This is a genomic window from Rhodococcus triatomae (genome assembly GCF_014217785.1).
GTDB classification, from domain to species: domain Bacteria; phylum Actinomycetota; class Actinomycetes; order Mycobacteriales; family Mycobacteriaceae; genus Rhodococcus_F; species Rhodococcus_F triatomae.
This window is the reverse complement of sequence record NZ_CP048814.1, coordinates 4229104-4286774: the sequence shown is the minus strand read 5'-3', so window position 1 is coordinate 4286774 and position 57671 is coordinate 4229104. Positions and strand designations below refer to the sequence as shown.

At 68.1% G+C, this 57671-nt stretch carries 50 protein-coding genes and 4 pseudogenes (1 of these 54 running past the window's edge); 28 read left to right on the top strand and 26 right to left on the bottom strand.

Annotated elements, in window-relative coordinates:
- Both G4H71_RS20370 and G4H71_RS20365 read right to left on the bottom strand, forming a co-directional pair.
- Positions 1–229: the 5' portion of an SIR2 family NAD-dependent protein deacylase gene (locus G4H71_RS20370; protein ID WP_072740115.1), read on the bottom strand. Its footprint begins 548 nt before the window's first position; 229 of the gene's 777 nt are visible here — the first part of the coding sequence; its start codon is at positions 227–229; its stop codon lies off the left edge, out of view.
- 43 nt (positions 230–272) lie between these two features.
- Positions 273–1607, bottom strand: coding sequence for an NtaA/DmoA family FMN-dependent monooxygenase (locus tag G4H71_RS20365; RefSeq protein ID WP_072740116.1), 1335 nt, complete (start codon positions 1605–1607; stop codon positions 273–275).
- 115 nt (positions 1608–1722) lie between these two features.
- On the opposite strand from G4H71_RS20365, the pseudogene G4H71_RS20360 reads away from it, so the two are divergent.
- A pseudogene (locus G4H71_RS20360) lies at positions 1723–2516 on the top strand (crotonase/enoyl-CoA hydratase family protein).
- Positions 2517–2610: 94 nt separating this feature from the next.
- On the opposite strand, the gene G4H71_RS20355 reads toward G4H71_RS20360, so the two are convergent.
- The 6 genes from G4H71_RS20355 to G4H71_RS20330 form a co-directional block, all read right to left on the bottom strand.
- A complete protein-coding gene (locus tag G4H71_RS20355) occupies positions 2611–5289 on the bottom strand; it encodes a fumarate reductase/succinate dehydrogenase flavoprotein subunit (protein ID WP_072740127.1) in 2679 nt (892 codons plus the stop codon).
- Positions 5290–5327: 38 nt separating this feature from the next.
- Positions 5328–6101, bottom strand: coding sequence for an ABC transporter ATP-binding protein (locus tag G4H71_RS20350; RefSeq protein ID WP_072740128.1), 774 nt, complete (start codon positions 6099–6101; stop codon positions 5328–5330).
- 11 nt (positions 6102–6112) lie between these two features.
- Positions 6113–6958, bottom strand: coding sequence for an ABC transporter permease (locus G4H71_RS20345; protein ID WP_072740129.1), 846 nt, complete (start codon positions 6956–6958; stop codon positions 6113–6115).
- 14 nt (positions 6959–6972) lie between these two features.
- Positions 6973–8397: an ABC transporter substrate-binding protein gene (locus G4H71_RS20340; RefSeq protein WP_072740117.1), complete on the bottom strand. Its 1425-nt coding sequence runs from the start codon at positions 8395–8397 to the stop codon at positions 6973–6975.
- Between the two features lie 73 nt (positions 8398–8470).
- Positions 8471–8698 (bottom strand): 4Fe-4S dicluster domain-containing protein, encoded by a 228-nt coding sequence (locus tag G4H71_RS20335; RefSeq protein WP_072740118.1) that lies wholly within the window; start codon positions 8696–8698, stop codon positions 8471–8473.
- Positions 8698–9486, bottom strand: coding sequence for a GntR family transcriptional regulator (locus G4H71_RS20330; RefSeq protein ID WP_072740119.1), 789 nt, complete (start codon positions 9484–9486; stop codon positions 8698–8700). The genes G4H71_RS20335 and G4H71_RS20330 overlap by 1 nt, the downstream gene beginning before the upstream one ends.
- A 364-nt stretch (positions 9487–9850) precedes the next feature.
- On the opposite strand from G4H71_RS20330, the gene G4H71_RS20325 reads away from it, so the two are divergent.
- The gene (locus G4H71_RS20325; protein WP_072740120.1) at positions 9851–10771 is read left to right on the top strand and encodes a tyrosine-type recombinase/integrase; all 921 of its coding nucleotides are present in this window, start codon (positions 9851–9853) and stop codon (positions 10769–10771) included.
- A 160-nt stretch (positions 10772–10931) separates the two neighbouring features.
- Positions 10932–11243 carry a PepSY domain-containing protein gene (locus G4H71_RS20320; RefSeq protein WP_029930724.1) on the top strand — a complete coding sequence of 104 codons (312 nt, stop codon included), beginning with the start codon at positions 10932–10934 and terminating at the stop codon, positions 11241–11243.
- 93 nt (positions 11244–11336) lie between these two features.
- On the opposite strand, the gene chrA is transcribed toward G4H71_RS20320, so the two are convergent.
- Entirely contained in the window at positions 11337–12755 is a 1419-nt protein-coding gene (gene chrA / locus G4H71_RS20315; protein WP_307718306.1) for a chromate efflux transporter, read from the bottom strand.
- A 123-nt stretch (positions 12756–12878) separates the two neighbouring features.
- Between chrA and G4H71_RS20310 the strand changes: the two genes are divergently transcribed.
- The 7 genes from G4H71_RS20310 (at position 12879) to G4H71_RS20285 (ending at position 18624) form a co-directional block, all read left to right on the top strand.
- A complete protein-coding gene (locus G4H71_RS20310; RefSeq protein ID WP_235204492.1) occupies positions 12879–13373 on the top strand; it encodes a Chromate resistance protein ChrB in 495 nt (164 codons plus the stop codon).
- A complete protein-coding gene (locus tag G4H71_RS20305) occupies positions 13370–13804 on the top strand; it encodes a chromate resistance protein ChrB domain-containing protein (RefSeq protein WP_029930721.1) in 435 nt (144 codons plus the stop codon). Before G4H71_RS20310 ends, G4H71_RS20305 begins: the two co-directional genes overlap by 4 nt.
- A 17-nt stretch (positions 13805–13821) precedes the next feature.
- A complete protein-coding gene (locus tag G4H71_RS20300; RefSeq protein ID WP_052373435.1) occupies positions 13822–14454 on the top strand; it encodes an ATP-binding cassette domain-containing protein in 633 nt (210 codons plus the stop codon).
- A 166-nt stretch (positions 14455–14620) separates the two neighbouring features.
- The gene (locus tag G4H71_RS22430; protein WP_218017189.1) at positions 14621–16117 is read left to right on the top strand and encodes a hypothetical protein; all 1497 of its coding nucleotides are present in this window, start codon (positions 14621–14623) and stop codon (positions 16115–16117) included.
- A complete protein-coding gene (locus tag G4H71_RS22425; protein ID WP_200881394.1) occupies positions 16018–16770 on the top strand; it encodes a hypothetical protein in 753 nt (250 codons plus the stop codon). The genes G4H71_RS22430 and G4H71_RS22425 overlap by 100 nt, the downstream gene beginning before the upstream one ends.
- Entirely contained in the window at positions 16763–17245 is a 483-nt protein-coding gene (locus G4H71_RS20290) for a hypothetical protein (RefSeq protein WP_139183358.1), read from the top strand. Before G4H71_RS22425 ends, G4H71_RS20290 begins: the two co-directional genes overlap by 8 nt.
- A complete protein-coding gene (locus G4H71_RS20285) occupies positions 17242–18624 on the top strand; it encodes an IS1380 family transposase (protein WP_072740121.1) in 1383 nt (460 codons plus the stop codon). Before G4H71_RS20290 ends, G4H71_RS20285 begins: the two co-directional genes overlap by 4 nt.
- A 277-nt stretch (positions 18625–18901) precedes the next feature.
- Here the strand turns inward: G4H71_RS20285 and G4H71_RS20280 are convergent, their stop codons facing one another.
- The 6 genes from G4H71_RS20280 to G4H71_RS20255 all read right to left on the bottom strand — a co-directional run bounded on the left by G4H71_RS20280 (position 18902) and on the right by G4H71_RS20255 (position 26985).
- Complete coding sequence (locus G4H71_RS20280) at positions 18902–20131, bottom strand: IS256 family transposase (protein WP_228801771.1); 1230 nt, start codon at positions 20129–20131, stop codon at positions 18902–18904.
- 1079 nt (positions 20132–21210) lie between these two features.
- Entirely contained in the window at positions 21211–21705 is a 495-nt protein-coding gene (locus tag G4H71_RS20275) for a hypothetical protein (protein WP_104360076.1), read from the bottom strand.
- A 251-nt stretch (positions 21706–21956) separates the two neighbouring features.
- Positions 21957–22325, bottom strand: coding sequence for an ANTAR domain-containing protein (locus tag G4H71_RS20270; RefSeq protein WP_052373434.1), 369 nt, complete (start codon positions 22323–22325; stop codon positions 21957–21959).
- Between the two features lie 183 nt (positions 22326–22508).
- The gene (locus G4H71_RS20265) at positions 22509–22808 is read right to left on the bottom strand and encodes a P-II family nitrogen regulator (RefSeq protein WP_228807839.1); all 300 of its coding nucleotides are present in this window, start codon (positions 22806–22808) and stop codon (positions 22509–22511) included.
- Between the two features lie 20 nt (positions 22809–22828).
- Positions 22829–25396: a DUF2309 domain-containing protein gene (locus tag G4H71_RS20260; protein WP_072740122.1), complete on the bottom strand. Its 2568-nt coding sequence runs from the start codon at positions 25394–25396 to the stop codon at positions 22829–22831.
- Positions 25393–26985, bottom strand: coding sequence for a proton-conducting transporter transmembrane domain-containing protein (locus G4H71_RS20255; RefSeq protein ID WP_104897572.1), 1593 nt, complete (start codon positions 26983–26985; stop codon positions 25393–25395). Before G4H71_RS20255 ends, G4H71_RS20260 begins: the two co-directional genes overlap by 4 nt.
- A 228-nt stretch (positions 26986–27213) precedes the next feature.
- Here G4H71_RS20255 and G4H71_RS20250 point away from each other — a divergent pair, with 228 nt between their 5' ends.
- The 6 genes from G4H71_RS20250 (at position 27214) to G4H71_RS20225 (ending at position 32229) form a co-directional block, all read left to right on the top strand.
- Entirely contained in the window at positions 27214–28119 is a 906-nt protein-coding gene (locus G4H71_RS20250) for a helix-turn-helix domain-containing protein (RefSeq protein ID WP_063832113.1), read from the top strand.
- On the top strand, positions 28116–29294 hold the full coding sequence (locus tag G4H71_RS20245) for an L-threonylcarbamoyladenylate synthase (protein WP_063832112.1): 1179 nt from the start codon (positions 28116–28118) through the stop codon (positions 29292–29294). The genes G4H71_RS20250 and G4H71_RS20245 overlap by 4 nt, the downstream gene beginning before the upstream one ends.
- Before the next feature lie 8 nt (positions 29295–29302).
- Positions 29303–29614: a helix-turn-helix transcriptional regulator gene (locus tag G4H71_RS20240; protein ID WP_081872663.1), complete on the top strand. Its 312-nt coding sequence runs from the start codon at positions 29303–29305 to the stop codon at positions 29612–29614.
- Complete coding sequence (locus G4H71_RS20235) at positions 29611–30468, top strand: DUF6671 family protein (RefSeq protein WP_029930710.1); 858 nt, start codon at positions 29611–29613, stop codon at positions 30466–30468. Before G4H71_RS20240 ends, G4H71_RS20235 begins: the two co-directional genes overlap by 4 nt.
- 37 nt (positions 30469–30505) lie before the next feature.
- The gene (locus G4H71_RS20230; protein ID WP_246442730.1) at positions 30506–31528 is read left to right on the top strand and encodes a TerC family protein; all 1023 of its coding nucleotides are present in this window, start codon (positions 30506–30508) and stop codon (positions 31526–31528) included.
- 128 nt (positions 31529–31656) lie between these two features.
- On the top strand, positions 31657–32229 hold the full coding sequence (locus G4H71_RS20225) for an Rv1733c family protein (protein WP_425295071.1): 573 nt from the start codon (positions 31657–31659) through the stop codon (positions 32227–32229).
- Positions 32230–32524: 295 nt separating this feature from the next.
- Here the strand turns inward: G4H71_RS20225 and G4H71_RS20220 are convergent.
- Positions 32525–32812, bottom strand: a pseudogene (locus G4H71_RS20220) (transposase); the annotation flags it as partial.
- A 94-nt stretch (positions 32813–32906) separates the two neighbouring features.
- Between G4H71_RS20220 and G4H71_RS20215 the strand changes: the two are divergent.
- Positions 32907–34254, top strand: a pseudogene (locus G4H71_RS20215) (IS30 family transposase).
- 99 nt (positions 34255–34353) lie between these two features.
- A protein-coding gene (locus tag G4H71_RS20210) for an IS3 family transposase (protein WP_185280442.1) occupies positions 34354–35528 on the top strand; the annotation gives its coding sequence in 2 pieces (ribosomal slippage) (positions 34354–34609 and positions 34609–35528; 1176 coding nt in all).
- A 57-nt stretch (positions 35529–35585) separates the two neighbouring features.
- On the opposite strand, the pseudogene G4H71_RS22940 reads toward G4H71_RS20210, so the two are convergent.
- The 3 genes and pseudogenes from G4H71_RS22940 to G4H71_RS22420 form a co-directional block, all read right to left on the bottom strand.
- Positions 35586–36089, bottom strand: a pseudogene (locus G4H71_RS22940) (IS3 family transposase); the annotation flags it as partial.
- Positions 36090–36115: 26 nt separating this feature from the next.
- Positions 36116–36415 carry a transposase gene (locus tag G4H71_RS20200; RefSeq protein WP_029930832.1) on the bottom strand — a complete coding sequence of 100 codons (300 nt, stop codon included), beginning with the start codon at positions 36413–36415 and terminating at the stop codon, positions 36116–36118.
- 35 nt (positions 36416–36450) lie between these two features.
- A complete protein-coding gene (locus G4H71_RS22420) occupies positions 36451–36786 on the bottom strand; it encodes a Na+/H+ antiporter NhaA (protein WP_029930831.1) in 336 nt (111 codons plus the stop codon).
- A gap of 12 nt (positions 36787–36798) precedes the next feature.
- Here G4H71_RS22420 and G4H71_RS22415 point away from each other — a divergent pair, with 12 nt between their 5' ends.
- Both G4H71_RS22415 and G4H71_RS20190 read left to right on the top strand, forming a co-directional pair.
- Positions 36799–37035: an ATP-binding cassette domain-containing protein gene (locus tag G4H71_RS22415; RefSeq protein ID WP_029930830.1), complete on the top strand. Its 237-nt coding sequence runs from the start codon at positions 36799–36801 to the stop codon at positions 37033–37035.
- Positions 37032–37805 carry an ABC transporter permease gene (locus G4H71_RS20190; protein ID WP_029930829.1) on the top strand — a complete coding sequence of 258 codons (774 nt, stop codon included), beginning with the start codon at positions 37032–37034 and terminating at the stop codon, positions 37803–37805. The genes G4H71_RS22415 and G4H71_RS20190 overlap by 4 nt, the downstream gene beginning before the upstream one ends.
- Here G4H71_RS20190 and G4H71_RS20185 read toward each other — a convergent pair.
- Both G4H71_RS20185 and G4H71_RS20180 read right to left on the bottom strand, forming a co-directional pair.
- The gene (locus G4H71_RS20185) at positions 37802–38890 is read right to left on the bottom strand and encodes a sensor histidine kinase (RefSeq protein ID WP_052373458.1); all 1089 of its coding nucleotides are present in this window, start codon (positions 38888–38890) and stop codon (positions 37802–37804) included. The two genes, G4H71_RS20190 and G4H71_RS20185, sit on opposite strands and share 4 nt — an antisense overlap.
- Entirely contained in the window at positions 38887–39585 is a 699-nt protein-coding gene (locus tag G4H71_RS20180) for a response regulator transcription factor (protein ID WP_029930827.1), read from the bottom strand. Before G4H71_RS20180 ends, G4H71_RS20185 begins: the two co-directional genes overlap by 4 nt.
- A gap of 219 nt (positions 39586–39804) precedes the next feature.
- On the opposite strand from G4H71_RS20180, the gene G4H71_RS20175 reads away from it, so the two are divergent.
- The 3 genes from G4H71_RS20175 to G4H71_RS20165 all read left to right on the top strand — a co-directional run bounded on the left by G4H71_RS20175 (position 39805) and on the right by G4H71_RS20165 (position 41799).
- A complete protein-coding gene (locus G4H71_RS20175; RefSeq protein WP_081872688.1) occupies positions 39805–40764 on the top strand; it encodes a DUF1259 domain-containing protein in 960 nt (319 codons plus the stop codon).
- 22 nt (positions 40765–40786) lie between these two features.
- Positions 40787–41461, top strand: a complete 675-nt coding sequence (locus G4H71_RS20170; protein ID WP_052373457.1) for a 3-keto-alpha-glucoside-1,2-lyase-like domain-containing protein — start codon at positions 40787–40789, stop codon at positions 41459–41461.
- A 122-nt stretch (positions 41462–41583) separates the two neighbouring features.
- Positions 41584–41799, top strand: coding sequence for a DUF378 domain-containing protein (locus G4H71_RS20165; protein WP_029930824.1), 216 nt, complete (start codon positions 41584–41586; stop codon positions 41797–41799).
- Positions 41800–41899: 100 nt separating this feature from the next.
- On the opposite strand, the gene G4H71_RS20160 is transcribed toward G4H71_RS20165, so the two are convergent.
- Positions 41900–44932 (bottom strand): Tn3 family transposase, encoded by a 3033-nt coding sequence (locus tag G4H71_RS20160; RefSeq protein WP_246442733.1) that lies wholly within the window; start codon positions 44930–44932, stop codon positions 41900–41902.
- 79 nt (positions 44933–45011) lie between these two features.
- On the bottom strand, positions 45012–45374 hold the full coding sequence (locus G4H71_RS20155) for a hypothetical protein (protein ID WP_029930822.1): 363 nt from the start codon (positions 45372–45374) through the stop codon (positions 45012–45014).
- Positions 45375–45692: 318 nt separating this feature from the next.
- Between G4H71_RS20155 and G4H71_RS20150 the strand changes: the two genes are divergently transcribed.
- Both G4H71_RS20150 and G4H71_RS20145 read left to right on the top strand, forming a co-directional pair.
- Positions 45693–46709, top strand: a complete 1017-nt coding sequence (locus G4H71_RS20150) for an iron-siderophore ABC transporter substrate-binding protein (RefSeq protein WP_083343188.1) — start codon at positions 45693–45695, stop codon at positions 46707–46709.
- Between the two features lie 107 nt (positions 46710–46816).
- Positions 46817–48253, top strand: a complete 1437-nt coding sequence (locus G4H71_RS20145; protein WP_072738635.1) for a sugar porter family MFS transporter — start codon at positions 46817–46819, stop codon at positions 48251–48253.
- 8 nt (positions 48254–48261) lie between these two features.
- Here G4H71_RS20145 and dxs read toward each other — a convergent pair whose 3' ends face one another.
- Positions 48262–50154 carry a 1-deoxy-D-xylulose-5-phosphate synthase gene (dxs, locus tag G4H71_RS20140; protein ID WP_072738734.1) on the bottom strand — a complete coding sequence of 631 codons (1893 nt, stop codon included), beginning with the start codon at positions 50152–50154 and terminating at the stop codon, positions 48262–48264.
- 148 nt (positions 50155–50302) lie between these two features.
- Here dxs and glsA point away from each other — a divergent pair, with 148 nt between their 5' ends.
- The 3 genes from glsA (at position 50303) to G4H71_RS20125 (ending at position 54230) form a co-directional block, all read left to right on the top strand.
- Complete coding sequence (glsA, locus tag G4H71_RS20135) at positions 50303–52129, top strand: glutaminase A (protein WP_072738636.1); 1827 nt, start codon at positions 50303–50305, stop codon at positions 52127–52129.
- Positions 52130–52434: 305 nt separating this feature from the next.
- A complete protein-coding gene (locus tag G4H71_RS20130; protein WP_072738637.1) occupies positions 52435–53397 on the top strand; it encodes an efflux ABC transporter ATPase subunit, DrrA-related in 963 nt (320 codons plus the stop codon).
- Complete coding sequence (locus G4H71_RS20125) at positions 53394–54230, top strand: ABC transporter permease (protein WP_072738638.1); 837 nt, start codon at positions 53394–53396, stop codon at positions 54228–54230. Before G4H71_RS20130 ends, G4H71_RS20125 begins: the two co-directional genes overlap by 4 nt.
- A gap of 43 nt (positions 54231–54273) precedes the next feature.
- Here G4H71_RS20125 and G4H71_RS20120 read toward each other — a convergent pair whose 3' ends face one another.
- Positions 54274–55560: a class I SAM-dependent RNA methyltransferase gene (locus tag G4H71_RS20120; RefSeq protein ID WP_072738639.1), complete on the bottom strand. Its 1287-nt coding sequence runs from the start codon at positions 55558–55560 to the stop codon at positions 54274–54276.
- A gap of 10 nt (positions 55561–55570) precedes the next feature.
- Positions 55571–57565 carry an APC family permease gene (locus G4H71_RS20115; RefSeq protein ID WP_072738640.1) on the bottom strand — a complete coding sequence of 665 codons (1995 nt, stop codon included), beginning with the start codon at positions 57563–57565 and terminating at the stop codon, positions 55571–55573.
- Positions 57566–57671 lie beyond the last annotated feature (106 nt).

Sequence of the window (57671 nt, the reverse complement as noted above, 5' to 3'; positions counted from 1 at the left end):
GCACCAGTGCGGCCCGCCACTGGTACCACGCCCACACCAACGACGGGTCACGGAGCCACGCGTCCGGAGTGGCGAGTTGGGTGGGATCGAAGCGCTCCCACAAGCCTGTCCGAGCATCGCGGAACGTGGGGATCCCGCTCTCGGCCGACATGCCCGCCCCGGTCAGCACCGCCACCGACCGCGCCGATCGGCACGCCTCGGCGATGTCGGCCGGAGTTGCACTCGTCATCGGTCCAGTATGGCGACGAATCGGTACGTCGGCTCGTCGACCGCTACTCGGCGAGGTGCTCCCGCAACGTCCGCCCGGCGTACTCCGACCGGAACAGCCCCAGGTCCACCAGGCGCGGGATCACCTGATCGAAGAAAAGGTCGATCGACTCCCAGGACCCTCCCGGCAGCGCGATGAAGCCGTCGAGGCCGTGCGCGACCCGGTCGACGATCTCCCGTACGGCGTCGTCCGGCGTGCCGACCACCACCCAGTGCGCCGAGGCCACCACCTCGGGGCGCTCGAGCAACTGCGCCACGGTGGGCCGCTCTCGGAGAATGAACCGACGGAACAGGTCGGAGTGAGTTCTACTGCGCACCGGCCGGTCCGGGTCCGCGAGACCCTCCACCGGGACCGGACTCGACGGATCCGCGGCCCGCAGATCCAGGCCCACCGCGGACTCGATGGACGCGAACCTACGCTCCGCATTCAACCGCGCATATGTGGCTCGATGCAGCTCCCGTGCTTGCGCCGATGTGTTGCCGAGGAACATGCTGAGCCCGGGCAGCACCAGGAGAGAATCAGGATCCCGGCCGTGAGCTACCGCACGGGCACGTAGGTCCTCCCGCAACTCCGTTCCCGCCTCGATGTCGGGCGAGGCCGCGAACACCGCGTCGGCGACGGAGGCGGCGAAGTCGCGTCCGTCCGGCGACGCGCCCGCCTGGAACAACGGGATCTCACCCGACGGGTGTGTCGGCACCGTCGACGGCCCCTCCACCCGGAAGTGCTCACCCTGGTGGTCGATCGCCTTCACCTGTGCGGAGTCCGCGTATACCCCGCCGGCTCGGTCCTCGTGTATCGCCCGGTGCGGATAGCTCTCCCACAGCTTCCGGACGACGTGCGTGAACTCGGCGGCGCGGACATACCTGTCTCGCGCGGACGGCATCTCGGTGACACCGAAATTGCCCTGACCGTCGAGCGAGGTCACGATGTTCCACCCGGCGCGTCCCTCGCTGGCCCAGTGCAGCGACTGCAGTTGCCGGGCAACGACGTACGGCGGGTTGAACGTGGTGGACGCGGTGGTGACCAGCCCGATCCTGCTGGTCTCCCGCGCGAGCGTGGCCAGCAGGACGGTCGGGTCGAGGCTGCTGAACCCCGGGGAGCCGGCGAGCGTGTCCGGGTCGACGAACAGCGAGTCCGGCTTGAACACGAAGTCGAGCGCGGCGGCCTCCCCGCGCCGGGCGAGATCGACGTAGAGGTTGCTGTCGAAGAGTTCCGCCACCCTGCTGTCCTCGCGGCGCCAGCCTTCCCCGGACAGCCACGTCGGCGCCAACGACAGGCCGATGTGGAGCCTGCGTGCGTCTTCTCCTCGCTCACGTACTCGGTTCTCACTCCTCGACACGCGACGAACGATAGTCGCATCGGTACACCCTCGGGTGCCCTCGCCTACTGGCCGCGCGCCGCTCGATCCCGAATACTCGGCCACGAGACCCGGCCCAACCCGCGGAGGAAGCACCATGTCCGACAGAGTCACCGTCCGATTCGACGGGTCCCTTGCCTACGTCACGCTCAGCCGCGCGGACAAGCTCAACGGGCTCGACCTGGACATGCTGGACGGTCCGTCGACGCCGCGCGCACAGTGCGCCGACGTCGGGACGTACGCGCGGTGATCCTGCGCGGCGACGGTGCGGCCTTCAGTGCCGGGCTCGATTTCGCGTCGGTCGGCAAGAATCCGGCCCGCCTGGCGCTCGCCTTCGCGAAAATTCCCGGACAGAAGACGAACCTCTTCCAACGAGCCTGCTGGGCATGGCGCTCACTACCGGTCCCGGTGATCGCCGTCCTGCACGGGCGGTGTTACGGCGGCGGCCTGCAACTGGCGCTCGCCGCCGACTTCCGGTTCAGCACACCGGACTGCGAGCTCTCGGTACTCGAGGCGAAGTGGGGCCTGATCCCGGACATGACCGGCTCGGTGACGTTGCGCGAGTTGGTGGGGATGGATCTGGCCAAGCGCCTGACGATGACCGGGGAGATGTTCGACGGGAGGCGCGCCCACGAGTGGGGGCTCGTGAGCGGCGTCTCCGAGCATCCGCTCACCGACGCCGAAGAACTCGCCGCCCGGATCGCGACCCGTTCCCCCGATTCCGTCGCCGCCACCAAGAAGCTGTTCCAGAACACCTGGCACCGCTCCCCTCGGGCCGCGTTCGCGGTGGAGACGCTATTGCAGTTGCGACTTCTCACCGGACGGAACCACACGATCGCGCGCAAGGCCGGGACCGCCGGGCCCACCCCCGAGTTCGGGCCTCGCCGCTGACTGTCCGCGGACATTGTCCGCACCGCGCTCCCGAAGGTTCCAGAGCACGGTGCGGGATACGTCCGCGGATCCGGCCAGAACTGTTCCGCGAGAGCTATTCCGACAGCCCCCTCCGCGCGTACGCCCGGACGTCCGCGTCCGGATCCTCGAGTGCCCGGGCCAGCGCCTCCCGAACCTCCGGCGACGCCGCCCGTTCCGCGAGGGCCATGACGGCCGCCTTGCGGACATCGAGGTGCGGGTCCTCCAGCGCCTTCGCGAGCGCTGGGACGGCGACCACGAGGTCGGCGACGGCCAACGCCCGCGCCGCGCCCTGACGCACCTGCCACGCCGAATCCCCGAGTGCGGCAACCGCGGATTCGGCGTCGGTGCTCTCGCACCCGAGCGAGGCGAGCGCCGCCAGCGCCGCGGCCCGAACCAGCGCGTCCCGGTCGGTGACGAGAGACCGCACCGCGTCCCGTCCCCCCGCCCCGATCGTCGCCAGTCCGTGCGCCACCGCCACCCGCACCTGACGATCCGGATCCTCGGCGGCACCGGCGACGTCCACCCAGACGTCGAGCGACACCAGGGCCCGCACCGCCTCGATCCGGACGTGGTGATCCTCGTCCGCCAGGGCCACGAGGAACGTCTCTCTCGTCCCCGCCCGATGCGCGCGCAACAGATCCACCACGGCGCCGCGCACCACCGGGTCCGGCGACCCTGCGAACCCGACCAGACCGCCGACATCGCCGAGCACCTCGACGAGCTCGCGCAGCGACTCCGCCGCCTTCCGCCGCACGGCCAGGTCCGGATCGCCGAGGGCGGTGATCAACACACCGGTGAACCCCTCGGGCGTTCCTTCCGTGAGCACCGACAGCGCCGTCGCACGGACCTGCGCGTCCGTCGAGGCCAGGAACGGCGCCAACTCCCCGACGTCCGGCGCGTCCAGGGCGAGCACCGCGACGATCTCGGGCGACGACGGCTCTGTGCGTTCCGGCCGGGCCACCCGGTCGCGGGCCGCCACGGGCGGCCGCCCGCCCACCAGGTCGGGCTGGCGGACCGGGACCACCGACTGGTCCTGCGGCGGCAGGGTGTCGAACCCTGGCACCGGGACGAAGTACGGCGCGACGGGCCGCTTGAGGAACTCCATCTCGCCGTCGGCGCCGCGGCGCAGGTTGAGGTGATAGCCCCACTCGGCGTCGAGTTGCTCGGGCAGGTCGGCGCGCTCGTGATAGAGCCCCCACCTGCTCTCGGTCCTGGTCAGTGAGCTGCGCGACGCCATCTCCGCGCAGTCTCGGATGAAGCTCACCTCGGCGCAGCGCATCAGCTCGTGGGGAGTGTGGCCGCCCATCTCCTCGATCTCGCGGCTCATCCGCTCGAACGTCTCCACCGCGATCGACAGCTTCGTGGCCGTCTTCGGCGGTGCCACATAGTCGTTGACGAAGCGGCGCAGCTTGTACTCGACCTGTGGTTGTGGTGGACCGTCCGGGTTCAGCAGCGGCCGGTAGATCAGCGCGTGGGCGTCGGCCACCTGGTCCGTGGGGAGGTCGGTCGGGGCGGCGACGTCCGTCAGCGTCGACGTCGCGTGCGCGCCCGCGAGATCGCCGTACACGAAGGCGCCGATCATATAGTTGTGCGGCACGCACGCCAGGTCGCCGGCCGCATACAGCCCGGGAACCGTCGTCGCCCCGTTCTCGTCCACCCATACTCCGGACGCGGAATGACCGCTGCACAAACCGATCTCGGATACGTGCATCTCGATGTCGTGGGTGCGGTAGTCGTGTCCACGGCCGGAGTGGAAGGTGCCGCGGGTGGGGCGTTCCGTGGTGTGCAGGATGGATTCGAGCGTGTCCAGGGTTTCCTCGGGAAGGTGGCTGACCTTGAGATAGATCGGTCCGCGAGCCGAGTCGATCTCGCGGCGCACCTCCGCGATCATCTGCCCGGACCAGTAGTCCGAGTCGACGAACCGCTCCCCCTGCGCGTTGACCTGGTAGCCGCCGAACGGATTCGCGACGTACGCGCAGGCTGGCCCGTTGTAGTCCTTGATGAGCGGGTTGATCTGGAAGCACTCGATCCCGCTCAGCTCGGCTCCGGCGTGGTACGCCATCGAGTACCCGTCGCCGGCGTTGGTCGGATTCTCGTAGGTGCCGTACAGGTATCCGGAGGCAGGCAGCCCGAGGCGACCGCACGGGCCGGTCGCGAGGATCACCGCCTTCGCGCCCACCGTGACGAACTCGCCGGTCCTGGTGTTCAGTGCGGCCGCGCCGACCGCCCGGCCACCGTCGGTGAGCACACGGACCGGCATCAACCGGTTCTCGATCCGGATCCGCTCGCGCATCTTCCGTTGCCGCAGCACCCGGTAGAGCGCCTTCTTCACGTCCTTGCCCTCGGGCATCGGGAGCACGTAGGCGCCGGAGCGGTGGACTCGGCGGACGGCGTACTCGCCGTACTCGTCCTTCTCGAACTTCACTCCGTACTTCTCGAGCCGCTGCACCATCGCGAATCCGCGCGTCGCCGTCTGGTAGACGGTGCGCTGGTTGACGATTCCGTCGTTCGCGCGGGTGATCTCGGCGACGTAGTCCTCGGGCTCTGCCTTGCCGGGGACGACGGCATTGTTCACCCCGTCCATGCCCATTGCGAGTGCACCGGAGTGCCGTACATGGGCCTTCTCCAGCAGGAGCACGTTCGCGCCGTTCTCGGCGGCGGTCAGTGCGGCCATCGTTCCGGCGGTGCCACCACCGATCACCAGTACGTCGCAGTCCATGCGGACGGCCTCGTCGAGCGCGGGTGCCTGCATCACGTCCGGGCGCGCGGCCAGGTAGGTCTGGGCGGCGGTCATGCTTCTCCGTTCCCGGCTGGTTCACCGAGCGTTGTCTCGAGGGCTGCGAGTGCCGCGGCACGGGCCGCGCGGGTCGCGAGGTCGTCTCGACGGCCCCGGTCCCGGGGATGCGGGACGTCGACGATCGCGCGCAGTGGTTCACCTACGCGACCGAGGACGGCGATCCGGTCGCCGAGCAGGACCGCCTCGTCCACGTCGTGGGTGACGAAGACGACCGTCGTCGGGTGCGCGGCCCAGGTGTCCAGCAACAGGCGTTGCATCACCGCGCGGGTCTGCGCGTCGAGTGCCCCGAACGGCTCGTCCATCATCACCGCACGCGGCGCCCCGGCGAGCCCGCGGGCGAGTTGCACGCGCTGACGCATGCCACCGGACAGGTTCTTGGGCAGGTAGTCGCTGTATCCGGTCAGCCCCACCTCCTCGATCCACTTCTGCGCCGCGCCGCGGCGCTCACGCCGAGGCACGCCCCGGAGCCCCAGTGCCAGTTCGATGTTCGAGCGCACGGACCGCCACGGCAGCAGCGCGTTGTCCTGGAAGACCATCGCCCGATCACGTGAGGTGGTCCGGACCGCCGCGCCGTCGGCCACGACCGTGCCGGACACCGGCGCCAGCAGCCCGGCCAACGCCCGCAGGACGGTGGACTTGCCGCACCCGGACGGGCCGGTGAGGACGAGGATCTCACCCGGCCGCACCTCCAGCGACAGCCCGCGGACCACGTCGACGGCGTCGTAGGCGAGGGTCACGTCGTCGAGAGCCAGGGCCATCCCCTGCATGGTGGTGGTGCTCACGACCGCTGCTCCCCTCGCGGAAGCCAGCGCGTGACCCGGCGACCGAGGAGTTCCACCGCACCGGAGGTGAGGAACCCGAGGATTCCGATGGTGATCATCCCGACGAACACTCCCGGATAGTCGACGATGGTGTACGCCTGCCAGGTGCGGTACCCCACACCCAGTCGGCCGGAGATCATCTCGGCCGAGATCACACAGATCCACCCCACTCCGATCCCCACCGAGAGGCCACCGAACACGCCCGGGAGGATGCCCGGAAGCACCACCCGCACCAGGACGTCGATGCGGCCGCCGCCGAGGGTGCGCACCGAGTCCTCCCACAGCGTGGGGAGCGCCCGCACCGCATGGCGGGTGCTGACCATGACCGGGAAGAAGGCGGCGAGGAAGGTGATGAAGACGATTCCGGCCTCGTCACTGGGGAACAGCAGGATGGCGACCGGGACGACCGCGATCGCCGGAATCGGGCGGGCCAGTTCGGTGAGCGGGCCGAACACCGCGGAGAACAGATTCGACCGCCCCAACCCGACACCCACCGCGACACCGATCACTGCTGCGAGCGCGAATCCGGTGAGAATGCGCACGAGCGACTGCGCAAGATCGAGGTGGAACGTCTCCGACTGCACCGCCACCGCGAACGCGGAGAGCACCTCACCGACACTGGGGAGTGTGTCGAACCGCAGCCAGAGCCGAATGTCGTTCGCGGTCAGCCACTGCCACAGAGCCAGTGCCGCGGCGACGGAGCCGACGCGGATCAGGACGTGACCACGCCCGCGGCGAGTGATCCGGCGCCCACCCGCCCGTCGGGGCTCCGCCGGCGCTCGCGACGTCGCAACCTCCGGCACGGTGGCGGTCGCGCTCACGGGCGCACCTCCTCGACGGCTCGCTCGTACTCGATCGGGACGGAACCCGGGTGCGCCGAGAGATACCGGGTCGCCGCGGCCTCGGTGGTGAACGGCAGGTACCGGTCGCCGTCGACCACCCACACCGACTTGTCGGCGAACCACCGGGTGCCGAGTTCCGTGTCCGGCACATACACCCCGCGGATGTCACGGCCGTCGGCACGGGCCTGCTGCACCGCCCGGAGCAGGCACGTCGGGTCCGCGGCGACCTGCGTCGCATCGCCGGCGGCGAACCAGATCTCGCCCGCCAGTGCCACATCGTCCACCGCTCGCTCGCACACCGGGTCGGTCCCGCGGAGCACGCTCGGGTTGCTGGTGTCCGCCACCGCCGCGTCGTAGTCGAGCCCCTCGGCCGCGAACGCGGCCCGCAGCGCCGTGTCGGACACGAAACCGTCCACGTCGAGTTCGGCGAAGTCCCCGATCGACTCGAGGTACGGCACATTTCCTTTCAGTGCCTCGACGAGGTGCGGTTCGAGTGCGGTCTCGAAGGTCGTACCGCCGGGGCCGTTGTAGAGGTACACGACCTCCTGCGGGAGCCCGCTGGCGTCGGCGACGATCCGTGCCGCGTCGAGCGGGTCGTCCACCAGGTACCGGGTGGCATCGAGCTGCGCCCGGAGGAACGCGTCCAGAACTTCCGGATGCTCGTCCGCGTAGGCGCTCCGGACGACCACGCCGTGCAAGGTGGGCACGCCGAGTTCGGCACCGTCGTACAGCAACGTGGCCTTGTCCTGGTGAACGAGCAGACCGGGCCAGGCCACGAACTGCGACAGAGCGGCCACCTGCCCGGACTCGAGTGCAGAGGCCCCCACCTGCGGTTGCTGGTTGAGGACCTCGACGCCGGTCGCGGGGTCGATGCCCGCGCGGTCGAGCGCCTGCACCAGGGTGCCGTGCCCGGCGGAGCCGACACTCGCCGACACCTTGGCACCGGCCAGGTCGGCGAGGGTGGTCGCGGGCGAGTCCGGCGGCACGACCACCATGTTCAGCGCACCCTCCGGGTTGTACCCGGTGACCGACACGAGCTGGGTTCGTGCACGCGGATTGTCCTGGGTGCGTGAGCCGTTGATGAGCAGTGGGTAGTCGCCCATGGACCCGATGTCGATCTTCTCCGCGACCATCTGCGCGGTGATCGGTGCACCGGTGTCGTAGTCCTGCCACTCCACCCGATAGGCGGTGCCCGTCTCCTCGCCGATCTCGGCGAGCCGCTGCTCGAGGAAGCCCTGAGCGCGCAGCAGGGTGCCTGCGGTCACGGTGTTGATGGTCTTCGACTGATAGCCGACCACGACGGTGACGGCGTCGGCATCGGCGGACGGCTCGAACGAGCAGGCCGACAGGGTGAGCGCGGCGACAGCCGCCACCGCCGGGACGAGACGGGTGGGTTTCACGGAGGGGTCCTTCTCGGGAGACGTGCTTCGCGGGGAGATGTGGGGCCGACAGCGAGACGCGGTCGGCGCGCGATCAGCGCAGCAGATACGGCATGTTGACGGTGACGGCGCCCGTGGGACACCGCGCGGCGCACGGCCCGCAGTACCAGCACTCGTCCACGTGCATGAAGGCCTTGCCGTTGTCCGGGTTGATCGCGAGGGAGTCGAGTGGACAGATCTCGACGCACAGCGTGCAGCCTTCGATGCACAACGACTCGTCGATGGTGACGGGTACGTCTGCGCGGTGACCGACCAGTGCCATCAGGTGAACTCCCATTCGGTGGTGTCGTCGACGGTGGTGTTTCCGGACGGGTCGCGGAAGAGACTTCCCCGCAGGGTGATTCGGTCTCCCCGCATCCGGATGTATTCGAGGTCGACCGGCTTCCCGTCGGACAGACGGGTCAGCCGCTCGAGGAGCAGCAGAGCGGCGCCTTCCGGCGTCTGCAGGTTCGCGGCCGAGTGGGCATCGGCGACGACGGCTTCCACCGCGAGTTCGGCCGAGCCGAGCGACTGCCCGCACACCGATTCGATGAGCGCGAAGACGTCGTTGTGTTCGAGGTCGCAGCCGAGCAACTGACCGCCGACGCCCGGTTCCAGGTAGGTCAGGTCCAGACTCAGCGGGAGATCGCCCAGGTAGCGCACTCGCTCGATGTAGACGACCCGCTCGCCCGCTGCGAGCTCGAGCCGGCGGGCCACGGCCGGTGGTGGGGTGATCTCCATGGCCGCACGGACCTCGTTCCGGACGGTGCCGTATTCGCGCAGTGTCTGCTTCAGACCCACGAGCCGGTCGATACCGTGCTCGACCTTGCGCTGGGTGACGTGGGTCCCGATCCGGGGCGCGCGGTCGATGAGCCCTTCGCTCTTGAGCTGCGCCAGCCCGTCCCGGACGGCGTTGCGGGAGATCCCGAACTCTCGGACGAGGTCGCCCTCCGAGGGCAGACCGCGGTCCCGGAACTCGTCGGCACGGATCTGCTGGCGGAGCAGGTCGGCGAAACGCCGGGCGTCGTCGGCGCGGGTCCGACGGGGACGAGGGTGCGCCGTCTCGGTCATCGGTGCCTCCTCCGTGCAGTGGTTCGGGTGCAGCGCGTTTCGACTGCGCGATCACGCTAACGGCATTCCGGAGAGTGCTTCCGGCGTGTGGGGTCCAGTGACGAGAAAAGTCGCGCTAAGCGGTATCTGACTTCCCTCGGTTGTCGAGATGGGTTGTGTAGCAGTTGGTTTCGGATGGATGGGCACGATGCTCGGCCCAAATCCGGGAAAAGTCGCGCTAAGGAGTTGCCGCAGACAATGGCCTATTATCTGCGGTAGCTTCGATGGCGAGCTGGCGCGATGCCTCTTCCCGGGCGGAGCGACTCCGTAAATTATCTGTGGTAGCGCCGATCGGGTCCGGTGACCGGGGGCGGAAGGACTGATCGTGGGACAGGTGCGGGCGCTGCCGGTGCGGGGCGTGCGATTGAAGGATGCGGTGGATCACTTCTTGTCCACGATCCCGAGCGCCAACACCCGCCGCGGGTATGCCGTGGCCCTCAACCGGCTGGTGAGCGATTTCGGTGCCGATTCGGATGTGGGCCTGCTGGAGGCCGAGCGGGTCGGTGGCTGGTTCGTGTTCAAGTGGGGCGGTAGTTCAGCGCAGACGTTCAATGTCCGCCTCGCGTCGCTGCGCGCGGCGTGTGAGTACTGGCGTGCGCAGCAGTGGCTGGTCGGCGATCCTCTCGTCCGGCTGGTGCCGCGGAAGGTGCCGCCGGATCACTCGCGGGCGCTGACCCGCGACGAGGTGACCTGGTTGCTCGCGGCGGATGTGCCGCTACGGGAACGGGTGCTGTGGACGATGCTGTACGAGACCGCGGCTCGTGCCGAGGAGCTGCTGATGCTCGACATCCCGGACCTGGACATGGGCAACCGGTGCGCCGTGGTGACCCGCAAGGGCGGGGCCCGCGACGTGGTCGCGTGGCAGAGCGGCACCGCGCGGCTGCTGCCCCGGCTTCTGGCCGGGCGGAAGTCCGGGCCGGTGTTCCTGACCGACCGCAAGGCGAAACCCGGTGTTGCTGTGGGCGATATCGACCCTTCCACGCTGCGGGGGAGGTTGTCGTACCGGCGGGCCCTGGAATTGTTCGAGCACCACACCGGCGGGTTCGCGCGTGGACCGTTCACGCTGCATCAGTTGCGTCATTCGAAACTCACACACGCCGCCGAGGACGGGGCGTCGACACCGATGCTGATGCGGATGAGCGGGCACACCTCGGTGCGATCCCTGGGTAAGTACTCGCGGCCATCCGCGGAGGCGCTGATCCGGTGGCAGGCCCAGACCGACCCTGCCGCGCGGCGGCGGCGCTGAGCGGTCCGGGCCCAGGGTTCCCACCGCGCAGTCATCGGACATGACGGCCTCGCACTGCGCGGCCGGTGCCGTCGGCGCGGATCTTCATGATCGCTTCATCGGGGGTGTCTACCGTCGGTTCGGCAAGCATCCGAATCGATCGAGAAAGGGAGTGGGTTCGATGAACCGTAGGGCGAGGATCGCCACCACTGCCGCTGCCGGCGTCGCGATTGTGGCGGCGGCCGGGGTGGGTATCGGGTACGCCTTCGACGGTGACGATGACGAGGTGACCGGGCCGGCCGCCGATCGGGCGCGTGCCGCGGCCGTGGAGGCGGTGCCCGGCGGCACGACCGGTGAGGTCGAAACCGAATCCGATGAGGGCGCTGCCGCCTATGGGGTGCAGGTCACCGCCCCCGACGGCTCGGTGCTCGAGGTGCACTTGGACAAGGACATGAAAGTCCTGGGGACAGAACCGGCCGACGACGACGAATGACCCCGGCGGTCGGTGACGCGGATCTGGGGTAGACCGCGTGCACCACCCGTGTGGCCAGGGTCGCGGCCGGGCCCGTACTCGGCTGCGGCCTGGTCATGTGACGGGTAGTCCGAGTGCTGCGGCGGCCGCGCCGAGTGCGGCGCAAACGGTGAGTACACGCAGCATGGGCCATTTCAGCCCGAACACGAGGACTGCCGCGACGGCGGTGAGGGCGAGGGCGACGGGTTTGGCGGTGTCGAGGGCGGGCAGGGCGATGCGCAGTGGCCCGGTGTGGATGTCGCGGGTGCCGGTGAACAGGGTGTGGGTGGCGAAGAAGACGGCGAGGTTGGCGATGACGCCGACGACGGCGGCGGTGATGCCGGTCAGGGCGCCGGACAGGGTGGTGTTGTGGCGTAGTCGTTCGACGTAGGGGGCGCCGAGGAAGATGAACAGGAAGCACGGCACGAAGGTCACCCAGGTGGTGAGCAGGGCGGCGATGATGGCGGCGAGCCAGGGGTTCAGGCCGCCGGGGTGGTGGTAGGCGCCGAGGAACGCGACGAATTGCACGACCATGATCAACGGTCCCGGGGTGGATTCGGCCAGTGCCAGGCCGCGCACCATCTCCGTGGGGGTGAGCCAGGCGTAGACCTCGACGGCGCGTTGGGCCACGAAGGCGAGCACGGCGTAGGCGCCGCCGAAGGTGACCAGTGCGGTGCCGGAGAAGAAGACGGCTTGGGTGGTGAAGATGCTGTGCGCGCCGGTGAGCACGGCGACCGCGATGATCGGCAGCGCCCACGCCACCAGCCCGACGGTCAGTATTCGCAGGTTGCGGCGCGCGGAGGGGGGTTCGTGGTGCAGGGTGTCGTCGTTGATCACGGGTGCGGGGCCGTCGTCGCCGGTGTCCTTTTGGGGGTGGATGGTGTGCGGGGCCAGGCGGCTCAATGCCCACCCGATGCCCGCGGCGGCGGCGATCACGAGGGGGAAGGGGATCGCGAACAGGGTCAGGGCCGCGAACGCGGCGACGGCGATCGCCACCAGGGCGGGGTGGTGCAGGGCGCGGCGGCCGACCCGGATGACGGCTTGGGCGACGATGACGACCACGGCCGGGCCGAGCCCGGCGAAGACGGCGGTGACGGCGGTGGTGTCGCCGACGGTGACGTAGATCGCCGACAGCGCGAGCAGCGTGAGCACGCCGGGCAGTACGAACAGGGTGCCGGCGGCCAGGCCGCCGCGGGTGCCGTTGAGCAGCCAGCCGACATAGATCGCCAGCTGTTGGGCTTCGGGTCCGGGCAGCAGCATGCAGTAGGACAGGGCGTGGTTGAACCGCCGCTGTCCGATCCAGCGTTTGTCCTCCACCAGGGTGCGTTGCATGACCGCGATCTGCCCGGCCGGTCCGCCGAAGGTCTGCAACGAGATCACGAACCAGGTGCGCAGCGCGTGGCGGAACGGGACCAGATCACGCCGCGGTGGCGGTCCCGGCTTCCCGGATCCGGTGTCGTTGGGCGGTGGTGAGGCGTGGTCGGGGGCGGTCACCGGCGGGTCTCCTTCGGACGAGCGTGAGGTCGCAGCGGTAGTCGTTCGCTGTGGGCCTTTGCGACCCGTTCCTTTTGATGTAACCATGGTTGCATTGATGTAGTGAAGTGAGGGAGCGCGGCAGTGACGAACGCGACGCAGGCCGGGTGGGTGCTGCTGTGCTATCGGATGCCGCGCGAGCCGTCCACCGCCCGTATCGCGGTGTGGCGCAACCTCAAACGGCTCGGTGTCGCGCAGCTGGGCGACGGGCTGGTGGGGTTGCCTGCCGATGCCCGCACGCGCGAGCATTTGGAGTGGATCGCCGAGGAAGTCCTCGCCGCGGGCGGGGACGCGACGATCTGGCTGGCCCAGCCAACCGTCACTGCACAGGAACGTGCGCTGGCCCGGGAGCTGGCCGCTGCCCGGGCCGCCGAATACGGCGCGGTGCTGGCCGAGGCCGAGCAGGCGCGCGCCGCCGATGCGGCGACCCGGCGGCGGGTGCTGCGCAGGCTGCGCGCCGAGCTGCGGCGCATTCACCGCCGTGACTACTTCCCGCCCGCCGAGCGGCGCGCCGCCGTCGCCGCCGTTGATGCCCTGCATCCCGATCATTCCGACCGCGAGGAGATTGAATCCGCATGAAATGGGCCACCCGTGCCGGAATCCATATCGACCGCGCCGCCTGCGCGTGGTTGATCCGCCGCTTTATCGACCCCGATGCCGTGTTCGTGTTCGTCACCGACCCCGACCAGGTTCCCGATGAGGCGACCGCGTTCGACATGCGCGGAGTGGAGCTGGGCCACCATGGTGGCGATTGCAGTTTCGAGACCATCGTGGCGCGCTATGAGCTCACCGGCGACGCCGCCCTGGCTCGGATCGCCGAGATCGTCCACGAAGCCGATATCGACGACGAACGCTACGACGCTCCCGAAGCCCCGGGCCTCGATGTCGTCCTGCGCGGGCTGTCGATGATCGGCGACGACGAACACACCCTCGCCGTCACCGCACCGGTCTTCGACGGCCTCTACGAGTTCTACCGGCGCGCTACCCTCCTCGGCCGCGAACCCGCCTGACCGGCACAGACCACACCATGCCCGCCATCACCCTGGATCAGGTCAGCGTCAGTCATGGCTGCGCACCGGTGCTCGTCGAGGTCGATGCGACGTTTCCCGGTGGTGAGTGTGCGGCGGTGGTCGGGGCCAGCGGGGCCGGGAAGACCACCCTGCTGCGGCTGCTCAACCGGCTCGCCGAGCCCGACCGGGGCCGGATCCTGCTCGACGCCACCCCGATCACCCGCCTCGACGTCCTGGAACTGCGCCGCCGTATCGGACTGGTTTCCCAGCACCCGACCCTGCTCACCGACACCGTCGCCGACGAACTCCGCACCGCCCGCCCCGGCCTGTCGGACGACCGGGTCGCGGCGCTGCTGACCCGGGCGGGGTTGGCGCCGACGTTCGGGGACCGCCGCTGCGCGGAACTGTCCGGCGGTCAGGCGCAGCGGGTGTGCCTGGCACGCTCACACGCTCGAGCGCATGATCGACGGCCGACTCGACACCGTGCTGGGTGCCTGCATCGACAACACCCACAGCCCGCACTCACCCGCCGGGCAGCCGTGCCGGGCCTCGTTCATATTGTGCCTGCAATGCCCCTGTGCGCGGGCGCTACCCCGGCATCTGCCGGTGCAAGTACTCGTCCACGATCAGCTCGCCGAACGCCGTGGTGAAATGACACCGCTGCGGTGGGCGCAGGCGTTTCGCCCGTCCCCACGCTCAACTGTCGGACCTGCTCGACCAACACAGCCGCGCCGCCATCGACACCGCCCGCGCGAACGCCTCCGATGCCGAGCGCGACTTGGTGAGCCGACTTCTGAACAGAGAGCTGGACCTGCGATGATCTCACCCCACCATGCATCGATCCCCGGCACCGACACCGATGTGCCACAGCCGAATACCCGCGTACTCGAGTCGCGTCCGCTACGGCCCGGGACGGGCAGCGATCGGCTGTCTCTGCTCGCTGCCGACCGATGGGACCTTGACCCGGCGATCTTCGAGGACCACTTCAGTGGTCACAGCCTCAACTTCGCGGCCATCCCCTCGCCCTTACGGCAGGAGGTGAAGATCTACTTCTGGCACCTGCTCAACCACACCGGCGCCGCGCGGCTGCGTGGTGGGAACTCCCGGCCGTCGGTGCGCACGGTCATGACAGCGCTGGGCTTGCTGCGGCCGTTCCTCACCTGGATGCACGAGCGGGGCCACAGCAGCTTCGGTCGGGTCACCAACCCGATGCTCGACGACTACCTGGCCGCCCTTGCCCAGGAGCCGATTCGACTGCAAATGAAGTACCAGCGGTTGATGGAGGTCAAACGATTGTGGGCCTACCGCACCGTGCTTCCCGAGTGCCTGCGCTTGCCGCCCGCACCGCCCTGGGGTGGTGAGGAATCCTTCGAAATCTTCGGTCGCGCAGTCAACTACCTCGAAAACCGCACACCACGCATCGCCGAGACCACGATGCAACACCTGCTGTGCTGGGCGATCCGGTTCGTCGACGACTTCGCCGCCGACATCCTTACCGCCCACGCCGAGCACATGCGGTTGCACGACGAAGAACCCGCCCAGCGGGACAACGCCGGGCGCAGCAGCCGCCCGCCACCCGGCGATGTACCCCGCCGCTTGAACGAGTATGTCGCGCGGCTGCAGAGATGTGGCGGTGCCCTGCCCGGCAGCCTCGACGACAATGGGTGCGCGGTGGTGGATTGGCACCCCGTCGGTTTGATCATCGGAGCGGTCGGCGATGGACTGGGCGACACGGTGGCCGGCCGCCGGGTCCTTGAGGCCGGTCTTCCGGTCTCGGATCAAGCCAACCTCGATACCCCGATCTCCGCACTGCTCGACGAGCGGCCGTGGCGGGACCGTCCGATCAGCTACCACGAGGCGCCGAAACTGGCGCGGCTGCTCAGCACCGCCTGCTTCGTGGTGATCGCCTACCTCTCCGGAGCCCGCCCCGGTGAGGTGCTGAATCTGCAACGCGACTGCCTGGAATACGATGCGGTCAACGATCTGTGGTCGATGCAGGGCCTGTATTTCAAGAACGCCGTCGACGCCGACGGTAACAAGTTGGTGGAAGGACAACTTCGCCGTATCCCGTGGGTGGTCATCGGTGTCGTCGCCCGTGCCATCGAGGTCCTCGAGCAGTTGCACTCCCAGCCTCTGCTGTTCCCGACCTGGCTCGAACCCTACCGACGGCCGCGCGATACACCCGCCAAGGCAAGGCCCGCACGTCGACCACCATGGCCCGCGACATTGCCCGCTTCGTCACCTGGGTCAACGACGAATGTCGTCGGCGTGGGCGAGCCGACGCGATCCCCGCCGATCCGAACGGAGGATTGAACGCGTCCCGGTTTCGCAGAACTCTCGCGTGGTTCATTCGGCGCCGTCCGCGCGGCCTGATCGCCGCCTCGATCCAGTACGGCCACGCCCACACCCGCATGCTGCAGGGATACGCCGGAACCTACGAATCCGGATTCCCCGACGACTACGCTTTCGAGGACTGGCTCTGCCGGCTCGAGAACATCGCCGCCGATCGCCGCGCGCTCGATGCCGGTGAACATGTCAGCGGCCCTGCCGACACCGCCTACCGCCACCGCATCGCAGCGGCCGACGCTCAATTCGCCGGCCACGTTTTGCGAAGCCCGCGCCAAACCCGCGATCTACTGGGCAACCCGCTGCTGCAGATCCATCACGGCGAGGGCATGACCTGCGTATTCGACCCCGCACACGCCGCCTGCCAGCTCCGCGGCACCGCCGACGATCCGCTGGTCACTCCCGATCTTGAGGACTGCCGACCCAAATGCCGCAACATCGCCCGCACCGACCGGGACATCGTAGTGATCCGTGCCCGCTACGACGCGCTTACCCGCGTGGTCTCCGATCCACTGGCTCCACCGATCCGCCACGAACGCGAACTGCACGAATTGCACCGTCTGGCAACGATACTCGACATCCACGACCGGCCGCCACGACAGAGGAGCGCAGGTGACTGAATCCGCCTCCGAACCTGACGCGACCCGGGTAGCGATCATCGCGGCAATGGATCGCCTGCTCACCGGCACTCCGCTCCGCGCTACGGGACGGCTGAGCGTGTCCCAACTGGCAGTCGAAGCGGGTGTCAAACGCTGGCAGTTGACCCACCGGCACCTCGATCTGAAGGAGAAGTTCCAGGCGAGGGTGAGAACCACCGTGTCCCAACCAGCGGTGAGCTGCCGATGCGGCAGCGACGTTCCTCGCCTTCGCGCCGAGCGCGCCGCCCTGCTCGAGCAGGTCGCGGACCTGGAACAACGACTCCGGTTGTACGCGACAGTGATCAACACCCTCGCCGGCGAGAATGCGGCCCTAACCTCGATCCCTCACGCCAATTCCGGCACAAGGTGCCGGAATTGGCGAAAAGGTGCTCTGAACTGCGATAATTCGGCTTGTCTAAGGTCGAATCGAACAGTTTCAGGAGCACCTTTTCGGTGAGTGAGTCTATGTCGTGGTATCCGTCGCTGAAAATCGAGGTCGGCGGGTCGCCGGTCGTGTCGCAGGCCGGGGCGGGATTGCTGCTACGGACCGTGGAGAAGACCGGGTTGAGCAGGGGTTTGTCCGAGAGGCTGTCGCCGTGGCGTAGCTCGGGTGCGGTGCATGATCCGGGCAAGGTCGTGTGTGATCTGGCGGTGATGCTCGCACTCGGCGGGGACTGCGTGTCAGACCTGGCGCTGCTGCGGGCCGAGCCCTGTGTGTTCGGTGCGGTGGCCTCGGACCCGACGGTATCGCGGCTGATCACAGTGTTGGCTGGTGATTCGCGCAAAGCGTTGGCGGCCATTGCTTCCGCTCGCGCGCAGGCGCGAGCACGGGCGTGGGAATTGGCGGGAACGGCCGCCCCGGATTACGGGGTCGACGCGGCGGCGCCGTTGACGATCGATCTCGATGCCACCTTGACCGAGGCCCACTCGGACAAGGAACACGCGGCCCCGACCTTCAAACGCGGTTTCGGGTTTCACCCGTTGCGGGCGTTCGTCGACCACGGCGAGACCGGCACCGGGGAACCGGCCGCGGTCATGCTGCGCCCGGGAAACGCCGGCTCCAATACCGCGCACGACCACAAACAACTACTGGCCGACGCGTTGACGCAGCTACCGCGGGTCGACCGGTGGCGGATCGGTCGCAAAGTCCTGGTCCGCGCCGATTCCGGCGGCGGCACCCACGAATTCCTCGACTACTGCCACCGCCGCCGCGTTCAGTATTCGATCGGTTTCGTTCTCACCGACGACATCGTCGCTGCCCTCGACAACCTCATCGACACCGACTGGATCCCCGCCCTCGATGCCGGCGGGAAGACCCGGCCCGGCGCCTGGGTTACCGAGGTCACCGGCCTGCTGGACCTGTCGGGTTGGCCGCGCGGGATGCGGCTGGTGGTGCGCAAGGAACGCCCGCACCCCGGCGCGCAGTTGCGGTTCACCGACCACGACGGGCTGCGGCTGACCGCGTTCGTCACCAACACCACGACAGGGCCGCTGCCGGAATTGGAGTTACGGCACCGTCGCCGCGCCCGCTGCGAGGACCGCATCCGCGCCGCGAAAGACACCGGCCTGCGCAACCTTCCGTTCCACAGCTACAACGCCAACCGCATCTGGACAGCGATCGTCGCACTCGCCATGGACCTGACCGCCTGGACGCAAATACTGGCCTTCGGACCGGATTCCGCACGCCGCTGGGAACCGAAAACACTACGACTGCGACTGTTCTCGATCCCCGCACGCCTGGCCCGTCACGCCCGCCGGGTCCACCTGCGCCTACCCGCTCACAACCCGTGGACCGGTCTCGCTCTCACCGCTTTCGCCCGCCTCGCAGCACCCTGACCAGCAAAAACCCGCCCCTACGAAGCAAGAAAGACACCCTCCGGACTTGTGGAACCCGGCAGCCCACCCGCTGGTCGGGGCGGCTCACGCCGCCCCGACCAGCGAAAACAGCAACTCAAACCCACTCAGGCCAGCCGACACCCTCACGAAAAATCGAGGCTAACTGGACATTCCACCGACGGCGCGCAAATTCTCACCTTCCCGCTCCCGCACACCTTTCCTGAGCGGGTCTGTCCAGTTTCAGGTGTAAGTCCGTCTCCTTCCTCGGGTGATTCGGTTACGTGCGGGCGGCGGACAGGCGTCCGTCGAAGGTGATCTCGAACGCGTTCAGGGCGGCTTTCCAGCGGTTGGACCAGCGTTGCCGGGCGGTGCCGGTAGGGTCCAGGCTCATGATCGCCATGTAGACGCATTTCAGCGCCGCGGCCTCGGTCGGGAAGTGCCCGCGGGCTTTGACCGCGCGGCGGATGCGGGCGTTGACCGACTCGATAGCGTTGGTGGTGTAGATGACCTGTCTGATCGCTTGGTCGAACTGCAGGAACGGCACGAATTCGGCCCATGCGTTGGTCCATAACCGCACGATCGCGGGATATCGTTTCTCCCATTTGTCGCTGAACTCGGCGAAGCGATCCAGCGCCGCGGACTCCGACGGCGCGGTGTAGACCGGTTTGAGGTCTTTGGCCAGCTCGGGCCAGTCCTTGCGGCTGGCGTAGGAGAACGAATTGCGCAGAAGGTGCACGACGCAGCCCTGGACCAGCGCCTGCGGCCATACCTGGGCGATGGCGTCGGGAAGGCCTTTGAGCCCGTCGCAGACGACGATGCAGACGTCGGCCATGCCACGGTTCTTCAGCTCCGCCAGCACACGCAGCCAGTATTTGGCTCCTTCACCGTCGCCGTGCTCGCCGGCCCACAACCCCAGGATGTCGCGGGTGCCGTCCACGGTCACGCCCATCGCCACATAGATCGGGCGGTTCGCGACGTTGCCGTCTCTGATCTTCACGTTCACGCAGTCCAGGAACAGCACGGGATACACCGGGTCCAGGGGCCGGCTCTGCCAGTCGGCCATGGCGTCCATAACCCGGTCGGTGATGGTGGAAATGGTTTGTTTCGATACCTCGGCGCCGTAGACCTCACGCAGGTGCGCCGAGATCTCCCCGGTCGTGAGTCCCTTGGCCGACAGCGAGATCACGATGTTCTCCACACCGCCGAGCCTGCGCTGACGCTTCTTCACCATCTGCGGTTCGAAGCTGGCGTCGCGGTCCCGGGGCACCGCGATCTCCACCGGCCCGGCCTCGGTTTCGACGGTCTTGGTCCGCTTTCCGTTGCGCGAGTTCCCGCCGTCCCGGCCGGCGGGATCGTGTTTGCTATAGCCGAGGTGGTCGTCCATCTCGCCGTCGAGGGCGGATTCCACCACCAGCTTCGTCATCCGGGCCAGCAGCCCGCCCTCACCGACCAGCTGCAGCCCGTCACGGCGGGCTTCGGCTGCCCACCGCCGGATCTGCTCGTCCATCGACGCGGCAGCCGACCCGGCTGCATCGTCTTCCGACTTCTCTTCAGTCACAACAGCATCCATCGTTCCCAGGACTTACACCGGAGAACTTACAGACCCTCCTGAAGCTCTAGAGGCTGGGGATGCGTGCCTGCCGTATCGGATTGGCAATGGCAAAGGGTGGCGACATGTAGCTGTCAGTGATTCTGAGCTCTTGCTGGTGGCACGTGGTCGAATGCGTGTGTCGGCGTGCTCGGTCGTTTGCGGTGCGTGGCTGGAGGGTACGGGCCGCTGCTCGAGACCTCGCCTGTCGTTGTTCACCTCGGGTCCGGGTCTGAGTACCGTCGCGGTTCCACCGGGCAGGTGGTGGCGGCGATCCGCGCTGGGACAGCGAACCTTGCCCATGCCGCGGCGGTGGCGACCGCTTTGTTCACCGCGTTCCTCTCGCCGCTGAACATGGGCGTGGAACAACGCATCCAGCGTGGGCGAGTGACGGCCGTCGACGACGGTACATGCCGCGGCGACGCACAACGCGCGGATCGGGTTCTGGTGCGCGCGGGCTGTGCGGCCGGTCCGAAGGGCGGTTTGCGGACCGGCCGCACCCGTCCGGTGAGGTTGCAGGTCTTCACCGGAGGACCGACCGAACAACGCTGGTCGTCTGCGGGTGGCAGGGGCTGGGGTCCAGGAACGGCGAGGTAGAGGGCGGAAGACGCGCGGTGCACGGGGGCTTCGGTGGTCGGCGCACGGGCGGTGTGGGCGGCTTCTAGGGGATGGCGTAGGCGGCGCTGGCCGTGGGTAGTGGAGGTGCGGGTGTAGCACGGCCACCGCACCTGACTGCTGAAACTTGATGAAATCGATCCCGCGTGCCCCAGGTACGTGACTCTTGCCCACCCCTTGACTCGAGTGAGATTGCCGTTGCTGACGTTCTCGGCGAAAACGGCCTGCACGCCTCGTTCGGTGATGCCCACAACTCGGGGGAGATCGCGGATGATGACGGCCAGTACCGCTGGTTACGTCAACCACCGACACCGACACGATCGCCCCCTTTCTCCACGGGATCGGATAGGTCGGGGAACTCGCCACACGCCGCGCGCGTCCTGTCAGGTGCTCATCGGCCTCGCGTCGGGCCAGGCGTAGTCCTGAATTCGGCGGATCCGCAGCCCGGCGGGCGCGGTGTCGCGCAGGTGGCGGCGAGTGCACTCGGTGATAAGCCACGCGTCCGGCCCGGCGGCCAGGACCAGCAGTCCCGCGCCGCGGTCGCGGCATAGCCGCGCCAGCACGCGTGCGACGCGGCGCGGCAAGGCCGAGAATCCGGTGCCGGGCACCTGCGAGACCGCGCTCACCGTGATTCCGCGCCCGCTCGCGGTCGCCCGCAGTCGCGCGGCCAGCGTATCGGCGCGGTCGATGCGCTGGGCCTGGCGCCACGCCAGCAGTCGTGCGTTCAGGCTCGCGCGGGCGGGAGGAGTCAGCACCGCCAGGATCAGAACCCCGTGGTCGGGCACCAGATCCGTCACCACCCGGGCATCGACATCGTCCACATCGGGATCGGTGACATCCAGTGCCAGCACGACCGGGGTATCGACCGCAGCAGCCACGACGGCTCCTTCTCGGACAGCAGCGCACGCGGCGCCGCGGTGGTGGGCATCGGGGGCGTCACCACGGTCGAGGGGTGTGGGCGACCACCCCCGATATATGAATCGTAACTTACGAATTACATTTCGTCGATTGGGTTGTGTGTCGCTGCCCGATGCCTGCGCGGGCGAGCCGCCGCGCTGGAAATCGGGTGTCGACCGTTGGTCACGTTGGGACAGCCCCCCGGTGGCGTCGCTACCGCGTACGTTCGTCGTCATCGGGGAGCGGGTGTGTGGTTGAGCAGTAGCCGCTCGACCGCGGCCCGCTGTTCGGGCAAGGCAGGCGGGAGAGCGGGTAGCGCGGCGATCAGCGCGGTGGCGAACGCTCGCGCATCCGATCCTGTGTCCTGGATCCGCCAGGTGAGCACCCGCGCCGCGTGAGCGGTAGGCACCCCATAGACCGCCATCAGCACACCGATGGCCTGCTCGATCACGGCCGCTTCTTCGACCAGGACCGGCAACGGCACATCCGGACGGGTGCGCTGCTGTGTCAGGAACCACTCCCCGGTGCCCGGCACCAGGGTCGACGGCGCGGGGGTGCGGGTCGCCTCGGGCCCGCGCGGCTCACAGTGGTCGTCTGGCATGGTCTTGTCTTACCCGTTTCTGTTCGGTTCAGCGGAAGTGATCGGGCATCCGGACGGCTCCGGGGCGCGAGCCGACCGGGCGCGGCACTCGCTGGTGTGGTGGTATGGTGTTCGCTCCCTGTCCACGGATCGCCCTCCACAGCGCACCGCCGCAGCGGCCCATAGGAACGGGTGGCGGGTGGGTTACGTGAAGTAGTCGGGTCGGCTGACGTAGGTGTCGGTGACGAACATGACTCCGGAGGCGTTCTCGAGCAGGGGGCGGAGGCCGGCGATGAGGGCATCGGCGCGGTGATCGGGGATGACGGTGATGAGCAGTGCGAGGGTGTCCTGTTCGTTGAACAGCAGTCCTCCTTGGTGGTAGCCGTTGTGGCCCAGGCCGGAGACTCCGGAGATGGCGGTGTATCCGGTGGCGCCGGAATGCTCGATGAGGCGGCGGACCTCGGATGCGGCGGTTCCCGGGACGATGACTTCGATTCTGGTCATCCTCGTGAGGTCGGCGCGGGTCATGGCTGTGCTCCGTTCGTGGGATACAGGGTCCATCCGCTGCGGGTGCGGTGGTGCCAGGGCGAGGACGGGCCGGTGCGGGCGAGCAGGGTGATCCAGTGGTTGTCGACGAGATCGCGAAGTTTGGGGTTGCGGGCCAGAATGGTGTCGATTCGCTGGTGTGGTGCGTAGGCGAGGACGAGCAGGCGCATCGGTTCGTGTACGAGGCGGTCCCCGACCGCGACCGATTGCCAGGGCAGGCCGGTTCGCAGGTCGCCGGCCGGGCCGGTGAGAACGCCGATTCCGCCGACGACGTTGTGAGTGGTCTTGGTGCCTGCGCCGAAGGTGTCGGGGGCGACGGTGGAGAAGTAGTACTGGCAGTTGATCCACTGCGCGACGATGACCGGTGCGGTGAGGATCGTTTCCAGCGCGGTCGCGGTCGGGTCGTCGTCGGGGTTGTAGGAGTGCAGGAAGCAGCGGCGGCGTAGGTCGATGCCCGCGGACATAGTGCGTGGTCCGATGATGAACGCGGCGTTGCCGGCCAGGCCCCATTCGGGATATACCTGCGCCCAGTCCGCACTGCGGGTCTGGGCGTGGCGGGCCGCCGCGTGCGGGCTCGGTCGGTCTGGTGCGCCGGGAAGCAGGGGGGATCGTTCGGCGGCGAGGCGGCGTCCGGCTTCGGCCAGGTCGGAGGTGAGGCGATCGAGGTCGGGGCGGTGGGTGTCGGGTACCCGGTGGCGATCGAGAATGGTGACGTGGTCGCTGGTGGTGTCGTGTTCGGCGGCGACGAACCAGCTGTCGTCGGGTATGTCGATGCCGCGGCTGAGGAGCTTGCCGCGGACCTCGGTGTCGTTGAGGATGTCCACGGCGGCGCGAGCGTTCGGCCCGCCGGGGTTGCCACCGCAGGCGCCACAGGCCAACGCCGAGTGGAGGGGGTTGTTCTCGGTGTTGGCGCCGTGTCCGCAGAACACCACCAGTCGAGCGAAACCGCGAGTGAGTCCCATGACCGTGAGGGCGGTTTCGGCGATCTGCACGCGCTGGTCGAGACCGAGCGCGCCAGCGGTGTCGATCACGGTGCGGGCGGGGGGCGCGATCCGTGCCCGGGTGCGGGTGCGCCAGCGCCGGTAGCGGCGGGGGGCGATGGTTTTCGCGGCGGCCACGGGTCCGCTCGCCCAGCCGAGGATCTCGGCGAGGGCGAATGGCGCCGCCAGGTCGGCTTTGGCGGTGTGGACCGCGTCGGTGGTGGCGGCGAGGGTGTGCAGTCCGGCGATGTGGCGCTGCGCCGCAGCGGGCGCCGTCGGATCGGGTTGTTCGTACAGGTCGATGTGGGGTGTCACCAGAGCAGGCGCCGCGATGGTGGGGTCACCGTTGGCGAGGGCGTGGATGCGGCTGGCCACAGCGAAGAACCCCGCGAATCCGAACGTGTCGTAGTCGCCCAGCGCCTCGAGATGCCGACGCAGTCCTTCCGAGCGGGGATCGATGCACAACACCAATTGCGCGTCGGCGCGGGCGCGGGTCGGGGCGGGGGCGGGGTGGTCCAGTTCCTCGAGCAGACCGCGGCGATAGTGCGTCTCATAGGCGTCGAGCCACACCAGGGGGCGCGAATCGACAGGCATGCGTTCGAGAATCCCGCTGATCGACGCCTCGGCGGCGGCATCGAGATCGATCGTGCCCAATGCCTGTGCCGCGCGGCGGGCGCGGTGTGTGGCCGTATCCGATGGACGAGCGGGAACAGGTGCCGTCGGTGCGGGTAGTTGGGTGGTGTCGAGCAGCTGCGCCTCGTAACTGAGCCGGACGGCGAGATAGTCGACCAGGTCGATTCCGGCTCCGGGTGTGTTGCTGCGCCACAGGATGTGACTGGCCCAGCCCGGCAGCCGCGTCAGATGCGCGCGCAGGTAGGCGATCCGTTCGCCGCCGGATCCGACACCGAGCACAGCCAGCGCTTGCGAGACAGCCTCGGCGGGATCAGGGGGGAGGTGGCGCAGCGCGCGGCGAGCCGCCGCCGGGAGCCGGGGATCGCGTGGCGCCAGATCGGCCCAGGCCCGGTAGAAGCCTCGGTCGCGGCCGGGCAACACCCAGCTGGCCTGGCAGAGATCCAGATACGCCGAGCACCATTTGACGGTTTGGGCGTCGATCGCTGCCGCGGTGCGTGCGCAGAAGCGTTCGCTCAGAGTGAGAAGCCGACGAGCGTGGGGTGACGGGATCGATCCGTGGACAAGGTCGGCCAGCAGGATATCGACGGCGGTGTGGGCGCGACCGCCGATCTCGACCGGTGCCGCGGTGACGGCGTCGGGGAATCGGCGCTCGAGAGCCTCGCTCAGATCGGCCGTCGTGATGCGGCCGGTGGTGTGGGCGGCACGGAACTCGGCCTCGCCGAGGGTGCCGCGGGCACCGTAGAGATCACTGGCGATGGTGAGGGCGGCGTCGAAGCGGCGATGTTCCAGCCCGCCGAGCGGGTTGACCGCGATGAAACTGCTCAACGGCCACACAGGAGTGAGAACGCGGGCGGCCACGCTGATCTCGGCTCGCAGCTGTGCGCGGCTGACCGCGCTCTGATCGACGGTGACTGTATCGACGGTGACTGTCATGATTCTCCTACCACAGCGGGAACGAACGATCTGGCGGGCGCTGTGCGGCGCGCGCCACCGGGGAACGAGGTCCTGCGAGCGCGCGGACCGAGATCGCCGAGACTCAGACACGCCACATACAAGGTCTTGTGCAGTGAGGCCAGCGCGGGGACGGTGGTGACCCGCGCGAGGGTGAGCACCGCGATCACCGCGAAGACCGGGATCAGCGTCCACGCGCCCAACACCGCCGGACCCTCGGCCCGCAGCGCGGGTCCGGTGAAGGCGCTGAAGACCGACAGCGCGCCGAGGTAGGCGACCATCACCGCGACGAGCACCGCGATGAACACACAGGCAGGACCGGGCCTGCTCACGCGCCGGGACCAGCCCCACACCAGGTGTGTGCCCGTCACCCACGCGAACGCCAGCAGCAACACCGTCCCGGAATGAGCGAGCCCGAACACCGATCCCCACAGCCACACCGCACCAGCGAGCGCCACTGCGGGCACCACAAGCGCGAGCGCTCCGAACGCGCGCCGCGCGCCCGCACTGCCCAGTGGTCGCGGTGGCGCGGTGCGCTCTGCGAGATGGTCGCCGACCGCGGACCCGGACCCCAGGAAGAGAGCGGCCTTGTACATGCCGTGTGCGACCAGGTGGAACAGCGCGGCGGAGTAGGCGCCGAGAGCGCATGTCATCACCATGAATCCCATCTGTCCGACGGTGGAGTAGGCCAGTGCGGACTTCACATCGGGTCGGGTCAGCATGAGCGCGGTGCCGTAGACGGCGGTGAGCGCGCCGGCGACGAAGGCCAGACCCATCACCGCGGCGTAGGAGTCGATCATCGGGTGCAACCGCAGCATCAGCACCCCGCCCCCGTTGACGATGCCGGCGTGCAGCAGCGCCGACAGTGGTGTCGGCGCGGCGACGGTGGCCGGAAGCCACCCCGCCATCGGGACCAGCGCGGACCGTGCCACCGCCGCGACCACGAGGGCTCCCGCGACGAGCGGCCCCGTCGGCGCCGACGTCGTCGTCGGCAGCTCGAGAGCGCGCAGGTCGACGTTCCCCCACTGCACGGTGGCCACGATCACCCCCGTCCACAGCGCGATATCGCCGACGAGCACCATGCGTGCGGTGCGTGTGACCGCCACCGGCACCCACGCATCGGCGCGATAGACCCGCAACAGCCACCACAACCCGAGGCCGATCGCCGACCAGGCCACAGCCATACCGATCAGCGTGGCCGCGGTGACCATCGCCGCGGTGGCCGTGGTGAGCAACCCGGTCGCCGCGACGAAACGGTCCGCCCGGGCGTCCCCGCGCAGGTACCGCGTCGCGAAGCCCTGCACCACGGCACTGACACCCAGCACCAGCAGCAGCAACACCACCGACACCCGATCCGCGTAGAACCCGGCCATCACCGACCCACCCGAGCCGATGGTCACGACCGCGTCGACCGGGCCGCGCACCGCCACCGACCACGCGACCACCACAGCCGACACCGCAGCGAACGCCGTCACCGCGACTCCCCAGCGACGGCCGGTGCGCCCTCCCGCGAGCAAAAGCAGACCGGTCATCGCCGGCGACAGCACCGATATCAGCAGCAGCACACTCACTGACCTCTCCTCCCAGCGGACAAGCCGCTGATCACTCACCACCGCGCGTTCACCCGTTCCCGATGACCACCCGAACACGGGCCCGGTTGCCACCCGATTGCCGCGAGTAACCTCCGGGAACTCGATCGCGCGCTGTCGATCACGCCATAACGCGATTCAAGATACACGAAATCGAAAACACGTATTTGAATGTGTTAAATCACTGTCGCATGTTGTAGCGTGCGAGGCGTGACGGACTGGACGTTTCTCACCAACCACGCTCGGGTGCTGCTGTGCATCGCCCGTGACGATCAGATGCGGCTGCCCCAGATCGCCGAGGAGGTCGGCATCACAGAGCGGGCGACCCGGCGCATAATCACCGAACTCGAACGCGCGGGGTACCTTGAGCGAAACCGCGACGGTCTGACCGATCGCTATCGCCTCAACGGCAAGCTGCCTTTCCGGCCCCGGACCGACCGGGACGTCGCCGTGGGCGAGGTCCTCGACCTGCTCGAACACCACACCCGAGACGACGAAATCGTGGCCGAGGTCGCCCGACTGGAGCCTCGGCTGGTCGGCACGACCTCGGCGTGGATGATGCTGCTGGTGCGCAGCGTCGATGATCTGGACGCGGCCGTGTCCGCGGTCAACGACTACGTCAACCACCTGCGCGAAAGTCTCTCGCCGGCGAGTCGGCACGACAGCACACTGCTGGGCATCTGGGTTCGCGGCGACCTCGAGGAGGGACTGCCCGAATGGCTGCACTACGAATCGGCCACCCCCGCGGCCCAGGGCGAGGCCCCACGAACGGCCATGGTCGAGGCCATGGTCGGAGTCCGCAGATCGGTGTCGCTGTCGGGGCTGTGGACGCTGTGCTGGATCGACGGCCCCCTGCTACGGGCGACCGACACCACCGACCAAGCCCGTCGGCATGTCCTCGACGCTCTCGTCGCGGCGACCTCCGAACCGGGAGGGTCACGCCCGGGCGGCCTCTTCTACGCCAGCTTCGCCGCGAGCCGCCCCTCGACATTCATGGCCGCCGAGGTCGCCGATCTGCGCGCCCGTCATCCGCGGCTGGTGGCCGAGCAGTGGTTCGTCGTCGACGACGACCAGGGCATCCAGGGGCTGATCACCTACTCCGAGATAGACCGATGACGCACTCAGCCCGATCGACGAAAGCCGACGCCCCTGAGACACTCTCCGACACGGTCGCCGCCGCTCCTGCGGCGGCGGCCCAGGCGCGGAACATCCGCCACGCCGCGGAGATTCTGCACCGCGGCGGTCTGGTCGCCTTCCCGACCGAGACCGTGTACGGGCTCGGCGCCGACGCCGAGAACGCCGAGGCGGTCCGCCGGGTCTTCGAGGTCAAGCGGCGACCCGAAACGCACCCACTGATCGTGCATCTCGCCGATCCCTGCCAGCTCGGCGACTGGGTCACCGAGATATCGGGTCCCGCCCGGGTGCTCGCCGAGTGGTTCTGGCCGGGCCCGCTCACCCTGGTCCTGCCGCGCGGTCCCCGCGTTCCGCCCGTTGTCACCGGCGGATGCGACACCGTCGCGGTGCGGGTCCCGCAGCATCGCGTCGCGCTGCAGTTGCTCACCGCATTCGGAGGGGCGATCGCGGCGCCGTCGGCCAACCGCTTCGGCGCCGTCAGCTGCACCAGTGCCGACCACGTCGCCGACGAACTCGGTCCCGTCGTCGACCTCATTCTCGACGGCGGGACCTGCCCGGTCGGGATCGAATCCACCATCATCGACGTCACCGGCGACGAGCCGACCCTGCTGCGCCCGGGCGCGATCGGGGTCGACGATCTCGCCCAGGCGCTGGGCCGACCGATCCGCACGACCACACCATCGCGCGGGCACCGCGCGCCCGGGCAGCATCCTTCGCATTACGCCCCCCGAGCGCGCGTGATCCTGGTCGAGGAAAGCGACGTCCTCGCCGAGGCCCACCGGCAGCAATCGCACGGCCGGCGAGTCGGAGTCCTGCGATCCCCCACGAGTGCGGCATCGACCTTCACCGGCAACGTGCTGGTGATCGAGGTACCGACCGCCATCGGCGACTACGCCCGCGATCTGTACCGACTTCTGCGCGAATTCGATCGGCACGACTGCGAGGTCGTCATCGCCTCGCTCCCCACCCGCGCGGGTGTCGGCCTGGCCATCGCGGACCGCCTCACCCGCGCCTCCGCTCCTCGCCCCGCAGCAACCGCGTCGACCAGCACAGCCGCCGAGAAGGGAGGCGAACCGTGTCAACGACGTCGCGCGAGCGCGACCAAGCACATGCGCAACTCAATTCACGTAAGACAAAATGGCAATCAGGGATCGTAGATTGTAGGGTGATCACGGTGGCGGACTGGACGTTTCTCACCAACCACGCGCACGTGCTGCTGTGCATCGCGCAAGACCCCGGGATGCGGCTACGCGACGTCGCCGACGCGGTCGGCATCACCGAACGCGCGGCCCAGCGCATCGTGGCCGAACTGGAACAGGCGGGCTACCTCGACCGCGTCCGCGACGGGCGCCGCAACCGCTACCGATTGAACCAAGAACTGCCGCTGCGGCACCCCCTCGAACGCGACCACGCGGTCGGGGAAATCCTCAGCGTCCTGACCGCCGAGCCGAAGAACGCACCCGGCCGCAGCGCATGAGCGCACCCCACCCCTACCGCGACCGCGACGTCGCCCTGGCCACCAAACACGGCAAGGAGCAGGTACTGGCCGCCGCCCTGGCCGAACGCCCCGGCCTGACGGTGCAGGTCGCCACCGGCGTCGACACCGACGAACTGGGCACCTTCACCGGGGAGATCGAACGCCCGGCTCCACCGCGCGAGACCGCGTTGAGGAAAGCCCGCCTCGCCATGCAGGCCCTGGGGTTGCCGCGTGGACTGGCCTCCGAAGGCGCCTTCGGCCCCCACCCCGGTATCTGGTTCGCCCCGGCCGGGCTGGAAATCCTCGCCTTCGTCGACGACGATCTCGGCCTCGAGCTCACCGTGCACCACCTGGACTGCGACACCAACTTCGACCACACCGTCGTCGACCACCTCGACGAACAAGCCGCACAATTCCTGCGCACCGCTCAGTTCGGCAGCCACGCGGTGATCGTGCGGCCCAACAGCGCCCCCCGGGGCGACGCCCCGCTCTACAAAGGCATCCGCACCAACACCGAACTTGCCGACGCCGTCGCACACTGCGCGACGGCGTCGTCGGACGGGCGCGCCCGCATCGAAACCGACATGCGCGCCCACCTCAACCCCACCCGCATGCGCAGCATCGCCCGACTGGCCACCGAACTGGCCGAACGCCTCGACCGGCTCTGCGCGCGCTGCGACGCCCCCGGGTTCGGCCACATCGCCACCGAGCCCGGACTCCCTTGCAAGTTCTGCTTCACCGCTACCCCGCAGCCGGCCGCCGACATCCACGGCTGCGCCCGCTGTGAACACCGCACCAGAATCGAGCGTCACGAACTCGCAGACCCGGCGGGCTGCCCCTCCTGCAACCCGTAACGCTCATCGAGCCCCGCACTCGCCGCCCCAAGGCGCAGTGCAACTCACGCACCATCGATACGAACCGAGGAAACAGATTATGGATGTCCCCACCTGGCTGTGGGCGGTGTTCGGCGCGATCTTGACCGCCAGCCTCGTCGTCGATCTCGTGCTGCATCGCGGCCCGCACGTGATCGGCTTCAGGGAAGCGCTCCGCTGGAGTGTGTTCTGGGTCGGCCTGTCGCTGCTCTTCGCAGTGCTCGTCGCGGTCGCGGTCGGCCCGACCGCCTCGGTGGAATTCACCACCGCCTGGCTGCTCGAGAAGAGCCTGTCGGTGGACAATCTCTTCGTCTTCGCCCTGATCTTCGGGTACTTCAACGTGCCCCGCGAATACCAACACCGGGTGCTGTTCCTCGGCGTGCTGGGCGCGCTGGTCTTCCGCGCGATATTCCTGCTCCTCGGCATCGCCGTGGTGCAGCGGTTCACCGTAGTCCTGTTCGCCTTCGCCGCGATCCTGCTCTACAGCGCCTACAAACTTCTCAAGGACGACGAGGAGACCTACGATCCCGGCAAGAGCACCGCGGTACGGCTGGTACGCAAGTTCATCCCGGTCCAGGAGGAATACTCCGGCACGCACTTCTTCGTCCGGTCGGCCGGCAAATGGGTCGCCACACCCCTGCTGATCGTCGTCGCCGCTATCGAGGCGGCCGATATCGTCTTCGCCGTCGACAGCGTGCCCGCGGTGCTGGCGGTGAGTAGCGAACCACTGATCGTGTACTCCAGCGTCGCTTTCGCCATTCTCGGATTGCGCGCCCTGTACTTCCTGCTCTCCGGAATGCTCGAGCGCTTCCACTACCTGTCGACCGGTCTGGCGATCATTCTCGCGTTCATCGGCGTCAAGCTCATGCTCCAAGCCGCCCACAAGACGATCAGCACCGCGGTGCCGGAGGTCCCGTCACCGGTCAGCCTGGCCGTAATCGTCGTCGTGCTGACGGTTTCGGTGGTCCTCAGCATCCGCCGACCACTGCCCGAGCAGCCCGCACAGCCGGACTCCCTGGGCGCCACCGAGAAGCCGGACTGAGCGACCACCTCCTGCACGGATGTCACCGGAGACGTATTCGCGGTTCGAACTATCCGCTGTGGGATACTCCGAGGACAACGATCGTGCTCGCGTGAGGACAGTCAGTTCGCCGAAAGTGGGTGAGCGAGATGTCTGGCCACCCTTCGGCGCCGATCCGGATCTGGCGGATGCGGCCGTGGAACACCAACCCTCTGATGCATGCGCACATGCGATTCGAGACTCTCGCGGTAGCCCTGTTACTGCTTGCCAGCATCATTGCGGTGCCGATCGCCGGAGCCGTGGGGACCGCGGCCTACAGCGGTATGCGAACCCGGATCCTGACGGACAACGCGACGAAGATTCTGGCCTCCGTGACGATCGCCGACGATCCGGTCCACCTGAAATCCGAGCGGCGATTCCAGGCCACAGTCCGGTGGTACCAGGACGGGCAGGACAACACCCTCATCGCTCCCGTGCCGCACACCGCCGAACGCGGCCAGCAGGTTACGGTGTGGATCGGCGCTGACGGCACCCCGGTCGACCCGCCCCGGCAAACCAGCGACGCAGTCCTCGACGGCCTCGGAGCCGGCATAGCGGTCCTTTGCGGAACCTGGTTCACGGCAACACTGCTGATCTGGTGCGGACGACTGCTTGGCGACCACCGCCGAAGAACCGCCTGGGCAGCGGAATGGCAACAACTGAATCATCCGACCACGCAATGACCCCACCGTCTCCGGAATCACCGCGATCACCCGCGAGGGCATAGCCAAAGCCCGCGCGAAAAGCCGACTCAAAGGAATACAGCCGAAACTGTCTCCGACAGCACGCAAGACGACGATCTGGACCACCGCTACCACGACCCCGGCGACGACGCGAGCCTGACCGACCCCGCCGAGGAATACAGTGTCGTCCACACCACTCTTCACCGCATCGTCAGCGGCCACACTTACGTCGGCTGACTTCTCATCGGCAAGGGTATGATGTTCCCCCGGTTTCGTGGAGTCGGGATACTGGACTTCAGGCCACGGGTTGGACAGGTGGTTGCATCATCTCGTATTCGATCGGAGTCCGCATACCGAGGGCCGAGTGGCGCCGCTGACGGTTGTGGAAGATCTCGAGGTACTCGAAAATCGCGTTCGCCAGCTCGATCCGGGTTCGCCAGCGTTTCCGGTTGAGTAGTTCGGTTTGCATTCTGCCCCAGAATGATTCGATGACGGCGTTGTCGTAGCAGTCGCCGATCGACCCCATCGATGGCACCAGCCCGGACTTGCGGGCGCGGTCGGTGAAGGCCCAGGAAGTGAATTGAGCAGGTTCAACCGATGGAAGCAACATCCGAGGTCAGGAGGGTGTTGTGGGAAGACCGTCAGATTGGGTTCGGGAGGTTACAGGGCGAGCTCCGATGCGGTCACCGGGTCATCCCGGGCATCAGCGAGTGGTCGAGCGTGCGTTCTGGGACGAGATCGCCCGAGGTGATCTTCCCACGGAATGTGCTGTGGCGGTGGGTGTCTCACCGGTCGCGGGGACGCGATGGTTCCGTGATGCTGGCGGGATGTCGCCGTATTCGTGGAGCACTCCGTCGGGCAGGTTCCTGTCGTTCGCCGAGCGGGAAGAGATCGCGTTGCTGCGGGCCCAGGGCAAGGGTGTCCGGCAAATCGCTGCAGTGCTGGGTCGTAGCCCTTCGACGATTTCGCGGGAACTGCGGCGTAATGCCGCGACCAGGGGTGGCAAGCTCGATTACCGGGCGTCGGTTGCCCAGTGGAAAGCGGAGTTGTTCGCCCGGCGCCCGAAGGCAGCCAAGCTGGCGACGAACCCCCGCCTGCGCGACTATGTCCAGCAGCGCTTGGCCGGGCAGATCACAAGCTCTGACGGGGTCGCTGTGGCCGGCCCTCGAACCGGCGCCTGGACCGGACGGAACAAGCCGCACCGCGGTGATCGTCGCTGGGTGCAGGCGTGGAGCCCGCAGCAGATCTCCAAACGCCTGGAGATCGACTACCCTGACGACCCGTCGATGCGTATCAGCCATGAAGCGATCTACCAGGCGTTATATATCGAAGGTCGCGGCGCGCTCGAGCGGGAGTTGATTTTGTGCTTGCGTACTGGGCGATCGTTGCGGATGCCCCGAGCGCGGTCCAAACGTGTCGCCTGGGCGCACGTGAGTGCACACACGTTGCTGAGCAAACGACCACCTGAGGCTGATGACCGGTCGGTGCCCGGCCACTGGGAAGGCGACCTCATCATCGGCACGGCCCGCTCTGCGATCGGCACTGTTGTCGAACGGTCGACACGGTATGCGGTCCTCGTCCACTTGCCACGCGAACAGGGCTGGGGTGCAGCCGCGCCGGTTAAGAATGGTCCGGCATTGAGCGGATACGGAGCCGAATCGATGAATAAGGCGCTGTCGGCTGCGATGAAACCGGTTCCACTGTCGTTGTTGAAATCGCTGACATGGGACCGTGGCAAGGAGATGTCAGGGCACGCGGTATTCACCAGTGAGACAGAGATTCCTGTGTACTTCGCCGACCCTCATAGCCCATGGCAGCGAGGAACGAACGAGAACACGAACGGGCTTCTCAGGCAGTACTTTCCAAAGGGAACTGATCTCTCCAGATGGAGCCCTGACGAGCTCTCGGCGGTCGCCCACACGCTCAACAACCGCCCCAGAAAAGTCCTCGGATGGCGAACACCGGCCGAAGCAATGACCGAGCATCTACAATCGCTGCAACAGTAGTGTTGCAACGACCAGTTGAATCCGCCTTGAACGCCGTGGTCGGAATGAATGATGAGGTGCCGGAACTTTCTCGGACAGCGACCCAAAGTAAGATTTGGGTGACTGAACGGAGTTGTTTGTGGCACAGAAGAAGTCGCGTCAGTTCAGCCCGGAGTTCCGGGAAACGGCGGCACGTGAGGTGTTCGAGAAGTCTCGGCCGATCGCCGATGTCGCGCGCGATTGCGGGGTAACCGATCAGACGATCCGGAACTGGGTGAAACAGCTCCAGCGCACGAACTCGGCAGCGGATACCGGGTTGTCTTTGCCGGAACGTGCCCGCTTGAAGGAATTGGAGCGGCGGGTCCGGGAACTGGAGGACGAGAACCGCTTCCTGGGAAAATCGGTGGCCTTCTTCGCGAAGAAGCACCGGTAACGGTCAAGTACGCGTTCATCGCGTCCGAAGAAGGCAATTACGCTGTGGTCGATATGTGCCGGTGGGCAGGAGTTTCCCGCTCAGGATTCTATGACTGGCGAAGCCGGAAACCCTCGGCCACCGCGCGGTGGCGGGAAATCCTCGAAGCAGAAGTCCGGTTCTGCTTCGATCATTCCGACAGCACCTACGGTTACCGCCGCGTCCACGCCCAGCTCGCCCGGTGGGGAACCCAGGTCGATCCGGACACCGTTCGGAAAATCATGCGTGAGCTGGGGTTGGTGCCGTGCCAGCCCCGGCCGTTCCGACCGGTCACCACCATCGCCGGCGACGCCGCCGACCTGCCCGACCTGGTGGCACGCGACTTCACCGCCGACGCGCCGGGACGCAAGCTCGTCGGTGACATCACCTATATCCGTACCTGGGAAGGGTGGCTTTATCTGGCCACCGTGCTCGACTGCTATTCGAAGAAGGTGATCGGGTACGCGATGGCGGACCATATGCGCACCGAATTGGTGACCGACGCCCTGCGCATGGCCATCCGGAACCTGCCCATCATGGTCGAAGGAACAATATTCCACAGCGACCGCGGCAGCCAGTACCTTTCCGCTGAATTCGCCTCAGTGGCACAAGAACTCGGCATCGTGCGATCGGTAGGCCGCACGGGAACTTGCTATGACAATGCCTGGGCGGAATCTTTCAATGGAACCCTGAAGAATGAGCGCGTGAACCGCACTCAATACCCGACCCGGGAACACGCTCGAAGGGATATCACCCGCTATATCGAGTTGCGGTACAACCAGATTCGTCTGCACTCCGGAATTGACTACCACACGCCGAACGAAGTAGAGTCCGCGTGGTTCCAGCAGAATCAGGCGGCTTGAGATAACCAAATCTCGCTGTCCGAGAACTTTCCAGCCCCTCATGATCGTGCCCGGCTCCGGCGACCGGTTCGATATCGCCATCCCGAGGGCGTTGGTGACCAGTGCCGCGGTCTGGGTTGAGTCGATGGACCAGCCGACGACCCGCCGTGAATGGGTGTCGAGCACGACCGCGCAGTAGACCTTTCCTTCCTGGGTGTAGTGCTCGGTGATGTCGGTGACCCACAGCTGGTTCGGCTGTGACCGGGTGAATGCCCGGTTGACCAGGTCACCGGCGGTCGGAGTCTGATGCCGTGGCCGGGCCCGTTTGACGCCGGGCAGGCCCTTGATTCCCGCGCGTGCCATCAATAGTTCGACCTGGTTGTAGCCGACGTCGATACCGAGGCCGAGGGTGAGTTCGACGTGCACCCGCGGGGCGCCGTAGGTGCCGCGGGAGGCGGCGTGGACCGCGCGGATCTGGTCGGTGAGCCAGGCGTGGCGGATCGCTCGTTGCGAGGGCGGGCGGGATTTCCAGTGGTAGAAACCGGACTCGGAGACGTCCAACAGCCGGCACGCGACCTGCACCGGCAATCCCTCGCTCGCGATCGTGGCTATGGCCGCGTAACGCCTTTTGGGCCATGGCCCTGTCCTTTCAGCAGCTCACGCGCCCTTTTCAGGATGGCGACCTCGTGCTCGAGCTCGCGGATGCGGCGCTTTGCTGCGATCAGTTCGGACTGCTCGGCGCTCGTTGCGCCCGGTATCTGGCCGGTGTCGATCAGTTCTTGTTTGCGCCAGACATAGATCGTCTGGTCGCTGATGCCCAGGTCCGCGGCTATCTGCGCGACTGGTCGGCCGGCGGCGACCAGGTCCAGGACCTTGCGACGGAACTCTTCGGGATAACGCCTTGGCACGAACAAGTCTCCTTCGATGACTTCGTGACCAAGAGTCAAGCAAACCAACTCCGGAAAACCGGGGGAACATCAAGCCCTCCAAGGAAGCGGGGGAACCTCACCGGCCGCAGCAGGTGCTCCGTACGCTCCCCGGGCGAGGAGTCCGCACCCGCATCGCTGGTGGTGCGCAGGATCAGGCCCATCGCCACACCGGCCACCGTGGCGTGCACCCCGCCGTGGTAGGTCAACGCCCAGATCGCCAGCCCGAGCGGCACGTACCACCACCAACCGCGCACCCGGTACCGCTGGAGCAGGTGGAAGACCACCAGCCCTGCCAGAGCCGCGCCGAGGGCCGCGGGATTCAAGTCGGTCGTGAAGAAGACGGCGATCACGAAGATCGCGCATTGACCGTCGAACCGCAGGTGCTGCTGCTGGACGAACCGACCTCCGCCCTGGACCCCACGACCACCGCCGTGGTGGGCGAGTTGATTCGCGATCACACCGCCGCCGGGGGCACGGTGATGCTGGTCAGCCACGACGAAGGGTTCGTCGCGCAGGTCGCCACCACGGTGTGGCGGCTCGAGCACGCGAAGCTGACCCCCGACACCCGGGGGCTCGACCGACACCACGGGCCGCGATGAACCCCGAGGTGTCGCTGCCCGGCTGGGGTGGCGTGGCGGCCAGTCTGGCGCTGGTCGCGGTAGCGGTCGCCATCGCCTACCGGCAGCGGCTGCGGTTGACCCGCGACCTGCTCGCCGCCACCGCGCGGGCCGCGATCCAACTGGCGGCGGTCGGTGCGATCCTGCTGATCGTGTTCGCGCACACCGGATTACCGGGCGCGCTGGCCTGGGTCGCGGTCATGGTCGTCATCGCCGGGCAGGTAGCCGGGCGGCGCGGTGCGGGCCTGCCGCATGCGCGCCGGGCCGCCACGATCGGCGTAGCCGCGGCCACCGCGGCCACCCTGTCCGTGCTGGTGCTGCTCGGGGTGATCTCGACCCAGGCCCGCGTGGTGGTGCCGGTCGGCGGCATGATCGTGGCCGGGGCCATGCAGGCCGCCGGCCTGGCCCTGCACCGGATGCTCGAGGACGCCCGCCGCGCCCGGCCCGGTATCGAGGCCCGCCTGTGCCTGGGCCTGCCCGCCTCGGAGGCGTTCGCCCCGTACCGGCGCTCGGCGCTGCGCACCGCGCTCATTCCGGCCATCGACGCCACCAAGGTCGTGGGCCTGATCAGCCTGCCCGGCGCGATGACCGGACTCATCCTCGCCGGAGTGGACCCGCTGACGGCCATCCGCTACCAGATCGTGGTGATGTACATGCTGCTCGCCGCCGCCACCATCGCCGCCGCAAGTAGTGGTGCGCTGGCCCAGCGTGCGCTGTTCGACGACGCGCACCGGCTGCGGAGCATGAATTAGCGGCGCTTCCCGCCCACGGTGTCGCCATCGATGGCGAGGTCAGCAACGGCGGGCAATTCCACGGTCACGACGGCGCCGCCGTCGGGATGGTTGGCGGCGTGGACACGGCCGTGGTGGCGGGCGGCGATGGCCGCGACGATCGACAGCCCGAGCCCGTTACCGCCGCGGGTGCGGGCGGCGTCGGCGCGGGTGAACCGGTCCAAGGCGTGGGGCAAGAACTCGGGTGGGAAGCCGGGCCCGTGGTCACGGACAGTAATGGTGACCATCGAATCGTGCTGTGCCGCCGTGAGGTGGATGGGTGGAAGCCCGTAGTCGAGGGCATTGTCGATCAGGTTGCCGATCGCGCGTTCGAAGCGGTCGGGGTCGACGCGCACCGACAGCCGCGGCGGACAGTCCAGCCCGATCGGGTCCGGGTAGCGGTCGGTGATCGCTGCGAGGAGGGGGTGTAGTTGGTGGGTATCGCCGGTGAGGAAGCTGTCGTCGTCGCTGCTGCGCGCCAGCAGCAGGAGGTCCTGGGCCAGGCGGGAGAGCCGGTTGGTGTCGTCGAGCGCGGCGCGCACCGTGGCGATGAGCTCGGTATTGCCGCGGGGTGCGCGCAGGGCGAGTTCGAGTTCGGTGGTGAGCAGGCTCAACGGGGTGCGCAGTTCGTGGCCGGCGTCGGCGACGAAGCGGCGCTCGCGGTCGAGCGCGTCGTGCAGCCGCGCGAGGAGATCGTTGAATGTGGTTCCCAGGCGCGCGATTTCGTCGTCGCTGTCGGGAATCGGCAGGTACGGGTCCGGATCGTCGGGGCGCAGCTGCGCGGCGCGGGCGCGCATCCGCTCGACCGGGCGCAGTGCGGCGGTGGCCAGCAGAAAGGCACCGGCGGTGGCGAGAATCCAGATCAGCGGGAACGCGAGGAGCAGTTCGCCGCGCAGGTCGGTGATCATCGCCTCGATCAGTGCGCGGCTGGGGCCGTCGGTGACCGATTCGTCGGCGGCGTCGCGGGCCTGGCGCACGGTGACGACACCAATACCCGACAGCACCAGCGCCATCAGCACACCGAAGGCGACGGTGAGCCGGATCCGGATGGGCCACCGCGAGATCACGACGGCTCCCGCTGTCCGGTCGCGGTGACCGGGTTGAGGCGGTATCCGACCCCGCGCAGGGTCTCGAGGCTGGTGACCCCGAACCGGCGGTCGATCTTGTCGCGCAGGGCGCGGATGTGCACCTCGACCACATTCGAGCGGGACTCGAACGCGAAGTCCCAGCAGTGTTCCAGCAGCTGCTGGCGGGTGAACACCGCGCCCGGATGCCGCAGGAAGGTTTCCAGTAGCGCGAATTCCTTGGCGGTCACCTCGATTTCGGTCTCGCCGCGCCACACCCGGTGGGTCACCGGATCCAGCCGCAGATCCCCGGCACACAGCGGCGCCGCGGGCTCGGGGTGCCCGCGGCGCAGCAGCGCGCGCAGCCGCGCGAAGAACTCCGCCAGATGGAACGGTTTCGTCAGGTAGTCGTCGGCGCCGCCGTCGAGCCCGGCCACCCGGTCACGAACCTGCCCACGGGCGGTGAGCATCAGAATCGGGACGTCATCGCCCTGGGCACGCAGCGTGCGGCAGACGGTGAACCCGTCCAGTTTCGGCAGCATCACATCCAGCACGATCGCGTCATAGCCACCGCCGGTGGCGGCGTCCAACCCGGCGACCCCGTCGGGGGCGATATCGGCGGCATATCCTTCCTCGGTCAAGGCGCGCCGCAACAGCCGCGCCATCCGTGGCTCGTCCTCGACCACGAGTATCCGCATCACTCACCGCCCTTTCCCGCCCTTCACAGCATGCCGCAACGACCGCCACCTCCGATGCCAGGCTTCATCGCAGCTTCATACTTCATCGCAGCTTCATACTTCATCGTGGCTTCATCACCACGGAGTAGATCTGTCCGCACACACCGCACCGCGCGACCGAGCAGGAGGCAGAACAGCGATGGACACGCCGATCACACTGTGGGCCGGAGGAGCGAGCTGATGACGATACGCACCGCGTTGACCGCCCTGCTCGCCGTTCCGCTGCTGGCCATCACGGCCTGCGGAAACGACACCGACACCCCCGACTCCACCACCACCGAGCACGGCGGCACCGCCGAGCACGCCGCCGCCACGCAAACCACCGACGCGGACTGGGCACCGGTCGCCGAGATCCTGGGCCGCAGCGGAAAGTTCGACAAAACCAATACCGTCTACCGGGTCGGGCTGCCGCGCACCGATCTGTCGGTGCAGGTCCGCGACGTCACCATCAACCCGGGCCTGTCGCTGGGCGGGTACGCCGCGTTCACCAAATACGGCGACCAGGCCATGCTGATGGGCGACCTGGTGGTCACCGAGGCCGAACTGCCCGCCGTCACCGACGCGCTGCAGGCCGGTGGCCTGGCCCAGACCGCGGTGCACAAACACCTGCCCCAGCACGAGCCGCCGATCTGGTGGACCCACATCCACGGCATGGGCGACCCCGCCAAACTCGCGCAGACCATCAAAGCCGCGCTGGACAAGACCGGTATCCGCCCACCCACGCCGGCATCGGGTGAGCAGCCGCCCCTGGACCTCGACACCGCCGGCATCGACACCGCGCTCGGCCGCAAGGGCACCAGCGAGGGCGGGGTATACAAATACGGCATCGCGCGCGCGGAAACCGTCACCGACGGCACCCACACCCTGCCCGCGGCCCTGGGGTTGACCACCGCGATCAACTTCCAGCCCGTCGGCGGCGGCCGCGCGGCGATCAACGGCGACTTCGCGATGATCGAATCCGAGATCCAGCCGGTCGTCCAAGCGTTGCGTAGCGCCGGTATCGAGGTCGTCGAGATCCACAACCACGGCCTCGACGACAACCCCCGATTGTTCTACATGCACTTCTGGGCCGTCGACGACGCCGTGCGCCTGTCCAAGGCACTGCGCACCGCACTCGACGCCACCAACCTGCAGAAATAAACCCCAGTATCGAGGTAAAACCGTGCTCACACGCGCGCGAACCGCGCTCACCCTGCTCGCCACGGTCGGGGTGGTGACCGCCGGGACCGGCTGCTCCGACACCGGCCCGGCATCAGAGCCCACCACCGCGGCTGGGCCCACCGCGACCGTCGGCCAGGTCACCACCATCGGCTTCGACGACAACACGACACTGCCAGAGGGCACCGACATCGCCACCGGGACCTGGCAGATCCAGGCCCAGGACGGCACACCCACCCCGCCGAACGCGTTGTGCCAGACCGCCACCGCCGAATATCCCGCCCTCACCCTCGGCCCGGCGAACTACACCGACGCCACGATCAGCGTCCGGTTCCTGCCCATCTCCGGCACCGAGGACCAAGCCGCCGGAATCATCTTCCGCAGCGTCGACCCCGGCAACTACTACGTGCTGCGCGCCAACGCACTGGAAGGCAACGTCAACTTCTACCAATACACCAACGGCACCCGCTCGATCCTCGCCGAAGCCAACACCCCCGTCCCGACCGGACAATGGCAGGAACTGCGCGTCGAGATCACCGGCGACACCATGACCGGCTACCTCGACGGCACCCAGATCGTGCACACCCGCCACGACCGCCTGCGCAGCGGCCGCATCGGACTGTGGACCAAGGCCGACTCCCACACCTGCTTCGACGACTTCACCGCCACGGCGCGGTAGCGCGAACACACCCACGCCACCGGTCATGGGCGCCTGCCCCGTCGCCAGACGCCCATGACCGACCCGGCTCGCCGCGAGCGGCAGCCGGTGCATCACGACACATCTCGAGAAGGGAACCTACGATGCGGCCACGCACGATACCGGACTGGATCGCCTTCGTATTACTGCTGATCGGCGCGTTCGCCTGGGCCGCGTTCGTCACCGACGTCAACGTGCTCGACCGGGCCCTGGAACCGATCGCCGACCCCCTCGACGACATCGTGTTCGTGCTCATCGGGCTCGCCGGCCTGTACTGGATCATCCGCGTGATCACCGGTGAACGCAGCCACCAGCACTGAACCACCCACGAATCCTGCTGGATGGGGTCCCGCACCGGGCAGCCGAGACCGGTGTCCGAGCGGCTCAGCGGGCAGAACGCGCCCCAGGAGCGCCCCCGGGTCAGTCGTCCTCGTCGGGGGCGTCCGGATCGCGGAGCGGCCGGTGGCCCTCGCCGAGTTCGGGCAGATGGAAGCTGTAATGGCCTTCCAGGCGAATGTGCTTTCGGATGAACGCCGAGAGGCGGGCGGCGTCCTCATCGCGCACCGGATAGTCCTGGGCGCGTAGCTCGTCCAGTGCCCGGTCCAGGTACACCGAATTCCACAGCACGACACAGTTCAAGATCAGGCCGAGCGCGGAGAGCTGGTCTTCCATGCCGTCGAGGTAGGCGCGGGTGATCTCGCCCCTGCGGCCGTGAAAGATGGTGCGTCCCAGGTCGTGACGGCCTTCTTGGAGGTTGGCTTGGGCCTTTGCCTCGCGCCGATACGGTTCGTCGTCGGCCATCCGCAGAATGTGCAGCGTCTTGAAGGTCCGGCCGTAGTGGGCGATGGCCTGTCCCAGGCTGGTGGGGTTGCCGTCGCGGGAGATCATGCGGGTGACCTCGTGCGCGGAGACCTCACCGCGGTTCATCGACACCGCCACGCGGCACATGTCCTCCCAGTGGGAACACACTTTCTCGATGTCGATGCGGCCGCGTGCGGCCTTGTCCAGGGGACCGTAGTCGGCGGCCGGGTCGATGCGCCACAATCGCTGATCAGGCAGGTGCTTGAGCTGCGGCCGATACTTGCGGCCCAGCAAATGCAGCAGGCCGAAGACGATGTCGGAATACGATCCGGCGTCGGAAATGATGTCGTCGGGTACCTTGCTGCCCTCGGGTTGGCGCAGGATCACGTCGATGGCGTTGAGCGAGTCACGCGGGGTACCCGACACGACCATCGCGTTGAGCCCGGCGGCCTGGTCGTTGAGCATGTTCAGCCAGGTACTGCCTCGTTTCGGTCCAAAATATTTTCGGTTGGGTCGGGCGTGGATGGACCGGACGGGCACGACGAACCGCATCCCGTCCACACTGGCGACGCAGCCGCCGCCCCACAGCTGAGCCAACGGCACGTTCGCTTGGGCGTTGACCAGCACCGTGTTCGCCACAGCCATCGTCTCCGCCCGAATATAGTGCTGGTCGACGTGGCGCAGCCGATCCCGTGTCAACGCGTCCGCGCCGGGTGAAACCACCGGCGCCAGAACGACATTCATCGCCTGCGAGCACAACACCGCCGCGACCGAGACACCGAGGTCGGCGACGCGGGCACTGGTGCCGGCGACGTGCGTGAAGGATTCACCGAACTCCGGAAGCCACGACATCACCTCCAACACCAGCTCCGGCAGGTCGACCCGCGGAATCATCGCCGCCGCGCGGCGGCGCAGATCGGTCAGACTGGGTGGATCCGGCACCGCGCTCAACGCCGCCACGTGCAGTTTGCCGTCCTCATCCACGCTGGCGGGGGTGTCGTCGCCCAGGCGCGCGGCCAGCTCCCGGTATGCGGCATCCACGCTCGCGGCCAGCTCACCGAGCATCGGCCGCGGATTGTCCGGCAGGCCCAGGGCGTTCATGCCGGTGTCGCGGGCAGTCTCCCACGCCATCCCCGACAGCAGATGCGTGCGCGGGTCACGCCATTTCGAGGAATCCTCGGCGAAAATGTTGCGGTAGCGCAGATGCCGATGGAACTGTTCGAGCACACACAGCGTGTACGCGGCCCGATCCACCGTCTCCTCCGGCCGCTCCGCGGGGTACACCAGTCGCTGCCAGCCGCCGCTCACCAGGTCGTGATCGACACGGCGGGCTTCGAGCCAGCGGGCCGGGAGCCCACGGCTCCGTTGCGGGGAGATCAGCTCGGCCAGAGTGTGCATAGCCTTGAGGACCGGCCCGGCGTCGCCGGTGGCGCCGAAGTCGATGGTGCGCATCATCGCGGGTAGGAATGAGCGGACCGTGGCGAATCGGCCGGCCAGCTCCTCGAGGCGCTGTCCGTCGAACTCCGGATCCGCTTGCGGGACAAGCTCGTCGATCGCGGCCAGCGCCGCGCGTAGCTCGGATTTGGAGACGGTGCTCTCGATCAGGTCCCACACCAGTTCCAGGGACAGCTGCGGGTCGGCCTCGCTCATCTCCAGCAGTACCCGCACGGCGCGGGCGAGCTTCCCGGCGTTGCGGGTCACTCGGGGATATCGGCGCAGCTTTTCGTCCTTGGACTGGCGTTCGGCCTTGGCCATCAGGTCGGTGACCATGAGCAGGTCGAACAGTTCGAGCACGTCGTCGACCGCTTTGGCCCGCAACGTGAACGCTGTCGCCGTCAATAACGCAAGCAACCGTTCCCGCTGTGACTTCAAGCGCCGTAGATGCGAGGTCTTGCCGGTGATCCCGTGCGCCGCCAGGGCGATCAACCGGCGCGGCGGCACCTCGGTGATATCGACCGACGCCGGGACCACCGCATACAGGTCCCGCGCCCGTGCCAGCGCGTGCTTCATTCCCGTCGTCGACGGGGTGAACGCGCCCCTGCGCAGGCGTTCCAGCTCAACCACCTTGCGGCGGCCCTCCTCGCGGGTTTCCAGCAGCCCCAACAGGATTCCCGCTTCCCGGCCGGTGAGCTGGGAGGCCAGATGCGTCCACAGCCGCTGATCAGCGGCCTGCTTGCTCTCGGAGACGAGCCGTTCCAGGGTCGTCACGCCCGGAAGCAAGGCACTGCGTTCGCGCAGCCAGCGCACCGCGCCCGCGGTCAGAGCCTTCGGGCCGTCGCCGGTCATCCACGCTTGATCAGCGATCCACGCCACCAGCTCGCCCTCGACCTGCGCGAACTCGGTCAGCCCGTCGGTGCGGACGATCTCGTCCTGATGGTCGTAGCGTGTCTGCTTGCGTTCGGTGTAGGACTTCACGCAGGTCGGGTCGGCGATATCGAGCTGTTCGGCCAGGTAGGTGACCACCTCGGCCGGGACATCGAGCGGATCCGGCAAGAACATGCCAAGGTAACGCACAGTCACGAGCTGGAGGGCGAAACCGAGGCGGTTGCTGTCGCGGCGACGCTCGGCGATCAGCTTGCGATCGGCATCGTCGAGGTAAAAGAACCGCTCCAAATCCGTCTGCGACAGCACACCGAACCGGCCGTATTCCACGGCCCCCTCATCACGCACAGCCGCACATGAAACCACCAGCGGCGCAACCGCGCTCGCTGTTCGACCGAATCAACCAGAATCAGAACAAGATCTCGGCCGAATCTTCCACATCAGGTATCGGCCCAGCCACGAAATCGGCGAACCATGAGCCCACGTCGACCGGGTCCGATTCCGGCGGCAACCCGGTCTCACGCCACACCCCGTACGGATCGGCTAGCCCGCGGCAATACCAGCCGGTGCTCGCGTCCCACAGCAGCACGCTCAGCCGCGCCGCCGGCACCGCGCCCTCACGCACCGCGAGCGTGAACCAGCCCGAACTGCCCCGCACCGGATCCGGCGGGTACAGGACCGGATCCAGATCCGCGGCGGGCAATCCCAGAGCCTCGCCGATCAGCACCTGAGCCTCGGCGACCAGGACCGCCGCATTCACCGCCTCCAGCATTCCCGCATGATCCCACCGACCACTGACACGCACCGACCAGGGCAAACATCGCTAAGCGCGACTTTTCTCGTCACTGGACCCCACATGCCTTCCCGAGTCGGAAACCGGCACGGGAACCGACTGCCGAATGCGCCGGGGCCGAACCCGCGATCCGCGCCATGACCTGTGCCGTTCCGGATACGGGCACCGATTACGCCACCCACATCGAGGAGGGGGCTTTTCATTCACGGTGAGCGAAATTCCGTGGACATCCCCCGCGCCCACGAACCTGCAGGTTAGGCTTACCTTTCAACTTTTGCGCGTCAAAGGAGTCGAACAGTGTTCTCGAACCATCTCCGTCCCCTCGCGCGGCGCCGTCTGGCCGCCGTCGCCGTCGCGGGCGCCGCGACCCTGGTTCTCGCGTCCTGCTCCTCCGGTGACGACGACACCACGTCCGCCGAGGCCGGCGACGGCTTCCCCGTCACCATCGCGAACACGTTCGGCGAGACCACCATCGACAGCAAGCCGGAACGCATCGTCACCCTCGGCTGGAATGCCCAGGACATCGTCTACGCCCTCGGCGAGACTCCCGTGGGAATGCCCCGGTACGACTACGGCGCCGATCCCAACGGTGTGATGCCGTGGCTCCAGGACCAGTTCGACCCGGATGCCACCACGCTCCTCGACGCCGCCACGTCCATTCCCGTGGAAGCCGTCGCCGGTCTCGCGCCCGACGTGATCCTCGCCCCCTACGAGGGCTTCGAGGAGGGCGTCTACGACCAGTTGTCGACGCTCGCCCCCACCGTCGCGTACCCCGACAAGGCCTGGCAGACCACCTGGCAGGATCAGACCACCCTCGTCGGTGAGGCGCTGGGCAGGTCGGACGACGCGGCGGGGCTGGTCGAGGAACTGGACCGCACCCTCGCCGACACGGCGGCCGCACACCCCGAATACCAGGGCAAGACGATCTCGGTCATCAGCCTCGACGAGGCCTCGTCCGCAGCCGTGTACATGCCCACCGACCCTCGGGTCCAGTTGCTCACCGAGATCGGATTCGAGGTCTCGCCCGGGGTCCAGGCACTCGCCGATTCCGACACCGCGGGCGCCTTCTACCGGGACATCTCCCTCGAGAACCTCGGCGACGTCGATGCCGACGTCGTGATCGTCTTCCTCCCGGAGGACCGGCCCCTCGCCGAGTACCCGGTTCTCGGTGCACTCGGAGCCACCGCCCGCGGTGGTGTCCTCGGCCTGGCGGACCAGCGAATCGTGGCCGGATTGAGCCAGACCAGCGTCCTCGCCACCCCGTGGGTGCTGGACCAGCTGACCCCCCAGCTGACGGCGGTTGCCGAAAGCTGAATCCGCCACCGACGCGATCCGAATTCTCCCCGGACACAGGGGCGATCGGCGTAGCGTCCGATCGTGACGCCGACGACGCGGTCGGCCCGGCACGGGAGTGAACAGCCATGGTCCAGCGAGCTGGCGCATACGACGGGAGTGCTCCCCGGGCGGACGTCGCACACGCCGTCCTGTTCGCGGCGGCGGCCGCGCTGGGCGGATTCATGTTCGGTTACGACACCGCCGTCATCAACGGTGCCGTCGGAGCGATCCGGGACAGGTTCGAGATCGGCGCGGGCGAAACCGGCCTCGCGGTCTCCCTCACGCTGCTCGGCGCTGCTCTCGGCGCCTGGACGGCCGGACGCATCGCCGACCGGATCGGCCGCATCTGGGTGATGCGGATCGCGGCAGTGCTGTTCGCCGTCGGGTCACTGGGCTCGGCGTTCCCGTTCGACATCGTCGATCTCACGTTCTGGCGGTTCGTCGGCGGCACCGCAGTGGGGCTCGCGTCGGTCATCTCACCCGCGTACATCGCCGAGATCTCCCCGGCCAAGATCCGCGGGCGGCTGGGCTCGATGTACCAGTTGGCGATCGTGCTCGGCATCGCCGTGTCACAGCTCGTCAACTACGCCCTCGCCGCTGCCGCCGGCGGAGCGGGCAACAACCTCGCCGGCATCGCCGCGTGGCAGTGGATGCTCGCCCTCGCCGCCGTGCCGTCACTGCTCTATCTGGTTCTCACGACCACCATTCCGGAGTCTCCGCGCTTCCTCGTCTCCCAGGGCCGCATCGACGACGCCCGCCGCATCGTCGCCGATCTCGAGGGCGGCGACGAGGCTCGGATCACCAGCCGGATCGGGGAGATCCAGGCCTCGCTGGGCACCGAACGGGTACGGGTCCGGGTCCGGGACCTGTTCTCCGAGCACTACCGCGTCGCGTCGCTGGTGTTCATCGGTATCGGGCTCGCGGCGCTGCAGCAGTTCGTGGGGATCAACGTGATCTTCTACTACTCGGCCACGCTGTGGCAGGCAGTCGGCTTCGGCGAGGACCGCTCCCTGCTGATCAGCGTCGTCTCCGCCCTGGTGAACATCCTCGGCACCTTCGTCGCCATCGGCGTGATCGACCGAGTGGGACGAAAACCGCTGCTGCTCACCGGGTCCGCCGGAATGGCGATCACCCTCGCCACGGTCTCGGTGTGCTTCCACTCGGCCACCATCACCCGCGACGAGCACGGCGAATCGGTGGCGACCCTGTCCGACACCAACGGCGCGATCGCCCTCGTCGCGGCGAACCTGTTCGTCTTCTTCTTCGCGCTGTCGTGGGGACCGGTGGTGTGGGTCCTGATCAGCGAGATGTTCCCCAACCGGGTGCGCGCGGCGGCCGTGGGCGTGGCCACCTCGGCCAACTGGATCGCGAACTTCCTGGTCTCGTCGACGTTCCCGTCCCTGGCCGACTGGAACCTGTCGATCACCTATGCGGTCTACGCCGGGATGGCAGTGCTGTCGTTCCTGTTCGTGACGAAATTCGTGAAGGAGACTCGGGGACGCACTCTCGAGGAGGCCGGCTGACCGCGGCGTCAGGCGTCGGCGGCGCCGCTCGCGACCCACCCCTTCACCTGGTGAGCGATGTCCTGGCCGGTGAGCCCGAGATCGCAGAGCACCTGGTCGCGGGACGCGTGATCGAGGAAACGCTGCGGAACGCCGACGTCACGGCAGACCGTGCCCACCCCGGCTGCGCGCAACGCCGACGAGATCGTCGCGCCCACACCGCCGTGCACGCCACTGTCCTCGAGGGTGACCAGAAGTGGGAAGTCCGCGGCCAGCTTGACGAGACCGTCCGGAACGGGCAGGACCCACCGTGGATCGACGACCGTCACCGCCACCCCGTCCTCGGCGAGTCGCTCGGCCGCGTCGAGCGCGACCGAGGCGAACGCCCCGACCGCCACGAGGAGCACGTCCCGGCCACCGTTCGCGGGAACCCGCAACACGTCGACGACGCCGTCGAGACGTTCGACGGCCGGGTGTTCGTCGGGCACCTTCCCCTTCGGGAAGCGGATCGCGGTCGGACCGTCCGAGACGGAGAGCGCCTCGCCCAGTTCCTCCCGCAACGTCGCCGCATCGCGCGGTGCCGCCACACGCATCCCCGGGACGATGCCGAGCAGTGACAGGTCCCACATTCCGTTGTGGCTGGCGCCGTCACTGCCGGTGACTCCGGCTCGGTCGAGGACCAGGGTCACCGGAAGATCCAGGAGTGCGACATCCATGAGGAGCTGATCGAACGCGCGATTGAGGAAGGTGGAGTACACCGCCACCACCGGGTGCAGCCCACCGAGCGCCAGGCCCGCGGCCGAGGCGACGGCATGCTGTTCCGCGATCCCCACGTCGAACATCCGCTCGGGAAAACGCTCCCCGAACGCCGCGAGTCCGGTCGGGCCGGGCATCGCCGCGGTGATCGCGACGACGTCCTCACGCTCGGCGCCCCGTCGGACGAGTTCGTCGGAGAAGACCGACGTCCAGTCCGGCGCCGACGCCGACGTGGACTTCCCGGTGAGCGGGTCGATCACGCCGGTCGAGTGCATCTGGTCGGCCACGTGGTTCTCCGCGTGCGCGTACCCCATGCCCTTGCGGGTCACGGCGTGCACGATGACCGGACCGCCGAAGGCCTTCGCCCGTCGCAGGGCGGATTCGAGTGCCGCCTCGTCGTGACCGTCCACCGGACCCAGGTACTTGATGCCCAGGTCCGTGAACATCACCTGGGGGCTCACCGCATCCTTCAGACCGGCTTTCATTCCGTGCAGGATCGAATAGGCGGTGCGACCGACCCACGGCATCCGCTGCACGAACTTGCGACTCTTGTCGAGGACGCGCTCGTAGCCCGGCTGCAGCCGCAACGCGGCCAGATGATCCGCGAGACCACCGATCGTAGGCGCATAGGAGCGACCGTTGTCGTTGACGACGATCACCACCGAGCGATCGTTGCCGGCCGCGATGTTGTTGAGCGCCTCCCAGCACATGCCGCCGGTCAATGCCCCGTCGCCGACCACCGCGACGACGTGACGGTCGTTCTGCCCGGTCAGTGCGAACGCCTTCGCCAGCCCGTCCGCGTAGGACAGCGCGGCCGACGCGTGCGAGGACTCGACCCAGTCGTGCTCGCTCTCCGCGCGCGACGGATACCCGGAGAGACCACCCTGCTTGCGCAGCGAGTCGAACTCCGCCGCACGGCCGGTGAGGATCTTGTGCACGTAGGCCTGGTGGCCGGTGTCGAACACGATCGGGTCGCGCGGCGAGTCGAAGGTACGGTGCAGCGCGAGCGTCAGCTCGACGACGCCGAGATTGGGCCCGAGATGGCCGCCGGTCGCCGACACCTTCTGCACCAGGAACTCACGGATCTCGCCGGCCAACTCGGTCATCTCCGCGGGGGTGAGCCGACGCAGATCGTCAGGCGTCTGTATGCGGGCAAGGACACCCAACGAGATCGCTCCCTCCGTCACGCAAGCCACACGCACTTGCTCCCGCCGACAGTCGACAGTGCATCCAGTCTACGAGCCGATCCCACCGGCGACCGAAACGCAGTCGCATCGGGCCCGGCGAAGCGGGTCACACCTTAGGGTCGGACCCATGGGCAACGTGGTCGACACCCTGATCGACAGGGTCTATCGGGACGCACTCGACAACCACGACGGCGAGGTCGCCGGATACATCCCCGAGCTGGCGGCCGTCCCCGCCGATTCGTTCGGTATCTGCATCGCGACGGTCGACGGATACGTCTACGAGCGCGGCGACACCCGCAGCCCGTTCACCATCCAGTCGATCTCGAAGCCGTTCACCTATGCACTCGCACTCGCGGACCGCGGGCGGGTGGCCGTCGGCGAGAAGATCGACGTCGAGCCCTCCGGTGAGCCGTTCAACGAGATCAGCCTCGATCCGCAGACCGAACGTCCCCGCAACCCGATGATCAACGCGGGTGCCATCACGGCCGCCTCCCTCGTCGCCGGGGCCGACCCGGCCGACCGGTTCCGGCGCATCCGCGCGGCGTACTCGGCATACGCCGGACGCGAGCTCGACTTCAACAAGGCCGTGTACGCCTCGGAGGCCCGCACCGGTCACCGCAATCGTGCGATCGGCCACATGCTCCGCTCGTTCGACATCATCACCGAGGACCCGGACGATGCGGTGGACCTCTACTTCCGCCAGTGTTCGATCGACGTCACGTGCCGGGACCTGAGCCTCATGGCGGCCACCCTCGCGAACAACGGCGTCAACCCCGTGACGTCGGCCACGGTTCTCGACTCGGATCTCGTCGAGCAGGTGCTCAGCGTCATGGCGACCTGCGGGATGTACGACGCGGCCGGCGAATGGCTCGCCGACGTGGGCCTACCGGCCAAGAGCGGCGTCGGCGGCGGCATCGTCGCCGTCCTGCCCGGTCAGATCGGGATCGCGGTGTACTCGCCGCGGCTGGACCGGCACGGGAACAGCGTGCGTGGCGTGCAGGCCTGCCGGGCCCTGTCCCGCGAGCTGGAACTGCACTTCCTGCATGTCACCCGCGCCTCGCGCTCGTCCGTGCGGGCGCGCTACACGGTGGCCGAGGCCCCCTCTCGCATGCGCAGGCCCGCCGCGGAACGAGCGCTGCTCGACGAGGTCGGCTATCACAGTCGCGTCTACGAACTCCACGGCGATCTGCTCTTCGCCGGGGCGGAGGCCGCCGTGCGCGAGATGGCGAACGCCGAGTCGTTCCTCGAGGCAGTGGTCATCGACGTCCGTCGCGTCGACGACGTCGGCGACGTCGCCGCGACGATGCTCGCCGCGGCGCGTTCGGACCTGGCCGCCCAGGGGTGCGGGGTGGCACTCGTCGATCCGGACGGACTGCTCGGCGAATCCGCCTCCGATCTCACCGGCAGGGGCGGCCGCGTGTTCGTCGACCTCGACAGCGCGCTGCAGTGGTGCGAGGACGTCCTCCTCGAGCTGCACGGGCCCGAGGCCGACGCGAGGCAGCAGATCGCGCTCTCGGAGCATCCGATGCTCGCGGCGCTGGGCGAGCCGCAGCGGACCCTCCTGGAGGAGGTTCTCGACACCGTCCGGTTCCACCGCGACGACTGCATCGCCGCACGGGGCACTCCCCCGTCGGGCCTGTTCCTGATTCTCTCGGGGCGGGTGAGCAGCACGGTCACCGATGCCCACGGAGTCGTACACCGCATCATGACGCTCTCCGCCGGGATGAGCTTCGGTGAGATGCCCCTGATCCTCCGCACCCCCTGGCTCCACGACATGCGGGCCGACACCGAGGTCACAGCGGCGGTCCTGTCTCCGCAGGTGTACGACGACATCGCCGCACATCGACCGGACCTCGAGGTGGCTCTGCTCCAGCGGCTGGCCGCCGGGGCGTACGAACAACTCGACCTGGCGCTGCGCTCGGTGGTGCGCTCCGGGGTGGGGCCGCTGCGCTAGCAGCCTCCGGGCAGCGGGGCAGGCAGGCATCGGGGCGGGCAGGCGGCGTGCGCGAGCACGAGCGATGAGTTCTGCGCGCGATCCTTGTCGGTATCTGCGTGCACACTCGTGCGTGCACGTCCGGGACAGGCAGAACGGCGAGACACGCAGAACGGCAGGACGATCGCGGGACGGCAGGAAAATCGGATGACGGCGCGGCGTGGATCCGACATCCTGGTCGTCGCGGGTCGAACGCTCGTCACGGGTCGCACGCACCCACCACTCGTCTCGGGTCGCACGCACCCCACCACACGGAAAGGGCTCCCATGTCAGAGCGCCAACAGCTCGCCATTGACACCGAATCTCTGGTCAAGCAGTTCGGCTCCAACACCGCCGTCGACGGATTGAACCTGTCCGTCCCGCTCGGCGGCGTGTACGGCGTCCTCGGGCCCAACGGCGCCGGAAAGACCACCGCGATCCGGATGCTGGCCACCCTGCTGCCGATCGACGGCGGCCGGGCCACGGTGCTGGGGCACGATGTCGCGACCGAACCGGAGGCCGTCCGGGGCAAAGTCGCCCTCACCGGCCAGTTCGCCTCCCTCGACGAGGACCTCACCGGCACGGAGAACCTCACCCTCCTCGGGAGGCTGTACGGGTACTCCCGCGCCGCCGCACGCCAGCGCGGCGACCAGCTCCTGCATGCCTTCGGACTCGAGGACGCGGGCACGCGGCAGGTGAAGAACTACTCCGGCGGCATGCGCAGGCGGCTCGACATCGCGGCCTCGATCATCGTCACGCCGGAGCTGATCTTCCTGGACGAACCGACCACCGGTCTGGATCCCCGCAGCCGCAACCAGGTCTGGGAGATCGTCCGCGCCCTGGTGGCCGGCGGCACGACGGTTCTCCTCACCACCCAGTATCTCGACGAAGCGGACCAGCTCGCCGATCGGCTCGCGGTCATCGACCACGGAAAGGTCATCGCCGAGGGCACCACCGGCGAGCTCAAGGCCTCGCTCGGGTCCGGATCGCTGCACGTCCGGGTCGACGACGTCACCTCACGCGCGACGGCGGCGACGGTACTGCGCGAGATCCTCGCCGTACCGGTCACCGAGGAGCCGGACCCGTTCGCTCTCACCGCCCGCACCGACGACCCGGAACGCGTCGCCCGTGCCCTACCCGCTCTGCACGACGCCGGGATCGGCGTGAGCACCTTCGCACTCGGGCAGCCGAGTCTCGACGAGGTGTTCCTCGCCCTCACCGGCCGTCCCACCGAGGAGAACGCATCATGACCACGACCGACGTGTCCACGGCCTCCCCCACTGCGGTCGCCGACGTCCTCCGCATCGACGCGCCTCGTCCGACACCGCCGTCCTGGCTGTCGACGTCGCTCTCGTTCGGCTGGCGGGCACTGCTCAAGATCAAGCACGTCCCCGAGCAGCTGTTCGACGTGACGATGTTCCCGATCATGTTCACGCTGATGTTCACGTACCTGTTCGGCGGCGCGCTCGCGGGCTCGACCGACGCGTACGTGCAGTTCCTCATCCCGGGCATCCTGGTGCAGACCGTCGTCATGATCACGATGTACACCGGGCTGACGCTCAACAAGGACATCGAGAAGGGCGTGTTCGACCGGTTCCGTTCGCTGCCGATCTGGCGGCCCGCGCCCCTGGTCGGTGCGCTGTTCGGCGACGTCGTGCGCTACACCATCGCGTCGATCATCGTGATGGTGCTGGGGCTGATCCTCGGGTTCCGCCCCGACGGCGGCCTCGTCGGTGTGGTCGCCTCGATCGCGCTGTTGCTGCTGTTCTCGTTCAGCATGTCCTGGATCTGGACCATGTTCGCGATGCTGATGCGCACCGAGCAGGCGGTGATGGGCGTCTCGATGTTCATCCTGTTCCCACTCACGTTCGCCAGCAACATCTTCGTCGATCCGGCAACCATGCCCGGCTGGTTGCAGTCGTTCGTGAACGTCAATCCGATCAGCAGCCTGGTCACCACGATCCGCGGACTCATGGCCGGCAGTCTCGAGCTCGACCAGCTGACGCTGGTACTCGGATGGTGCGCGGGCTTCGTCGTCGTCTTCGGCCCGCTGACGATGCGTCTGTACAACCGCAAGTCCTGAAAGGCCCGGCCACAGTCCTGAGGGCTGGGGCGGCTCCGGCGACCTACCCGCCGGAGCCGTCCCCGCGGACGAGCAGTGCCAGGCACTCGACGTGATGCGTGAGCGGAAACGCGTCGAAGGCACGCACCTGGTCGAGGTGGTAGCCGTGTCCGGAGTACAGGGCGAGATCGCGGGCGAACGACGCCGGATCACACCCGACGTGCACGATCCGCTGCGGGCCTGCCGCCGACACTGCCGCGACGACCTCCTTGCCCGCACCCGATCGGGGCGGGTCGAGAATCACCACCTGCGGATTCGGGGCGAGTTCGGCGATGGCCCGCTCCACCCGGGCAGCGTGGAAGTGCACCTGAGGCGCGTCCGCGAGTGCCGCGGCACCGTCGCGCACCGCCGTCGCGGAGAACTCCACCGAGTCGATCCGGCCGCCCGGCCCGACGTCCCCGGCCACCACTGCGGCGAACACCCCGACCCCGCCGTACAGGTCCCACACGTGCGCGCCCGGGTCGGGGCGCGCCCATTCCCGCACCACCGTCGAGTAGGTCTCGGCGGCGGACCGGTGGGCCTGCCAGAAGCCGGTGGCGGACAGCTCCCACCGGCGGCCACCGACACGCTCGACGGCCCGGCCCGATCCGCTCACCACTCGTTCGCGCCGGGGAGCCGATCCGGCCGCACGCCGCGCCGTCGCGCCGCGACGGCCCCGGCTCGCCCGACCCGTCCGGGACATCTTCGGTGCGGCGATCTCCACGACGTGCCGGGCACCGTCGTCGTCGACCACGACCTGCAATTCGCTCCCCGGCCTCCACGAGTGGTCGTCGAGTCCGTCGTACGCCGACGACACGATCTGCGGGCACCGTAGATCCGTGACGATGTCCGCGGACCGGTAGCCGTGGTACCCGGGGCGCCCGTCCCCGTCCACGGCGAGCCGCACGCGGGTGCGCCACCCCGTACCGGTTCCGGTCCCGGGCAGTTCCTCCACCGGCACGGCACGATCGATTCCGGCCACTCGACGCAATTGCTCGGCGACGACCTCGGCCTTCATCTCCCGCTGGAGGGACAGTGCGGCGTGCGAGAAGTCACAGCATCCGGCGCCGCCGGGCCCGGACACCGGACACAGCGGATCGATCCGGAGCGGAGACGGGTCCAGCACCTCGACGGCGTCCGCGCGGGCGAACGAACCACCGCGGTCCTCGGTCACCCGTACCCGGACCCGTTCCCCCGGCAGCCCGTGCCGGACGAACACGACCCGGCCGTCGTGCCTGGCCACCACGAATCCGCCGTGCCCGGGTCGGCCGAGGTCGGCCTCGAAGGTTCGGCCGGTCCAGTTCTCGCTCACACGTCACTCGTCACTTGTCGTCGGTTCCGACGCCACGTCGAGTGGCGCCGGGCAGATTCCGCGGGTCCGTCGGCCGGGTGTGCTCCGACGAATTCAGCTGCCACGGAACACTGGTCACCATCACTCCCGGCTGGAAGAGCAGCCGGCTCTTGAGCCGCAGCGCGCTCTGGTTGTGCAGGACCTGCTCCCACCAGTGTCCCACCACGTATTCCGGGATGAACACGGTGACCACGTCTCGCGGCGAATCACGGCGCACCCGCCGCACGTACTCGAGGACCGGTTTGGTGATCTCGCGGTACGGGGACTCGATCACCTTCAGCGGTACCGCGATGTCGCTGCGCTCCCATTCCCGCACCAGCGCCCGGGTGTCCGGCTCGTCGACGTTGACGGTGATCGCCTCGAGCGTGTCCGGCCGGGTGGCGCGCGCGTACGCGAGTGCCCGGCGGGTCGGCATGTGCAGCTTCGACACGAGGACGATCGAGTGGGTCCGGCTGGGGAGCACGCCGTCCCACTCCTGCGCCTCGAGTTCGGCGGCGACGCTGTCGTAGTGCCTGCGGATCGAGCGCATCAGCACGAAGATCGCGGCCATCGCGGCGATCGCGATCCAGGCCCCCATGACGAATTTGGTGATCAACACGATGATCAGGACCACCGCCGTCATCGCCAGCCCGGTCCCGTTGATCATCCGTGAACGCTTCATCCGGCGCCGGGCAACCGGGTCGCGTTCGCCCTCCAGGTGCCGCGTCCAGTGCCGGATCATCCCGGTCTGGCTGAGGACGAACGACACGAACACGCCCACGATGTAGAGCTGAATGAGCTTGGTCACCTCGGCGCCGAACACCACGACCAGTGCGATCGCGGCGCCCGAGAGGAACAGGATGCCGTTGCTGAAGGCGAGCCGGTCGCCGCGGGTGTGCAACTGGCGCGGCAGGTAGCGATCCTGCGCGAGAACCGATCCCAGGACCGGGAAGCCGTTGAAGGCGGTGTTCGCCGCGAAGACGAGGATCAGTGCGGTGGCGACGGTGATGAAGAAGAACCCGGCGGGAAAGCCGTCGAACACCGTCTCCGCGATCTGCGCGATGAGCGTCTTCTGCTGGTAGCCCTCCGGCGCCCCGGCCAGTTGCGCCGCCGGGTCGTGGGCATAGACGACGCCGATCTTCTGCGCCAGCACGATGATCCCCATCAGGAACACGATCGCGACGGTGCCGAGCATCAGGAGTGTGGTTGCGGCGTTGCGCGCCTTCGGCTTGCGGAATGCCGGAACCCCGTTGCTGATCGCTTCCACGCCGGTGAGCGCCGCGCATCCGGAGGAGAACGCACGAGCCACCAGGAAGGCCAGCGCGACGCCGTAGAGGTGTGAATCCTCCGCCACGAGTTCGAACGAGGCCGACTCCGCGCGCAGATCCTCGCCGAGCACGTAGGTCCGGATCAGGCCCCAGCCGAGCATCGCGACCATCCCGACGACGAACGCATAGGTGGGAATCGCGAACGCGCTCCCCGACTCCCGGACTCCGCGCAGGTTGATCGCGGTGAGCAAGGCGATCGCCGCCACCGCGAAGAGCACCTTGTGCTCGGCCACGAAGGGCAGCGCCGACCCGATGTTGGATGCCGCCGCGGAGATGGACACGGCGACGGTCAGCACGTAGTCGACCATCAGGGCACTCGCCACCGTGAGTCCGGCATTGGGGCCCAGATTGACCGTCGCCACCTCGTAGTCGCCGCCGCCGGACGGATACGCCCGTACGTTCTGCCGGTAGCTGGCGACGACCACGGCCATCACGACGGCGACGGCCAGCCCGATCCACGGCGAGAACGCGTACGCCGAGATGCCCGCGACGGACAGCACGAGGAATATCTCCTCCGGTGCGTACGCGACGGAGGACATCGCGTCCGACGCGAACACGGGTAGGGCGATCCGTTTCGGCAGCAGCGTGTGCCCGAGCGTGTCGCTCCGGAACGGACGGCCCAGCAACAGCCGCTTGGCAGCGGTCGACAGCTTTGACACCGCCAAAGCGTATGCCGTCGTCGCCCCGCGTATCACCGAGAGGCACCGACTGCCCGAAATAGCCGCTTGGCCCGGCTTGCTCTCGGGGATGATCGATGTAGCGTGT

Excerpts from the sequence above, each read along its gene's own strand:
- G4H71_RS20350 (WP_072740128.1), bottom strand. The coding sequence starts at position 6,101 with ATGCAGGGGATGGCCCTGGCTCTCGACGACGTGACCCTCGCCTACGAC.
- G4H71_RS20165 (WP_029930824.1), top strand. The coding sequence starts at position 41,584 with ATGCGGCCACGCACGATACCGGACTGGATCGCCTTCGTATTACTGCTG.
- G4H71_RS20175 (WP_081872688.1), top strand. The coding sequence starts at position 39,805 with ATGACGATACGCACCGCGTTGACCGCCCTGCTCGCCGTTCCGCTGCTG.
- G4H71_RS20180 (WP_029930827.1), bottom strand. The coding sequence starts at position 39,585 with ATGCGGATACTCGTGGTCGAGGACGAGCCACGGATGGCGCGGCTGTTG.
- G4H71_RS20280 (WP_228801771.1), bottom strand. The coding sequence starts at position 20,131 with ATGGACGAGCAGATCCGGCGGTGGGCAGCCGAAGCCCGCCGTGACGGG.
- G4H71_RS20320 (WP_029930724.1), top strand. The coding sequence starts at position 10,932 with ATGAACCGTAGGGCGAGGATCGCCACCACTGCCGCTGCCGGCGTCGCG.
- G4H71_RS20260 (WP_072740122.1), bottom strand. The coding sequence starts at position 25,396 with ATGACAGTCACCGTCGATACAGTCACCGTCGATCAGAGCGCGGTCAGC.
- G4H71_RS20245 (WP_063832112.1), top strand. The coding sequence starts at position 28,116 with ATGACGCACTCAGCCCGATCGACGAAAGCCGACGCCCCTGAGACACTC.
- G4H71_RS20335 (WP_072740118.1), bottom strand. The coding sequence starts at position 8,698 with ATGGCACTGGTCGGTCACCGCGCAGACGTACCCGTCACCATCGACGAG.
- G4H71_RS22425 (WP_200881394.1), top strand. The coding sequence starts at position 16,018 with ATGGCCCGCGACATTGCCCGCTTCGTCACCTGGGTCAACGACGAATGT.
- G4H71_RS20155 (WP_029930822.1), bottom strand. The coding sequence starts at position 45,374 with ATGCTGGAGGCGGTGAATGCGGCGGTCCTGGTCGCCGAGGCTCAGGTG.
- G4H71_RS20235 (WP_029930710.1), top strand. The coding sequence starts at position 29,611 with ATGAGCGCACCCCACCCCTACCGCGACCGCGACGTCGCCCTGGCCACC.
- G4H71_RS20190 (WP_029930829.1), top strand. The coding sequence starts at position 37,032 with ATGAACCCCGAGGTGTCGCTGCCCGGCTGGGGTGGCGTGGCGGCCAGT.
- G4H71_RS20355 (WP_072740127.1), bottom strand. The coding sequence starts at position 5,289 with ATGCAGGCACCCGCGCTCGACGAGGCCGTCCGCATGGACTGCGACGTA.
- G4H71_RS20265 (WP_228807839.1), bottom strand. The coding sequence starts at position 22,808 with ATGACCAGAATCGAAGTCATCGTCCCGGGAACCGCCGCATCCGAGGTC.
- G4H71_RS22430 (WP_218017189.1), top strand. The coding sequence starts at position 14,621 with ATGATCTCACCCCACCATGCATCGATCCCCGGCACCGACACCGATGTG.
- G4H71_RS20300 (WP_052373435.1), top strand. The coding sequence starts at position 13,822 with ATGCCCGCCATCACCCTGGATCAGGTCAGCGTCAGTCATGGCTGCGCA.
- G4H71_RS20125 (WP_072738638.1), top strand. The coding sequence starts at position 53,394 with ATGACCACGACCGACGTGTCCACGGCCTCCCCCACTGCGGTCGCCGAC.
- G4H71_RS20305 (WP_029930721.1), top strand. The coding sequence starts at position 13,370 with ATGAAATGGGCCACCCGTGCCGGAATCCATATCGACCGCGCCGCCTGC.
- G4H71_RS20225 (WP_425295071.1), top strand. The coding sequence starts at position 31,657 with ATGTCTGGCCACCCTTCGGCGCCGATCCGGATCTGGCGGATGCGGCCG.
- glsA (WP_072738636.1), top strand. The coding sequence starts at position 50,303 with ATGGGCAACGTGGTCGACACCCTGATCGACAGGGTCTATCGGGACGCA.
- G4H71_RS20130 (WP_072738637.1), top strand. The coding sequence starts at position 52,435 with ATGTCAGAGCGCCAACAGCTCGCCATTGACACCGAATCTCTGGTCAAG.
- G4H71_RS20145 (WP_072738635.1), top strand. The coding sequence starts at position 46,817 with ATGGTCCAGCGAGCTGGCGCATACGACGGGAGTGCTCCCCGGGCGGAC.
- G4H71_RS20330 (WP_072740119.1), bottom strand. The coding sequence starts at position 9,486 with ATGACCGAGACGGCGCACCCTCGTCCCCGTCGGACCCGCGCCGACGAC.
- G4H71_RS20270 (WP_052373434.1), bottom strand. The coding sequence starts at position 22,325 with ATGCCAGACGACCACTGTGAGCCGCGCGGGCCCGAGGCGACCCGCACC.